This window comes from Vogesella sp. LIG4, from assembly GCF_900090205.1.
Taxonomy (GTDB): Bacteria; Pseudomonadota; Gammaproteobacteria; order Burkholderiales; family Chromobacteriaceae; genus Vogesella.
On sequence record NZ_LT607802.1, the window covers coordinates 4,106,534 to 4,147,242 of the forward strand.

Here is a 40,709-nt window from a genome sequence, read left to right on the forward strand (position 1 = left end):
CCGTTTTTTTGGCCTCCAGCCAGCGCCACGCCAGCCGGCGCCACCCACGCCGGGCGGATTGCCAAAGTCATCGGCGGCCCCGCCGTATATACTCTGCACACCCGCATTTTTCCGCCCGTGCCGCAATGATTCGTCTGATCCGTCAAACCCTTGCCCTGCTGCTTGCCCTGTTGCTGGCCTCCCCCGCGCTCCATGCGGCCAACCCGCCACGCGTCGGCGTGGTGCTGGGCGGCGGCGGCGCGCGCGGTTTTGCCCACCTGGGCGTGCTGCAGGAGCTGGAAAAGCTGCACATCCCCATCAGCTGCATTGCCGGCACCAGTGCCGGCGCACTGATCGGCGGCGCCTACGCCAGCGGCCAGCACCTGGACACCCTGGAGCAGCAGTTTGCCGCCGCCGACTGGGACACCCTGCTGGCCGGCAAACCACGGCGCGAGGACATGCCCTACCAGCGCAAGCACAACGACGCCAAGAACTACTTCGACCTGACCTTCGGCTACCGCGAAGGCCAGGTGCGGCTGCCGCCGGCAGCAATCAATGCCCAGGCCATCGACCTGTTCATCCGCCAGCTTACCGGTGCGCGCAATGCCGCCAGTTTTGACGAGTTAAGCATTCCGTTCCGCGCGGTGGCCACCGACCTGGAAAACGGCGACGCGGTGGTGTTCGACAAGGGCGATCTGAGCCTGGCGATGCGCGCCAGCATGGCGGTGCCCGGCATGTTCGCGGCGGTGGAGTCCGACGGCCGCCTGCTGGTGGACGGCGGCCTGGCGCGCCAGCTGCCGGTGGAGGAACTCAAGGGCCGCTGCGCCGACGTGCTGATCGTGGTCGATGTCGGCACCCCGGCGGTGCCGCGCGAGCAGCTGAACAACTTTCTGAACGTGCTGGACCAGACCACCTACCTGATGGTGGCGCGCAACAGCAAGGAATCGCTGGCCCGTCTGGGGCCGGACGACATCCTGATCCGCCCGCAGCTGGACGGCTTCACCCCGGCGGACTTTGCATCCAACGGCAGGATCATCGAAGCTGGCCGCCAGGCGGCGCGCGCCCAGGCCGCCAGGCTGGGGCTGCTGGCCGCCAGCGATGCCGACTACCGGCAGTGGCAGGCTGACCGCAACATGCCGCCGGCGCCGCGCATCGACCAGGTGCAGGTAAACGGCGACTTCCACTTCATCAACCCGCAGGTCATCGACGACAAGCTCACCATCAGCAGCCACCTGGGGCTCTCCAGCTTCCACCAGCGGCTGCAGGACGTGTTTGCCGAAGGCGACCTGGAGCGGCTGGACTATACCTTGCAGCAGCAGGATGGCCAGAATATCGCCCAGGTGGATGCCCATGAGCGCAGCACCGGGCCGAACTACTTCCGCAGCGGGCTGGAGCTGCGTTCCAGCTCGCGCGGCAATGCCACTTTCTCGCTGCTGGGCGAATACCGCCGCAGCTGGCTGAACAGCGCCGGCGGCAGTCTGCTGGCCGAGGCCAAGGTGGGCGAGGAGCCCACCTACAGCGCCGAATGGGATCAGCCGCTGAGCGCCAATTCGCCGCTGTTCGGCAGCCTGTCCGGCAGCTACGGTGAAAAGAACTACTCGCTGTATGTGCAGCACCAGTCGGAAGCGCAGTACAGCCGCACCACCCGCAGCCTGTTCGCCGATGCCGGCTGGCATTTTGGCGAGCTGGGCGAGGCGCGCGCCGGCTGGTACCGCAGCAGCAACAACCTGCAGCTCACTGTGGGCTCGCGCAGCGACAACCTGAACGACTACACCAGCCAGGAACAGGGCGTGCGCCTGCTGCTGGCGCTGGATCAGCTGGACAACCCGCGCTGGCCGCGCAGCGGCTATGCCGCCAGGCTGGAAGCCCGCGCGCCGCAAGGCCGCGAAGGCGGCGCTCAGGTGCCGCCGCCCAGCGGCTCGCTGTCGCTGGATGCGGTTACCACCGACCAGCGCGACATCAGCTGGCGCTTCAGCCTGCGCGGCGGCTACAGTGCGCCCCGCGACAATACCAATGTGTTCGAGCTGGGCGGCTTCCGCTACCTGTCCGGTTACCAGCCGGGCGAGCTGCTGGGGCGGCAGATGCTGTTCGCACGCAGCATGATGTCGTGGCGCGTGGCCAGCCTGCCGTCGGCCATCGGCACCGGGCTGTACGTGGGCGCCTCGGCCGAGGTTGGCCGCATGCGCTCGCTGATCAGCAACAACCAGGACAGCGGCTGGCTGCCCGGCGGCACCCTGTTCATGGGCGCCGACACCCTGCTCGGGCCGCTGTTCATGGGCATCGGCCAGACCAAGCATGGCCAGCTCACCGGCTACCTCAACCTGGGCGTGGAGTACTGAACCGGGAATACCGGGCCGGATGAAGCGCAAGGACAATAATCGGCCAGGGCGCCAGCAGCGCCCGGCAGCACAGGCAGAACCAGGAAACGCAGCATGACGTCTCATCTTCGCAGCAGCACCGGGCCGGCGCCGTCGCCACTGCGGCCGGTCGTCGTCTATGCCCTGTTCGCCGGGCTCTGGATACTGTTATCCGACCGGCTGGCCGAGGCGCTGTTCGACGATGCAGCCACCCTCACCCTGGTCAGCACCATCAAGGGCTGGCTGTTCGTGGGCGTCACCTCGCTGCTGCTGTACGGCCTGATTCGCCGCCAGCTGGCGCTGGCGACACAGCTGACGGCCTCCCGCCAGGCGGCGCTGCAGGCGCAGGCCGAAACCCAGCGCCTGCTCGGCGAGATCTGCAACAACTCCTCCGACGCCATCTTCGCCAAGGATCAACAAGGCCGCTACCTGTTGTTCAACCAGGAAGCCGGCCGTGTCACCGGCAAAAACCCGGCCGAGGCGCTAGGGATGGACGACAGCCAGCTGTTCCCGCCAGCGCAGGCAGCCGGCATCCGCACCAACGACCGGCAAGTGATGACGGAAAACCGCACCCACACTTACGAGGAAACGCTCAGCACCACCCGGGGAACGGTGGTGTACCTGGCCACCAAGGGCCCGCTGCACGACAGCCAGGGCCAGGTATGCGGCATGTTCGGCATTTCGCGTGACATCACCGCGCGCAAGGCGCAGGAAGAAGAACTGCGCATCGCCGCCATTGCGTTCGAGTCGCAGGAAGGCATGATGCTCACCCGTCCCGATGGCGAGATCGTCCGCATCAACCACGCCTTCTCCACCCTTACCGGCTACAGTGCGGAAGAAGTACTGGGCAAGAATCCGGCCATGCTCGCCTCCGGCCGGCACGACCGCGCCTTCTTTGCGCAGATGTGGCAGCAGCTGCTGCACACCGGCTACTGGCAGGGCGAGATGTGGAACCGCCGCAAGGACGACGGCCTGTTCATCGCCTGGCAGACCATTTCCGCAGTGCGCGACGAGGCCGGCACCATCAGCCATTTCATCGGCACCTTCTCCGACATCACCAGCCACCGCGAGGCAGAGGCGGAAATCCACCGCCTCGCCTACTACGACCCGCTGACCCAGCTGCCCAACCGCCGCCTGCTGCAGGACCGCATCCAGCAGGCGCTGGCCGACAGCGAGCGCAGCCGCCACTACGGCGCGCTGATCTTCCTCGACCTCGACCACTTCAAGGTGCTCAACGACACCCGCGGCCACGCCATGGGCGACCAGCTGCTGCTGGAAACCGCGCTGCGGTTGTCGCGCCACGTGCGCGAATCGGACACCGTATCGCGGCTGGGCGGTGACGAATTCGTGCTGCTGCTGGAACACCTGGGCAGCAGCCCGCAGGACGCCGCGCTGCTTACCGGGCAGATCGCCGAAAAGATCCAGGACATGCTGTCGCTGCCGTTCCAGTTGGGCGACACCAGCTTCCACGCCAGCGCCAGCCTGGGCATCGTGTTGTTCCTCGGCCACCAGGAGGCGCCGGACACGCTGCTGAAATACGCCGACATGGCGATGTACCAGGCCAAGGCCGCCGGCCGCGACACGCTGCGCTTCTTCGACCCGGCGATGCAGGCGGCGCTGGAAGAACGCAGCAGCATGGAACACGACCTGCACCAGGCGCTGGAGCGCGGCCAGCTGCAGCTGTACTACCAGCCGCAGCTGGACAACCACGGGCAGCTCACCGGCGCCGAGGCGCTGCTGCGCTGGCACCACCCGACACGCGGTCTGATTCCGCCGGGCCACTTCATCCCGCTGGCGGAAGAAAGCGGCCTGATCCTGCCGGTGGGCAACTGGGTGCTGCGCAACGCCTGCCAACAGCTGGCGAACTGGCAGCAGCAGGGCCGGCCGCTGCCGCAGCTGTCGGTGAACGTCAGCGCACGCCAGTTCCGCCAGCCAGACTTCGTCCAGCAGGTCACCGCCGCGCTGGGCAGCAGCTGCGCCGACCCGCGGCAGCTGAAGATCGAGCTGACCGAAAGCATGGTGCTGGACAATATCGACGACACCATGGACAAGATGCAGGCGCTGCGCGAGCTGGGCGTGGGCTTCTCGCTGGACGACTTCGGCACCGGCAGCTCTTCGCTGTCCTACCTCACCCGCCTGCCACTGGACGAGTTGAAGATCGACAAATCCTTCATCCTCAACCTGCCGCACAGCCGCAACGACGCCATCATCGCGCAGACCATCATCGCCATGGCCAACGGCCTGGGTCTGCAGGTGATCGCCGAAGGGGTGGAAACCCGCGCGCAGCAGGACTTCCTGCGCGACCACCACTGCAATGCCTACCAGGGCTATCTGTTCAGCCGCCCGCTGCCGGCGGCGGAATTCGAGCAGCTGCGCCAGCAACTGACCGCCGATAGCACGCAATGAGCAACAGCCAGCCTCCCGCCCCCCCCGAACCGCCACGCCGCCGCCGCTACTGGCTGGCAGCGGCCGTGCTGCTACTGCTGCTGTTACCGTTGGCCGCAGCGCTTGGCGGCTATTACTGGCTGCAACGCCAGGGCCTGCAGCTGGCCGGCCTGGGCTGGCAGCAAGGGCCGCGGGTGACGCAGTGGCAATGGCGGCAGCAAGGCTGCCTGGCTGCCGATGGCCAGGGCATGCACATCGCCGGCTGGCAACCGCTGCGCATCGAGCTGCAGCAACTGACGCTGCACAGCTGCGGCCAACCTTCCGCCAGACACGAGCTGCCCGCCCCGCCGCCTGCCGGGCTGCCGCCGTTCAGCCTGCATATCGCCAGCCTGCGACTAGCTGCGCTGCCATCACTGCCGCTGCCCCCGCTGCAACTGGCGCTGCAGCAGGCGGACGGACACTGGCAGCTGCAGGCGCAGCAACACGGCAACAGCGTGACAGCCGATTACCAGCGCGGCAGCGGCCAGTGGCAGGCCAGCGCCCGGCTACAAGCAGCCACGCTAGACACCCGCCTGCTGGGCGAGCTGGCACTGCACGGCAGCGGCCGCTGGCTGCCCGGCGATCTGCAGGCGCAATTGCAGGCCGATGGCCGCCAGCTGGGCTACCAGGGCGCGCCGCAACGCGCCGATGCCCGACTGCAACTGCAGCTGGCACAGCGCCGCTGGCAGCTTGCCGCCAGCCTGGCACAGCCGCTGGCGCTGCCTGCCGGCTGGCTGCTGCAGCCGGGCCAGGTACTGCAGGCCAGTGGCGACCTGGACGCCGTGCACAAGCTGCAGGCCGACCTGCAAGCCCATGGCCCGCAGGGCAAGCTGGCGCTGCAGCTGACGCCGGACAGCCAGTCGCTGCAGCGCGGCAGCGGCCAGCTGCGGCTGGATGGCAAGGATCTGCAGGCGCGCATACCGCTGCGCTGGGCCGACAAACAGCTGACCCTGGCGGCCGGCAGCCTGCATCTGCCGCAGGGCGCCCTGCTGAGTTGGCCGCATGACTGGCAGCTGCCACTGGCCGCCGCCGGCAACAGCCGCCTGCCCTTCCGCCTGCAATACCAGGGCCTGCAGCTGCAAAGCGACGACAGCGCCATACGCTGGGGCAATGGCGACTGGCAATGGCAGGGCGCGCTGGCGCTGGCCGGCCGTTACGCCGGCTACCGCCTGCAAGGCAACTGGCAAGGGCGAGTCGGGCCGCAGGGCGCGCACGGCACACCACTGACACTCGATGTGCAGGCACCACAGCTGCAGCTGCACGCCAGCCTGCCGGTGAACGGCATTGACCCGCGCCAGCCACGGCTGAGCGCAGAACTCAGCGGCCATTACCAGGACTGGCCGCTGCACGGCAAACTCGGCGCGCAGCAACAGGGCCAGCGCTGGCTGGGCAGCATCGCCGCCGACAGCCGGCTGCCGTTCTACAGCCAGGGCGGCGAGTTGCAGCTTGCGGCCAACTGGCAGGGCCAGCCCGGCCACTGGCAGCTGGATGCCGGCAGCAGCCTCGCCATCGGCCAGGGCCTGCTGAACGGTGTGCTGCTCAAGCCCGTCAAGCTACAGGCCAGCAGCGCCTTGCTCAGCGACGGTCAGGGCGCCAGCGGCAAGCTGCAGCTGGATGCCGGCGGCGCGGTGGCCAGCCGCTGGAGCCTGCCGGCAGCCAATGGCGAGCTGACCCTGGCCGGCAGCCAGGCCAGCGCCAGCCTGCAGCTGCCGGCCTGGCGCAGCAAGCTGCAGCTGCACGCCCGCCGCCAGGGCGACGGCGCCAGCGGCAGCGTCGATATCGATACCCCGCTGTCGCCCGCCATGAGCCGCGGCCTGGGCGTCACCCTGCAGCAGGGGCAGCTGAACGGCCAGCTGCAATGGGCCTGGGGCCGGCAATGGCAGCTGAACGGCAATGCCAGCGTTGGCAGCCTGGCGCTGGACTGGGGCGGCATCCTCGCCAGCGGTGGCAAGGGCCGGCTGACGTTGGCCGCAAGCCCCGCCGGCATCAGCGTGCAAAGCGACGGCCCGCTGCAGCTGGCGCAGCTGGACGTGGGCACCCTGGTACAGAATGTCAGCCTGCAGCTGCGCTCCGACCTGCAGGACTGGCAGCTGAGCGATGTGCACGCCAGCGTGCTGGGCGGCAGCGTGGCGGCGGAACAGCTGCGCTGGCCAAGCACCGGCTTCCAGCCGGTAAGCGTGCACCACATCGACCTGGCCGCCATTGCCGCGCTGCAGAACGACCCGCAGCCCACCGTGCAGCTGACCGGCCTGGTAGGCGGCACGCTGCCGGTACAGCTGCTGAGCGCCGGCGTGGCGCTGCAAGGCGGCCTGTTGCGCAACGAGGGTGAACTCACCCTGCGCGTGCCGGCCACCGCCGGCGTGACAGCCATGGCACAATCCAACCGTGCTGTGCAGCTAGCGCTGGACATGCTGAGCGAGTTGGATGTAAACGACTTCCAGGCCCGCCTCGACATGACACCCGTCGGCGTGCTGGATGCACTGGTGACGCTCAAAGGCGTCAACCCGAAACAAAACCGTCAGCCGGTTGTCCTGAACTACAGCCACAGTGAGAACGTGCTGGAACTGCTGCGCAGCCTGCGTATCGGTGATGAAATTTCCCGCCGTGTGCTGAACCGCAAACCCGCGGCCGGCACACGCAACCCCGTAACGGAGAGCAAGCCATGAAACCCGTCTGGCTGATACCGCTCCTGGCCCTGCTGGCCGCCTGCACCCCGCGGGTGGCACTGGAAGTGCCCAAGGAGCCCATCACCATCAACCTGAACGTGAAGATCGATCACGAAATCCGCCTGAAAGTGGAAAAGGATGTCGATAGCCTCACGACCGATAGCGGACTGTTCTAGGAGCACAACATGAAAACAGCAGCACGTTGGATCGCCATCGGCCTCCTGCTCTGCAGCGGCCTCGCCATGGCACTGGACCTGGGCAGCGCCAAGACCCAGGGCCTGGTGGGCGAGCAGCCGGACGGTTACCTGGGCGTGGTGAAATCCACCCCGGAAGCGGTGGCACTGGCCGCCGACATCAATGCCAAGCGCCGCGAAGCCTATGATGCGATCGCCAAGAAAAACGGCGCCACCATCGACCAGGTCGCCGCGCTGGCCGGCCAGAAAGCCATCGACAAGGCCGCCCCCGGCAGCTACGTCAAGGCCAACGGCCAATGGGTAAAAAAGTAGGCGAGGTTCGCTGGCAGTGAGCCGCCCGCGAACCAGTACCGCCCCTCATGCGAGTGGGCGGTATTTTTTTGCGGCTGCCGGCATTCCGCGGTGCTGACTGATCATCCGCTTGCAGTGCCCGGCCGCCTTGGCAACAATACAACGGGATACAAGCGCCATGCGGCCAACCTGGAGGCGATATGGACATCAGCAAACAGCAATTGCAGCAGGCAGTGGCACAAGGTGTACTGAGCAATGAGCAGGCCGAGGCGCTGTGGGCGTTGCTGGCCGCCGGGCACGAGGCGACGCCGCGCTTCCAGTTCACCCACATCCTGTACTACCTGGGCGGCATGATCGCCATCGGCGCCATGACGCTGTTCATGAACCTGGGCTGGGCGAGCTTTGGCGGTGGCGGGCTGGCGCTGATCTCCCTGCTCTACGCCGTGGCCTCGCTGGCCTGCTGCCGCTGGATGCTGCAGCAGCGGCTTGCCATACCGGCCGGCATCCTGGCCACGCTGGCGGTATGCATGACGCCGCTGGCGGTGTTCGGCGTGCAGGACATGCTGGGGCAATGGACGACCAATACCCATTACCAGGACTTCCACCGCTATATCGACTGGCGCTGGCTGCAGATGGAGCTGGCAACGTTGGCCGCAGGCGCCATCGTGCTGCAGCGGCTGCGGCTGCCCTTCCTGGTCATGCCAGTGGCGGTAACGCTGTGGTACATGAGCATGGACCTGGCGCCGATGCTGTTCGACCCGGACTATGTCACTTTCGACTGGCGCGAATGGGTGTCGCTGTGGTTTGGCCTGGCCATGCTGTTGCTGGCGTTCTGGGTGGATCTGCGCAGCCGCAGCGGCAAGGATTACGCGTTCTGGCTGTACCTGTTCGGCACGCTGGCATTCTGGGGCGGGATGAGCCTGATGGATTCCAGTAGCGAACTAAACAAGTTCTTCTACCTGTGCATCAACCTGCTGATGATCTTCATCGGCGCGGTGCTGGCGCGGCGGGTGCTGGCGGTATTCGGCGGGCTGGGCTGCGCCGGCTACCTGGGCCACCTCGCCTACCAGGTGTTCCGCGACAGCCTGCTGTTCCCCTTCGTGCTGACGCTGATCGGCCTGGCGGTGATCTGGCTGGGCATACAGTGGCAACGCCGCGAGCACACCATTACTGACAATCTGCGCGCCAGGTTGCCCCCAGAATTGCAGGCCATGCTGGCACGGCGCGAGTGACTTTCCCGGCCCTGCCCTCTTCCGCAGGAGCCGATACCATGCGCAAGCCATTATTCTGCCTTGTACCAACTGCCGGCTTGCTGTTGGCCGCATGCAGCACGCTGGCACCGCTGCCACCACCCGCCTACCCGCAGGCCATCGCCACTACCCCGGCCATCGAGCGACTGATCACCCAAACCTACGCCAGTCTTGAACAGCATAAGGCGCTGGCAATTTCCGCCGATGGCCATTACGGCTATGGCTGGGGTGGCGTCACCATCGACCGCTCCGCCAGAACGGCGATGAATATCTGCCAGCATTACGCCCAGCAGCCCTGCCGCCTGCATCTGCTGGATGAGCGCCCGGCCCAGGAGGATTACCTGGCTTTCTCCCGGTTATCGCATGCGGCACTACAGGCGCTGCAGCTACCAGACAGGCGGGACTACCACTTCGAAGGCCTGTTCTACGATGTAGCCCCGCCAAGCGAGGTGCGCCTGGCCGATAAGGGCTACGAGGACAAGACACCGGCCACCCTGCCCGGTATCACAACGCTGAAAACCTACGACTTGGTGAAGGTGATCCGGCAACGACAGCCGCTCCTGCTGGACGCCAAGGGCTGGAATGCGCCGGACGCCACCACCCTGCCCGGCGCTTGCACCATAGACTGGCTGGGCACGCTATGGAACCGGCAGCAGGAAGCCGCCATTGTTGCCGAACTGCGCCGGGTGATGATCTCGCTTGAACCGGACAAATCGCGGCCTATCGTGGTGTTTTGCGCGTCAGCGGAATGCTGGTTAAGCATCAATGCGCTGCTGCGGCTGCAGGCCATCGGCTACCAGCGGCTGTACTGGTACCGCGGCGGGCTGGAAGCCTGGAAAGCGGCCCGGCTGCCACTGGTGCCGGCAGTGATGCACGCCACCGTGTTTCCCGGCGGTTAGCGTCGTTACGGGGCCTCCACCAGCAGCGCCAGCAACTGCAGCGACTGCTGCCAACCCACGTAGCAGTTTTCCGGCGGAATGGCGGCGGGAATGCCCTCCTGCACGATGTTTACCTCGGTACCGCAGGACACCGCGCTGAAGGTGATGGTGGTGCGCATCTCGCCCGGCAGATTGGGGTCGTCGAAGCGGTCGGTGTGGCTGATGCGCTGGCCGGGCAGCAGTTCCAGGTACTCGCCGCCGAAGCTGTGCTGCTGGCCACTGCCCAGATGGGTGAACGACATGCGGTAGCTGCCGCCGACGCGGGCATCGATGCTGTGCACGTGGCCGGTAAAGCCATGCGGCGGCAGCCACTTGGCCATGGCGTCCGCGTCGAGAAAGGCGTGGTAGAGCTTGTCGGGTGTCGCGCAGATAACGCGGTGCAGACGTACGGTGTTGCTGCTCATGATCGGGCTCCTGCCGGGGGGATGTCACCAGTCTAGACCACGCAGCCCGCCAGCCGGGTTCAATTGCCGGCAGCCAGCTCCGCCACCCGCTGCAGGCCGCGTTCGTAGGCATCGCTCCACGGGTAGCAGCAGGACAGCCGGATGCAGTTGCGGTAGCGCCCGCGCGGCGAGTACAGCGCGCCGGGCACCAGCAGCATCTTCTCGGCGTAGGCGGCACGCGACAGCGCCAGCGAATCGGCTTCGCCCGGCAGCTCCACCCACAGCACGCAACCACCGGTGGGCGAGGTGGCGCGGGTGCCTGGCGGAAAGTAATTGGCCACCACGTCCTGCAGCCGCGACATCTGCGACTGGTAATGGCGGCGCAGGAAGCGCAGGTGCTGGTCGTAGGCGCCGTCCTGCAGGTAGCTGGCCAGGGTTTCCTCCAGCAGCCGCGGCTGCGACAGCGAGGAGGCGAACTTGAGCCGGGTCAGCTCGCGGCGGTAGCGGCCCGGCGCGATCCAGCCGGTGCGAAAGCCCGGCGCCAGCGTCTTGTTGAAGCTGCCGCACAGCAGCACGTAGCCGTCGCGGTCGAAGGCTTTTACCGCGTCCGGCGTCAGCTGGCCGTAGAACAGGTCGGCGTGCGGGCAATCCTCGATCAGCGGCACCTGGTGCTCGTTCACCAGTGCGGCCAACCTTTTCTTGTTCTCCAGCGGCATGGTGGCGCCCAGCGGGTTGTGTACCGTGGGCATGGCGACGATGGCGTTGAGCCGCCCTTCGCTCAGCAGCAGTTCCAGCGCGTCCAGCGACAGCCCGGTGGTGGGGTGGGTGGGAATCTCGATCACCTTCAGCCCCAGGCTTTTCAGCAGCGGCAACAGCAGAAAATAGGTGGGCGATTCCAGGCCTATGGTGTCGCCGTGCTTGCACACCGTGCGCAGCGCCAGTTGCAGCGCCTCGGTGCAGCCATTGGTGGTGACGATGTCGTCCGCCGTCAGCGCCACGCCCCAGGCCAGCGCACGGCGCGCCACCTGCTCGCGCAGCGCCAGCGAGCCCGGCGGGTAGCTGTAGTCGGTAGCCAGCTCCGGCTGCTCGCGGGTGAGCTTGCCAAGAATGCTCTTGAGGCGGCTGGTGGGGTAGAAATCGCTGCCGCGCGGCGAAGCCATGGACAGATCCAGGTAGCCCGGCTGCTGCTGTGCGGCCAACACCAGCTCGATATTGTCCAGCACCTCGTCACCGGTGGCCACGGTGCCGCTCTGGCGCCGCATGTGCGGCAGCGGCAACCGCGTCTGCGCCCGCACGTAGAAGCCGGACTGCGGCCGCGCCTCCACCAGGCCGCGTTCTTCCAGCAGCCGGTAGGCGGACAGGATGGTGGCCGGGCTCACCTGGTACTGCTCGCAGGCCTTGCGTACCGAGGGCATCTTCTGCCCCGGCTGCAGCACGCCACGCTGCATCATGGCTGTCCATTCGCCTACCAGCCGCATATAGAGGGATTCTTGCGCCATATTGCACCTGCACAGTTTGGGGCTTTACCGACCATAACAGTTTTGCCAACCGCAAACTGTTATGGTTTCAAATTGAAATTTCTGAATCTGTTATTGTAGCGCGGCAATGCCTATCATCACAGCCATCGAAAACAGCTTTGTGATGCAGCGCCATGAATACCGCAGCACTGGTGATCTACCTGGCCGTGATGGCCATCACCCCCGGCCCCAATAATCTGATCCTGGCCGCCTCCGGCCTGAATCACGGCTTCCGCCGCACCGTGCCGTCGCTGTTCGGCATCTCCACCGGCATTGCGCTGCAGGCTGCCATCATCATCGTATTCATGGGCCAGCTGGCCGGGCTGCTGGGCAGCGTGAAACCGCTGCTCACCGTGGCCGGCTGCGGCTACCTGTTGTACCTGGCGTGGCAGATCCAGCGCAGCAGCGTGCTGGACGACGAGGACGGCGCGGTGAAGCCGATGTCCTTCATGGGCGGTATCTGGTTCCAGTGGCTCAACCCCAAGACCTGGATGATCAGCCTGAACATGGGCATGGTGTTCCTGCCGCAGAGCATGCCGGCCAGCCAGGCAGCGCTGCTGTTCTTCATGGTGGTGTTCGCCACCATCATGCCGTGCATTACCGTGTGGGCCGGCGCCGGCGTGGCGCTGCAGCGGCTGCTGAACACCCCGCGCCGCATGCGCTGCTTCAACACCGCCATGGCGCTGACCCTGGCCGTGACCGCACTGTGGCTGATGCTGGCCAACCTGCCGGGCAGCCACAGCCTGCCAGCCGGCCTCAACGCCTGATCGCACTGTTCCGCACAACGTTGGCCGCATTGCCGCAAGGCATGCGGCCAACTTGCTTTGCGCCACCGGTTTGCCCGCGCTTTGGCCGGCAACGTACAATAGCCGCCTTACCGAATATCCAGTTCAGGCGTAGACCATGATCCGCACCCGTTTTGCCCCCAGCCCCACCGGTTTCCTGCACATCGGTGGCGTGCGCACCGCGCTGTTTTCCTGGGCATTTGCCCGCAAGAATGCCGGCACCTTCGTGCTGCGCATCGAAGACACCGACCTGGAGCGCTCCACCCCGGAATCGGTGAAGGCGATCATGGACGGCATGCACTGGGTAGGCCTGGACTACGACGAAGGCCCGTTCTACCAGACCCAGCGCTTCGACCGTTACAAGGACGTGATCCAGCAGCTGCTGGCCAGCGGCCACGCCTACCACTGCTACATGAGCAAGGAAGAGCTGGATGCGCTGCGCGCGCAGCAGGAAGCCAACGGCGAGAAGCCGCGCTACAACCGCCTGTGGCGCCCGGAGGCAGGCAAGACCCTGCCGGCGATTCCGGCCGGCGTGCAGCCGGTGGTGCGCTTCCGCAACCCGATCGGCGGTTCGGTGGTGTGGGACGACGCGGTAAAAGGCCGCATCGAGATCAGCAACGACGAGCTGGACGACCTGATCATCGCCCGCCCGGACGGCAGCCCCACCTACAACTTCTGCGTGGTGGTGGACGACTGGGACATGAACATCACCCACGTGATCCGCGGTGACGACCACGTGAACAACACCCCGCGCCAGATCAACATCCTGCTGGCGCTGGGCGCGCCGCTGCCGGTGTACGCGCATCTGCCGATGATCCTCAACGAGAACGGCAACAAGATGTCCAAGCGCCGCGACGCGGTAAGCGTGGTGGACTACGCCGACAAGGGCATCCTGCCGGAAGCGCTGCTGAACTACCTGGCGCGCCTGGGCTGGGGCCACGGCGACGAGGAATTCTTCAACATGGAGCAGTTCGTGGAATGGTTCAGCCTGGAGGCGGTAAGCCCGTCCGCCAGCCGCTTCAACCACGAAAAATTCATGTGGCTGAACGCGCAGCACATCAAGGCCGCCGACAACCAGCGCCTGGCCGACCTGATCGCCGGCCGCCTGGCTGCGGCCAACGTTGCCACCGGCAATGGCCCGGCACTGGCCGACGTGGTGGCACTGGTGAAGGAACGCATCCAGGACCTGAACGCCCTGGCGCAGGAAGTGGACTACTTCTACGCCAAGCGCGAGCCGCAGGCTGCCGACGTGGAAAAACACCTGCCGGCCGACAGCCGCGAACGCATGCTGCGCTTTGCCGACAAGCTGGCCGCACTGCAGAGCTGGACTGCCGAAAGCATCCACGAGCTGTTCAAGCCGTTCTGCGCCGAGGAAGGCATCAAGATGGGCCAGCTGGGCATGCCGCTGCGCGTGCTGGTATGCGGCACTACCCAGACCCCGTCGGTGGACGCGGTGCTGGCGCTGATCGGCAAGGACGAAGTGCTGCGCCGCCTGCGCGCCTGAGCACACGCTGCGATCGAATGAAAAAACCCGGCTGACGCCGGGTTTTTTCATTCCTGCCGCACTATGGCAGCGCCGGTTGCAACTCCGTGATGTAGTGCCCGGTGCCTGCGGCCAACCAGTCGATGAACTGGTCCGCCGCCAGCGGCGGCTTCAGCCAGTAGCCCTGCACGTACTCGCACTGCCAGCTTTCCAGCAGGCGGGCCACGGCAAGGGTCTCCACGCCCTCGGCCACTACCCGCATGCCCACGCTGTGGCCGATGCCAATGATGGAGCGGATGATGGCGGCATCGTCGCTCTGCTCGCTGCTGCTGCGTTCCAGCGGCGCCACAAAGGCACGGTCGATCTTGAGTTCTTTCACCGGCAGCTGCTTGAGCATGGCCAGCGAAGAGTAGCCGGTGCCGAAGTCGTCGATCGACAGCGTTACCCCCAGTTCGCACAGCGCAGCCAGCACCAGGCGCACGCTGTCGAGATTCTGCATGATGCCGCTTTCGGTGATCTCCAGCGTCAACTGCGCCGCCGGCACCTCGTAGCTTTCCAGCAGTTTCCGCACCTGTTCGGGCAACTGGCGGTGGTGCAGATCCTGTGCCGACAGGTTCAGCGCCAGGCCGATGTGGTAGCCGCGCTGCCGCCACTTGGCCATCTGCGCAATGCCGCGCTCCAGCACCCACATGCTCAGCTGCCAGGAGGCATCCGCCCTTTCCACCAGCGGAATGAACTCCACCGGCGAGATGCGCCCCAGTTGCGGGTGATCCCAGCGCAGCAGCGCCTCGGCCTTGTCCACCTGCCCGGTGCGCAGGTTCAGTTTCGGCTGATACACCATCAGGAACTGTTCGCCGGCAATGGCGGAGCGCAAATCGCGCAGCAGCAGGTTGCGCCGTTCGAAAATCTTGTCGCTGCCGCTGTGGTAGGTCTGGATGTGGCTCACCAGGTGTGCCGCCTCCCGCTTGGCGATGTGGGCATGCTGCAGCAGGATTTCCGCCTCCTTGCCGTCCTCCGGGTAAGCGGCAAGCCCCATGCGCGGGCGCAGCACGATCTCCGATTCAGCGTAGGCGATGGGCTGCGTCAGGCGCTGCATCAACTGGGAGGCGACGGACAGCGCCTGAATGGTATCCATGCCGTGCAGTACCAGGATGAACTGGTCGCTCAACTGCTTGGCCATCATATCGCCCGGCCCCAGCAGCGCCTGGCAACGCCGGCTCAGCTCCAGCAGGGCATAGTCACCACCGGCATGGCCAAACTGATCGTTGACGGCCTTGAAGTCGAAGATGCCGATGTGGATGACGGCGAATGGCCGTTGCTGATCCATGCGCTGCCGCAGCCACTCCAGCAGCGCCAGGCGATTGGGCAGACCGGTAAGCTTGTCGTGCCGCAATTCGTGTTCCTCCTGCGCCCGCAGCCTGGTGTGCGCCTCATGCGCCTGCTGTGCAGCCTTGAGCTTTTCCTGCCGCATCTGGATCAGTATCCTGGCCATCGCATAGGCCAGTACCAGCGCCTGGAACAGACCGGCCATCTGGAACACCGACTGGTCGAACGTGACCGTGCGCAGCAAGCCCATGGCGCGCAAGGCATTGAGCAGCACCGCCACCACTTGCGCTGCCACGGCAATCACCATCATCCAGGCGCCGGGCACCTGGCGGATAGCCAGCCAGCAGACAGTCAGAAACACCGGCAGCGTCAGCCATGCTGCCACCAGCGTGGAATATACCGCCCACTGGATGTGGTCAAACACCGCAGGCAGCCCCGATACGGCAGCCAGCGTGCACCACAGCATCAACCCGTTCCACAACCACCGCGGCAGGTGGCTGCGCGCCTTGAGCAGGTCGAACACCAGCGCGGTGTACAGCAGGATGGTCAGCGGCCCCACGATAAAGACAATGCGGCTATGCAGGCCGGGCGCATTCGGCCACAGGAACATCAGGTCGTACGAGGTCTTGGCCATGCTGTAAACCAGCAGGCCTGCCAGCGCCAGGCCATACAGCAGGATGCTGCGCTGCCGCGTGGCGGTGTAGGCGCTAAACGCAACAATGACAATGGCGCCCAGCCCACCGAATATCAGGCCATTGGCAAAGTCTTCCTTCTGCTCTGCTTCCAGATAGGCTTTCTCGGACAGCAGTTGCGGCTGCAGCAACTGGTGCCAGCCATCGAAAGAAGCGCTACGCACATAGAGTTCGACATCGCGGGACGCCGGCACCTGCACCGGAATGCCCTGATGGCGGGTTGGCAGGCTTCTCACCTGCATGGGCAGACGATCACCCATGCGCCCCTGGGTCAGCCGGTTGCCGCTGGCGCTATCCAGCACATACCAGTCCAGGTAGTCCTCGTGCGAAACGCCAAAATCCACTACCACATTGCGGCTGGCACTACTGCCATTGTGCAGGCGCACGCTCAGCCAGTAGACCGCCTTGCTGGCGCCGAAATGAAAGCTGTTCTGGCGCGTATGCCGCCAGTCACAGCTGCGCCGCGCCTCCTCCACCGTCCGCTCCTGCCGGTCCTCGCACCACTGCATCAGCGGCGCCAGGTTCTGTTTTTCATACTGGCTGTCGCCGACATAGCGCGGCACCACCACGGCCTGGCCAACTTGTGTCAGCACCGACTGTGCGGTGACGGACCCCGTCATCACCAGCAATTGCAGCACCACCGCCAGGCAGCCAAGCAGCAGCCATGCCCTCGGCCACGGGGGCAGATCACGAAAGCGCGTCGCCTGTGTTGAAGTACTCGTTACCATGATGCAACCCGATGCTGTTTATTCCGGCGTGCCCTGCACACCATGCCGCCAGCCTGCTTCACTTTGTGCCGCCAATCGCCACTACCTCGCGCGTTGCGGCCAACGGCAGGCTCAGGCGGAATTCGCTGCCGCGATCCAGTTCGCTCCATACCCGTATCGTGCCGCCATGGCGCTCGGCAACCGTCTTGACCATGGGCAGCCCCAGCCCGGCACCGTTGGCACGGCTCTCCGTCGCGCTGCGGTAGAACGGCCGGAAGATATGCAGCAGTGTCTCGTGCGACATGCCGATACCGTGATCGCGAACTACCACGATGCATTCGGCACCCAGCACCTCCACCCGGCACTCGACGGTACTGTTCGCCGGCGAGAACTTGATGGCGTTGCTCAGCAAGTTGCTGATCGCCCGTGCCACCATCTCGCGGTCAATCAGGACTTCTGCCACCTCGGCCGAATCCGCACATAGCAGCTTGACCTCCGCCTGACCGGCAAACTCCCACAGGTCGTCGACACATTCGGCCAGCATCGCCGCCAGGTCGTGGCGATCCACTTGGAAGGATGCGCTTTGCGCCCGCTGCAGCTGGATGAAACCCTCGGCCAGCGCCAGTGCGCGGCGGGTATGACGCTCCAGGCGTTCGATCAGCACCGCCAGCGGCATGGCATCCGGCTGGTACCGCATCAGGCCCAGCAATGCCAGCGACGAAGCTTGCGGCTCACGCAAATCGTGGCTGAGGAAATACAGCGCATCATCGCGCTGCCGCTGTTCGCTACGCTGACAGCTAACATCCATCAGCATCAGCACCGCGCCGGAAATGGCACCGCTGGCAGCAAACACCGGCGCCTGCTTGATCACCAGGTTGCGCCCCTGGATATCCTGCAGTTCGAACTGCTCCTGGGCGGACGGGAAAGCAGCCAGCCTCTGTAGTAAATCGGCGGCGATTTCCGGCGTGGTGGCCAAGGGGCACAGGCAGTTTTCGATATGCCGCCCTTCCAGCTCCGCCGGGGCCGCCACGCCAAACAAGCGGGCAGCCTGCTGGTTGGCCAGGGAGACCTTCAATGCCAGGTCGTACACCATGGCCGCATCCGGCAGGTTGTTTAGCGCATCCACCATCAGGTGGTAGGAACTGCGCTGCTCTGCCAACGCCTGGCGCAGCCGGCGCAGGCTGGCATCCAGGTCCTTCAGCCGCCAGGAGAACAACAAACTGCCCGTTGCCGGCCTGGCCTGCGTAACGCCCAACAGGTTGCCGGACTGCAGTACCAGCGTCAGCGGGCCGATCATGCCGCGCATGGTCCAGCCAATCGCCACAATGCTGTATACCGCGATGACCACCGTCGGCCCCCAGGCAAAGCCGTACAGCGATTGCAGGCAGGCCGACAGCAACAGCAGCGCGGCAATCGCCAGCGGCCACATCAGCAGCGAGCCCACCGGGCTAAGCCGGTACATGATCAACAGCAGCAGTGCCAGCAGCCCCAGTTCCAGCCCCCACTGCATGCCGGAAGACAGCGGGGTGATCAGGTTGCCGGACAGCAGGGAATCAATGGCGTCGGCCACGATTTCCACCGGCTGCAGCCGGCCGTTGGCGGCATCGAGCGGTACCCGCAGCGGCACCGCCAGCCCTGCTGCGGTGGCACCGACCAGCACCACCCGGTCGCGTAGCAGTGAATCCGGAATCGTGCCATCCAGCACATCGATAAACGACACATGTTCGTGGCCATTGCTGTTGCGGCCATAGGCAATACCGATGGTGGAATCACGCAGCCAGCCGGTGCCCGCAGCAATCGAGCCATCCATGTCCACCCCGGCGAAGCCGCGGAAATTGTCCTGGCTTACCCAGTGCCAGGTCCCCTGTGGCAGGTCCAGGCGCGCAGCCTCCAGTACTGCCAGCGCCAGATGCTGCCAGCGCACGCCCCCTTCCGGCCCGGCGTACAGGTGCACGCGGCGCAGTACGCCGTCCGGGTCGGGCTGCAGCTCCAGTTGCGCGCGCCGGTGATACGGCACCATGTCCCAGGAGCCCACCGGCAACACCACGCGCGGCCCCCAGTGGAACAGCGTCTGCTCCATGGTTTCGTCGCGCATCATGCGCAGCCTGGGCAGGGCAATGCTGAAGCCGATGGCCCTGGCCTGCGCCTGCAGCGCCCGGTCTATCAGCTTCGCCTGCAGGTTTTCCGGCCATGGCCATGGCCCCAGCTTGTCCAGGCTGCGCTGATCGATATCGATGATCAGTACCGGCGACTGGTAGCCGCCGGCCGGCGACAGTGCCTGCAGCCCCTGCCAGCGGTCGAGAATGCTCTGGTCCACCATCTGGGTTACCAGGGTGCCGCGCAACAGCAAATACAGCACCATTGCCAGCATGAGCAGCAGGCACCAGGACGCGCGCTGCGAGCGCAGCAGCTGCCACGGCAAGGGCATCAGGATTGCTCCTGCGCTTCATCAACCAGGGTTTCAAGCCGATAGCCCTGACCATATACCGAGCTGAGCTTGTAGCCGTTTTCCGGGCGTAGCCGCAAAAGATTGCGGACGCGGGAAATATGCGTATCCAGCGAGCGGCTCATCAGGTCGGTGCCGGTCGGGTTGGTGGCCGTCCACAGCGAGTCCAGCAGGTATTGGCGTGACAACAGCCGCCCCATATTGCGGAACAAAAACAGTGCCAGCTCGAATTCCTTCTGTTTCAGTACGATAGGCTCGTTATCGATTTCCACCGTGCAGGTGGCGGCGTTGAAATAATAAATGCCCCATTTCTTTTCACCCGCCGTCTGCTTGGGATAAACACGACGCAGCAGCGCGCTGACCCGGGCTGTCAATTCACCGATACGCATGGGCTTGACCATGAAATCGTCGGCCCCGGATGATAAACCTTCGACAATGGCGGCTTCGTCGTCGCGTACCGTCAGAAACAGAATGGGCACCCGCTCCTTCACATAGGTGCGCACCCATTTCACCACTTCCGGGCCACTGGTATCCGGCAGGTTCCAGTCCAGAATGATCAGATCGAAATTATCACGCGACAATTGCCGGGTAAGTTCTTTGCCGGTGGTGAAGGTATGGCATTCATGCCCGATTGCCTTGAGCGTGTACTTGGTCAGTTCAAGCTGATCCTGATCGTCATCGAGAGTAGCTACCCGCATATTCTTAGTCTCCAATTTTCCCTGTTGATCAAGCGGTGTGCCGATTGGCAGTCGGCCAGATATTCAATCGCCGGGCACACCGGAATGCATTACCTAAATGACGACCCGAATGGAATAAAACACAAGTAATTAGCTGTGCTGCCTCGATCTGCCGCAGTACAAACGCATGTAAAAACCGTACCTGGCTACTTGCACCAGCAATCACATATCCACAAGCAGCAAGTACATTGCATCCAAGCAATTGTCAGGTTGAAGCAAAATAATCTCTAACCAATCCTAGCACGCGACATATGGATGAAAAGTGTGTTCGCCAATTTTCGGAATTTGCTTACTATGCCATGCTGATTCCAAGCTATCGCCAGCCATTCATGCCAAAGGTATATTCAATATGCGTTAAACAGCCACTGCCAAGTCTGGTTTCGTTCGTCAATTTCTATATGTAAAAATTTAGTTAAATTAAATCCATATTTATTGACTTGATGTATAGGAAACATCTGAATAGCCAGATTGCACGGCATGAAATTCATCATTTCCGAATCGGCAATAGCAACAACAGGATGGAGACGGGGAGTTGAGACAGGTGGAAGTGACAGGCGATGCACACGGCGACAGGGGAATTGCTCCGCAGACCAGGCCAGCGACAGGCATTAGCCATGCAGCATCGCAAATAATGCAGGGAATCGGAAATGAAAAAACCGGATCGGTTAAATACCGATCCGGCTTTCAGAATCTGGTCGGGGTGAGAGGATTCGAACCTCCGGCCTCTACGTCCCGAACGTAGCGCTCTACCAGGCTAAGCTACACCCCGAATTGAATTGTGATTGCAAGCCATTTGGTCGGGGTGAGAGGATTCGAACCTCCGGCCTCTACGTCCCGAACGTAGCGCTCTACCAGGCTAAGCTACACCCCGATTTATTCTTGCAATGTGGATGAAACTGGTCGGGGTGAGAGGATTCGAACCTCCGGCCTCTACGTCCCGAACGTAGCGCTCTACCAGGCTAAGCTACACCCCGTACTGAATTCATCCGTCGTGAAAGACTGAAAGATCGTTGCGTTTTTGCGCTACAATCTGTCGATCACTGAGGCAAAAGATTATCTATCAAATATGTGGTTTAAGCAACTCTCTTTTTTCCGCCTGGACGAAAACTTCGCCATCGACTCTGACAAGCTGACCGATGCTCTGGTGGCCCGCCCTTTCCAGCGCTGCTCCGGTCTGGAGTGGTTCAGCGAAGGCTGGGTCGCCCCTGCCGGGCACCTGGACAGCCCGCTATTCAGCCAGCGCGGCTACGCCATGCTGAGCCTGCGCCGCGAGGATAAAGTACTGCCGTCCGGCGTGATCCGCGACCATCTGGACAGCAAGGTCAGCCAGATCGAAGCCGAGGAACTGCGCAAGGTTGGCCGCAAGGAGAAACTGGCGCTGAAGGAACAGATCACCGACGATCTGCTGCCGCGTGCCTTTACCCGCTCCAGCCGCACCACCGCCTACCTGGATCGCCAGCGTGGCTGGCTGATGGTAGACAGCGGCACCGCCAGCAAGGCGGAAAACCTGGTGTCGCAGCTGCGCGAAGCGCTCCCTCCCTTCCCTGCCGCCTTGCCGCGCACCGCGCTGTCGCCGCATGCCGCGATGACCGACTGGCTGGCCAGCGGCGAAGCACCGGCGGGTTTCGAGCTGGATGCCGAGTGCGAGCTGAAGGATGGCAGCGAGAACGGCGCAGTAGTGCGCTGCACCCGCATCGACCTGACCGCGGAAGAGATTCGCCAGCATATTGCCACCGGCAAGCAGGTTACCCGCGTCGGCCTGATCTGGCGCGAGCGCATCCGCTTCGTGCTGACCGACCAGCTGCAACTCAAGCGCCTGCAGTTCCTGGACGTACTGCAAGAGGAAGCCAGCCAGGCCGGCGACGATATGGCCAGCCTGTTCGAAGCCACTTTCCTGCTGATGGCCGAAGAGCTGGGCGAGCTGGTGGAAGAACTGGTGGCCGCGCTGGGCGGGCTGGAAGACAGCCAGCAAGCAGCGCCCGTGGCGACTCCCGTCGCCGCCATGCCGGCAGCGGCCGCCGCTGGCGACAGTGACGTTCCCTGGGATTGATGGCATAGCGCGCCAGGCCGTGCGGCCAACCCTCAGGCCCGCACCAGGGCTTCGATGCACGACCGCACACGCACCACGCTGCTGCCCGCAAAAAAATCGCCCGTTCCTGCTGGAACGGGCGGTCTCGGATAACGGTGAGACAGAAGCAACGGGACAGACTCTCAAACGGGGTCTGCATGCAGACTCCGCAGGCACTATTCAGCAAGCGGCGTGCCAGGCTTGCCGCAGCCAGGGCCGGCCCGACTGCGACAATATGGCGCCCTTATGTCATTAAAATGGCAGCAGCATGCCCGGAAACAGGTCGTCATGCCCCGCAATGAGGCCATCGGCCCTGCATCCCGGCATCAAGCTTTCAGTTCGTTAAAAATCGTGTAGGCTTGTAACTGTTTCAAGTTGCAGCCCGTCCCGTCCATGAATATCAAGGCCAGCCGACTCGCCCCTTCCAGCAATGCCACGCCCGCGGAGCCGGTGGAACCGCCGCCGCTGGAAAACGAGACCCTGCTCGCGGGGTTTTCCACTTCCTATGGCGAGCAGCTGCTGGCTGCCAGCAGCAACGGCAGCATCATTTACGTCTTCGCCCGCCGCAGTGTTGCCAAAACCCCGCAATCCGACTTTTTCCGCATCCAGTTCCAGGCCTACACCATGGTGCAGGGCACGCAGTGGAAAAAGATCCAGGGCGAAGCCAGCGACTGGATGAATACCCGCAACTGCCTGCAAGTGTGCGTGGACCACCCGCGCCGCAGCATCTACTTTGGCCCGCGCTCCGGCTTTCTGCTCAGCCCGGAACTGGCCAACCTCGGCCTGACCGGCTATGCGTACGCGCAGGTCATCCAGTGGCTGAAAAGCCACTTTGCCGACTACAGCGTGGCTCCGGCCAACGTGCCCAGCCCGGAAGCGGATGGCGAGGAAGCGCGCATCAAGCGCAATGCGCGCCTGGCGGCGCAGGGCTTCGACTTCGAGTGGATAGACAGCGAACAGCGCGCCGGCCGCTACTTCAAGGAACGTGCCGGCAACCTGATCAGCAGCTGGGAAACCGACAAGGTAACCGAGGTGGCGCCCAACCTGCTGCTGGACACGGTGGCGCGGCTGGACGAAGAGAAGCTGGAACAGCAGAAGCAGATCAACCTGGTGAAGCTCAAGGAGCGTTCGCTGGAGGCCTCGCTGACCAAGGAACGCCACACCAACCTGATTCTTACCGGCGTCACCAGCTTCGTACTGGTGTTTGCCCTGTTCCGCATCTTCGGCCTGTTCTAGCAGCAAACACCCAGCACACCGCCAGGCGCCATATCCGGCGCCCGGCATCCCCTGCTAGCTGAAATCAACCATCGGCGCCTGTGCCAGCGGCAAGCCACCGGCCAGCCAGGCATCAAGCCCGCCAGCCAGCGAAACCACCCGGCAATACCCCATCTCCTGCAACGCTCTGGCCGCCAGCGCGGCACGGCCACCGCTCTTGCAATACAGCAGCAGCGGGCGATCGCCATCCGCCAGCGCCGGATCGGCGGACAGGCGGAACTCCAGCACCCCACGCGGAATATTCACGGCTCCCGCCAGGTGGCCGGCGGCGTATTCGTCCGGTTCGCGCACGTCGATCACCAGCTGCATGGCGCTTGCCAACTGTTGCTGCAGCTGTTGCGGGGAACATTCCTGGATCTGCGCCCTGGCAGCCATTGCCAGGTCGTGAGCGGTGTGCTTGAGCATTGCGGCCTCCTTAAGAAAGTGAAACAGCCAGTCTGCATCCGGGTTGCTGGCTGCCCTGACTTGTATATTATCATTTTTTATATTATGTTTTGCGAAATACAAATCACCCGGAGAACATTCCCATGTTCCGCTGCCATCCACCACGCTCAAGCCTGCTGGCCACCGGCCTGCTTGCCATACCGCTGGCGCTGCAGGCCGCCCCGCTGGCCACCCTGCAGCTGGGTGGCAGCAGCGCCGTACAGCAATACCGCATCCAGGGCGTGATCCAGTCGCAGCGCAGCGCGCAGCTGTCGGTACCGGTAGCCGGCCGGCTCACCCGCCTTGCCGCCCACGCCGGGCAAGCGGTGAAAGCCGGCCAGCTGCTGGCACAGGTGGATGGCGAAGCGGCTCAGCAGAATGCCGCCGCCGGCCAGGCGCAGATTGCTGCGGCCAACGCCCAGCTGGAGCAGGCGCGCCGCGACTACCAGCGCAGCGCCAGGCTCGCCGCCGAGCACTTCCTGAGCGGCGCGGCGCTGGATCAGGCCGGCGCACAGCTGAAGACCGCCGAAGCGCAGGCACGCGCGCAGATCGCCTCTGCCCGCGCCGCCGGCGCCCAGGCCGGCTTGTACCGCCTCACCGCACCGTTTGCCGGCACCATCGCCCGCGTCAACGGCGACCAGGGTGCGCTGGCGATGCCGGGCCAGTCCATCGTGGAGCTGTACGACCCCACCGCGCTGCGGGTGGAGCTGCAGCTGCCGGCCAGCGCCTATGTCGACATCCGCCAGGATGCGCCGGTGAGCCTGAGCTGGCGCGGCCAGGCGCTGAAGGTTGGCCGCATCGAGTGGTTCCCCGCCGCGGATGCCGGCAGCCAGACCCGCACCGTGCGCATCAACCTGGCCGCCGGCAGCCAGCCGGTGGTGGGCGAGATGGCCAGCGCCAGCTTCACTACCCGCGGCAAGGCCGACGTGCGCCTGAGCGTGCCGGCCGGTGCCGTGAGCCACCAGCGCGAATTCGATGCCGTCTACGTGGTGGATGCCACCGGCAAGCCCAGCCTGCGCTATGTGCGGCTGGGCGCGCCACAAGGCGATAGCTACCCGGTGCTGTCCGGCCTGAAGGCCGGTGAGCGCATTGCGGCCAACGCCGAACAGGCGGCTGCACTGACCATCACACACGCAGGTACACACTGATGCACGCCAGCGACAAGATGGGCATCGCCGGTCGGCTGGCGGCTTTTTTCCAGAACGCGCGCATCACCCCGCTGATCGCGCTGCTGGCGCTGCTGCTGGGCCTGTTCGCGGTGCTGGTGACGCCGCGCGAGGAAGAGCCGCAGATCAACGTCACCATGGCCAATGTGCTGATCCCCTTCCCCGGCGCCAGCGCCGACAGCGTGGAAAGCCTGGTGGCCCAGCCGGCCGAGCAGGTGCTGGGGCAGATCGACGGCGTCGATCACATCTACAGCGTGTCGCGCCCCGGCATGGCGGTGATTACCGTGCAGTACAAGGTGGGCGTGCCGCGCATCGATGCGCTGGTGCGGCTGTACGACACGGTAAACAGCCATGCCGACTGGCTGCCGCCTGGCCTGGGCGTGGGCCAGCCGCTGATCAAGCCCAAGGGCATCGACGACGTGCCCATCGTCACCTTCACCCTGCACAGCCGCGACAACAGCCTGGGCAGCTTCGAGCTGGAGCGCATCGCCCACGCACTGGAAGGCGAGCTGAAGCGCGTGCCCGGCACCCGCGAGGTAAGCACCATCGGCGGCCCCGGCCAGGCCATCAACGTGAGCCTGCAACCGCAAAGGTTGGCCGCAACCGGCCTGACGGTGGACGACCTGCGCCACGCACTGGCCGGCGCCAACTTTGCGCTGCCGCTGGGCCAGACCGTGGACCAGCGCGCCATCACGCTGGAGGCCGGCCCCTTCCTGCAGAACGCCCGGCAGGTGGCCGAGCTGATCGTGGCGGTGCGTAACGGCAAGCCGGTCTACCTGCGCGATGTGGCCGAGGTCAGCGCCGGCGCGCAGCAGCCATCGCGCTACGTGTGGTATGGCGATGCCAGGGGGGAGGCGCCGGCGGTAACCATCAGCATCACCAAGCAGCCGGGGCAGAACGCGGTGGATATCGCCGATGCGCTGCTCGCGCGCGTCCAGCAGCTTCACGGCAGCATGCTGCCGGACAACGTTGAAGTCACCCTCAGCCGCAACTACGGCGCCACCGCCAATGACAAGGCGCAGAAGCTGATCCAGAAACTGGCGTTTGCCACCGCCTCGGTGGTGGCGCTGGTGATGCTGGCGCTGGGCCGCCGCGAAGCCGCCATCGTCGGCGTGGCGGTGATCCTCACCCTCACCGCCACCCTGTTCGCCTCCTGGGCCTGGGGCTTCACGCTGAACCGCGTGTCGCTGTTCGCGCTGATCTTTTCCATCGGCATCCTGGTGGACGATGCCATCGTGGTGGTGGAGAACATCCACCGCCACCGCCAGCTGCACCCGGCAGCCAGCCTGGGCGAGCTGATTCCGCGCGCGGTGGACGAAGTGGGCGGCCCCACCATCCTGGCCACGCTGACGGTGATAGCCGCACTGCTGCCGATGGCCTTCGTCTCCGGCCTGATGGGGCCGTACATGAGCCCGATCCCGATCAATGCCTCCATGGGCATGCTGATCTCGCTGGCCATCGCCTTCATCCTCACCCCGTGGCTGGCGCGACGCTGGCTGGCCACGCCCCAGCAGCCGCACCACGGCTTGGCCGCAAAGCTGCAGCCGCTGGCCGGCAAGCTGTTCGCGCCCTTCCTGCACCCGCACAAAGGCGGCCGGGCACGCACGCTGCTGTGGCTGGCCGTGGCCGGCATGGTGCTGCTGTCGCTGGCGCTGCCGGTGGCAAAACTGGTGGTGCTGAAGATGCTGCCGTTCGACAACAAGTCCGAGCTGCAGCTGGTGCTGGACATGCCGGCCGGCAGCCCGCTGGAAGACACTGCCGCGCTGATGAAGGACATGGGCGCCTGGCTGGGCAGGCAGCCGGAGGTGGTCGACTACCAGGCCTATGCCGGCGTGGCCGCGCCGATCAACTTCAACGGCCTGGTGCGCCAGTACTACCTGCGCAGCGGCTATGAAAGCGGCGACATGCTGATCAATCTGCAGGACAAACACCAGCGCAGCGAGGCCAGCCACCGCATCGCGCTGCGCTACCGCCCGGCGCTCAGCGCCATTGCCAGCCGCTACGGCGCACGCATCAAGCTGGTGGAAGTGCCGCCCGGCCCGCCGGTGATGGCGCCCATCGTGGCCGAAGTCTACGGCCCGTCCGCCGAAGGCCGCGCCGGCGTGGCGCAGCAGCTGGAGGCGCTGTTCAAGCGCAGCGGCCATATCGTGGACGTGGACAGCAGCGTGCAGCCGCAAGGCCCGAAAACCGTGCTGCTGATCGACCGCGAAAAAGCCATGCAACGCGGCGTGCCGCAAGCCGACATCGTGACAACGTTGGCCGCAGGGCTGGGTGGCGACAACGCCACCTGGCTGCACGACAACAGCAAGTACCCGGTGCCGGTGCAACTGCGCCTGCCGCTGGCGGCTCAGGCCGATACCGACGCGCTGCTGGCACTGCCGGTGCGCGCCGGCAATGGCAGCGTGCTGCCGCTATCCGAGCTGGTGCACGCGGTGCCGGCGGAGGTGGAGCGCCCCCGCATGCGCAAGGACGGCGTGGCGGTGGACTACGTGCTGGCCGACATGGCCGGCGGCGAGGACAGCCCGCTGTACGGCATGTTCGAGATGCGCGGCCAGCTGGCCGCCATCAAGACCGCCAACCTGCAGCCGCTGGGCGAGTACTTCATCCACCAGCCGCAGGACACCCAGCGCCAGTACGCCATCAAATGGGACGGCGAATGGCAGATCACCTACGAAACCTTCCGCGACATGGGCGCCGCCTACGCGGTGGGCCTGGTGCTTATCTACCTGCTGGTGGTGGCGCACTTCGGCTCCTACCTGATGCCGCTGATCATCATGGCGCCGATTCCGCTGACCCTGGTGGGGGTGATGCCCGGCCATGCGCTGCTGGGTGCGCCGTTCACCGCCACCAGCATGATCGGCATGATCGCGCTGGCCGGCATCATCGTGCGCAACTCCATCCTGCTGGTGGATTTCATCCGCCTGGAGGTGGCCGCCGGCAGGGATCTGGCCAGCGCGGTGGTGCGCTCCGCCGCCACCCGCGCACAGCCGATCGCCCTCACCGGCCTGGCGGCGATGACCGGCGCGCTATTCATCCTGGACGACCCTATCTTCAACGGCCTGGCCATCGCGCTGATCTTCGGCATCCTGCTCTCCACCCTGCTGACGCTGCTGGTGATTCCGCTGCTGTACTACATCGCCTTCCGTGGCCAGCCCGCGGAAACACAACCCTGAGAGGAAACCACCATGACCATAGAACGCGCCATCCGCTTCTTCGCCGGCCTGATGATCCTGCTGTCGCTGGCGCTGGGCGCCGAGGCCAGCCCGCTGTTCGTCAGCACATACTGGTTGTGGCTCACCGCCTTCGTCGGAGCCAACCTGCTGCAGTTCTCGCTGAGCAACGTCTGCCCGCTGGCCATCCTGCTGAAAAAGCTGGGTGTGCCGGAGCAGGCCAGCTGCGGGGCCGGCAAATGACCGCGTGGCGCCGGCAGATGCTGCATCCCGACACCCTCACCCGCAATGGAGCCCACCCATGCTGCAGTGGCTGAAGAAGCTGTTCTCCCCCACCCCGGCGCCCAGCCTGCCGGCCGGCACCCTGCTGATCGACGTGCGCGAGCCGCAGGAATATGCCGCCGGCCACGCCCCCGGCGCCGTCAACATCCCGCTGGCGCAGCTGGGCAGCCAGATCGCCCGCCTGCGTGCCAGCCAGCCGCCGGCGCTGGTGCTGTACTGCGCCAGCGGCATGCGCAGCGCCGCCGCCTGCCGCCAGTTGCAGCAGGCCGGCTTTACGCAGGTATACAACGCGCGCACCCGGCAGCAGGCGGCGGCCTGGCTGCAACAGTCATCGTTTTGTCGCCCGGACACGCCATAGCCGCATCCGGGGCCATGCGGCCAACCTTGGGGAGCCCGGATGCGCCACGCTGATCCGGACTACGGGCCGTGTTGTACACAAGGTTGGCCGCAATAAAAAAACCCCTGCACGAGGCAGGGGAAGCAGTCTTACCAGACCATGGAGAAACTCAGTCTTCCAGCAGGCCATCCAGATGATGCTTCTTCAGCAGCGCTGCGTATTCACCGCTGCTCTTCACCTGGTCGATGGCCTTGTTGAAGCGCTCTTTCAGCGTGCCATCGCTCTTGCGCAGCGCTACCGCCACGCCCTCGCCCAGCACCTTGTCCTTGCGGCCGTCGAACACCGGGCCGGTGAAGGCGAACGGTTTGCCGTTGGCGGTATCCAGGAAGCCCTTCTGCAGCTGCACGGTGTTGCCGAAGGTAAGGTCGGCACGGCCGGAGGTCAGCTCCAGCATCGGGTCCTGCGCGTTCACGTAGCGCTTGATGGTGGCAGCCTTGAAGCTCTGGGTCACGTAGCGGTCCTGCGGGGTACCGGTCTGCACCGCGATCACCTTGCCCTTCAGGTCTGCGGACAGCTGCACGCCCTTGCGGCCAACGAAGCGGTTCTGCATCAGGTAGTACACCTTGCTGAAGTCCACCACCTTGCGGCGCTCGTCGGTGATGTTCATCGACGACATGATGGCGTCGTACTTCTTGGCCTGCAGGCCGGGGATCAGGCCGTCCCACGGCTGGTTGACCACCTCGCACGGCGTCGCCATGGCCTTGCACACGGCGTAGGCGAAGTCCACTTCGAAGCCGGCTACCTTGCCGCTGGCATCCACCAGTTCGAACGGCGGGTAAGTGGCATCGGTGGCGATGCGCAGCGGCTCGGCAGCCTGGGTCAGCAGCGGGGACAGCAGCAGTGCGGCAAATGCGATATTGCGTTTCATGAGTTTCTCCAGAGATTTGTAGTAAGTGTCGACTTAAAAGCGACGGTGTTGCAGCGCCGGCAGGCGCGTGCGCCAGGTCTGTTGCCTGTCTAGATCCAGTGTGGCCAGCGCAATGCCCTCGCCTTCGTCGTGGCAGGCCAGTACCTGCCCCCACGGGTCGATGATCATGCTGTGGCCGAAGGTGCGTTTGCCGCCCGGGTGCACGCCGCCCTGGCCGGGGGCGATGACGAAGGCGAGGTTTTCCACCGCGCGCGAACGCAGCAGCAGCTCCCAGTGTGCGAGACCGGTGGTGTGGGTGAAGGCGGCCGGGGCGGTGATCAGCGCCGGTGCCGGGCCGTGGCGGTACAGCTCGGGGAAGCGCAGGTCGTAGCACACCGACAGCCGCATGCTGCCCCATGGCGTGTCGGCGCTGGTGATCTCGCTGCCCGGCTGCATGGTGTCGGCCTCGGCGTAACGCTCCTTGCCGTCATCGAAGCCGAACAGGTGGATCTTGTCGTAGCGCGCCGCGCACTGCCCCTGCGGGTTGTACAGCAGGCTGCTGTTGCAGAAGCGCTGCGGCTGGCTGCCCTGCAGCGGCAGGGTGCCGGCCAGCAGCCACACGCCATGACGCGCGGCCAGCGCCGCCATGCGCTGTTGCAGCGGGCCGGCGCCGAACGGCTCGGCAATGGCCAGCCGCGCCTGCTCGTCGCCCGGCATCAGGTAGAAGTATTCCGGCAGCGCCACCAGCTCGGCGCCACGGCTGGCAGCCTCGGCCACCAGCGCTTCGGCGCGCGCCAGGTTGGCCGCAAGCTCGTCGCCGGACACCATCTGCACGGCGGCGGCGGTAAAGGTCTGGCTCATGCGGCGCTCCTCAGATGCGGCACAGGCGCTCGGCGCCGGCCTGCAGGGTGGCTTCGTCCTTGGCGAAGGACAACCGGATCACACGCTGGTCGGTGCCATCGCGGTAGAACGCCGACACCGGAATGGTGGCCACGCCGTGCTGGGTAATCAGCCGCTGCACGAAGTCGCTGTCGCTCTCGTCCGACAGGTGGGCGAAGCTCGCCAGCATGAAGAAACTGCCGCGGCTGGGGATCAGCTGCAGCGGCGAATCCTGCAGCGCGTTCACCAGGAAATCGCGCTTTTGCTGGTAGAAGGCCGGCAGCCCCAGGTAGTGCTCCGGCTCGGCCATCAGCCGCGCAATCGCGTACTGCATCGGGGTATCGGCGGCGAACATGGCGAACTGGTGCACCTTGCGGATCTCGTCCATCAGCGCCTGCGGCGCCAGGCAGTAACCTAGCCGCCAGCCGGTAACGTGGAAGGTCTTGCCGAAGGAGGTGACCACCACCGAGCGTGCGGCCAACCTTGGGTGGCGGCTCATGCTGTGGTGCAGCTCGCCGTCGAATACCACGTGCTCGTACACCTCGTCGGACAGCACCACGATGTCGGTGCCCTCGGTAATGGCCTCCAGCCGCGCCACGTCGGCGGCGCCCAGCACGGTGCCGGTGGGGTTGTGCGGGGTGTTGAGCAGGATCATGCGCGTGCGCGGGGTGATGCGCGCCGCCACTTCGTCCCAGGGGATGGCGAAATCCGGCGCCGCCAGCTTGATCACCACCGGAGTGGCGCCCTGCAGCTCGATCATCGGAATGTAGCTGTCGAAGGCCGGCTCGAACACGATCACTTCGTCGCCTTCGTGCACCAGTGCGGTGACCGCCGAGAACAGCGCCTCGCTGGCGCTGGCCATTACGGTGACTTCGCTGTCCACATCGTAGCGCTGGCCGTACAGCGCCTCCACCTTGTCGACGATGGCCTGGCGCAGCACCGGCAGGCCGCTCATCGGTGCGTACTGGTTGTGGCCGGCCTGCATCGCCTCGTGGGCGTAGCGCACCAGCGCCTCGCTGCACGGGAAGTTGGGCGCGCCCTGCGACAGGTTGATGGCCTGGTGCTTGGCGGCCAGCTGGCCGATGACGGTGAAGATGGTAGTGCCGACGTGCGGCAGCTTGGAGCGTTGGGCAATGGGGGTGTGCATGATGTCTCGCCGCGTTGTGGTGTTATGGCGCTATTCAACGCGATGAGGACTTGTGCGACAAACGATTTATCGGCATGTTATGGCTGAGAAAATTTCAGTCATGGAGCGCAGCATGCCGCGCAAGACCCCTCCCCTGTACGCACTGTCGGTATTCGAGGCCGCCGCCCGCCACCAGAGCTTCACCCGCGCGGCCAACGAGCTGTGCCTGACCCAGGGCGCGGTGAGCAAGCAGGTGGCACAGCTGGAGGCGCATCTTGGCTACCCGCTGTTTCACCGCTATGCGCGCAGCCTGCGGCTGTCGGCGCAGGGCGAGCTGCTGCTGTCCTATGTGCAGCGCGGTTTCCAGGTGCTGGAACAGGGCATGGACGCGGCAGCGGCGCTGACCACGCAGCTGCGCATCAAGGCGCCCAGTTGCGTGGTGCGCTGGTTGCTGCCGGCGCTGCGCGACTTTGCCGGCCAGGCGCCGGATATTCCGGTGCAGCTGGCCGGAGTGCATGATCACTCGGTGAATTTCGCGCAAGAAGACGTGGACCTCGCCATTGTCTACAAGCCGCGCACGGCACTGGCAGACAACGAACAGCTGCTGTTCACCGAGGAGTTGACGCCGGTGCTGGCGCCACGGCTGCTGCAACAACTGGGCCTGCCGCTGCAGCGCGAGGCGGATCTGGCGCACTTCCCGCTGCTGCATCCCTCACACGACAAGCGCGACTGGCGGCAGTGGCTGGCCTGGCGCGGCGCCGGCACGGTGGACTACCGCGGCGGCACGGTGTTCGACACCCTGGACCAGGCGATGAACGCCGCGCTGCAGGGCTACGGCATCACCCTGGGCGACATCACCCTGCTGGCGCCGGAACTGGCCGCCGGCGAGCTGCTGGCACCGTTCTCGCCGCCATGGCGCAGCGGCTACGCCTTTGCGCTGGCCTGCAAGCCGGACGAAGCCCGCCCGGCGGTGCATGCCGTACGTGACTGGCTGCTGGCGCGCTGCGGTGAACACGCCACCACGGCCGCAACCTAGGGCGGATGCGCCGCAGGCAATCCGCCACCACATGACACTTTGCGGCCAACCCTAGCCACAGAAACGACAACACCGGCGCAAGGCCGGTGTTCAGGCTGCTGGCAGAACCCCATTTACCTGCCACCGGACCCGGCCAAGCCGGGCCGCCCCTGCCAGGTATTTGAATCGGCAGCCCTCCCTTTTACAAGACAAAGCCCTTTCGTTTCACGAAAGGGCTTTGTCGAAACGCACAACACCGGCGCAGGGCCGGTGTTGTGCATGACGGAAGCCGCGCTTATTCGGCGCTGGCTTCGCCGGCGGTGTCAGCTACCGGAGCTTCCGGAGCTTCCGACACCACGGCGGCTGCCGGAGCAGCCTCCGCCTTCGGCGCGGCCTTGTCGGCACGAGCCTGGCACATGCGCTCGGCGGCGGCCTTTTCTTCAGCAGTCACTTCGCCAACCGCTTTCAGTGCCAGATCGAAACGCTTGCCACCACGGGCCAGTGCCTTCAGGTAGCGCTGACGGCGGCAATGGTTGGCCAGCACGCGCGATACCAGCTGCGCATCGAACTGCGGCAGCGCGGCAATCAGCGCCTCGTGGATGCCCAGCGCCAGCGGGCGGAACTGCTTGAACACGTCGTACTTGGCGTACACGTGGGCAGCGATCATCTCGGTCTGGCTCTTCTTGCTCAGGCTCTGTACCGCATTCTTCAGCGCTGCACCCAGCGCGGTTTCGTTAGCCACTTTTGCTTTGTCTTTCATGGAATTCTTCACAGGGTTTCGCAAACCTCACCCTGAGACGTAAAGCACAGAGTTCTGTTTAGCTGACAATAATTTGCGCCGGATTGTATACCAATCCGGCAGGCGGCGGCCACCACGCGTGCATAGCCACTATCGCCAGGCTGCAACAGCTGGGCGCCTCGAAAAACGCCTGGTTTCCAAGCAAGACAAGGCGCGAGCGAAAAATCCCGACGCGGCATATGGCTGATATGTAAGCAGGGATTTTTCGTGAGCAACGCAGTATCGCAACGAAAGCAGACGTTTTCGAGGTGCCCAGCAAACTGCCCCACCGGGTGGGGCAGCCGGATCAGTCGGTAATTTCGTACCAGTACACCTTGGAGCGTATCTTGGTGCCGATACCGCCGGAGAAGCCGCCCGGGTCGGAAATCAGGCCGAACAACGGCACGTCGACGATATTGCCGTTGCTATCCACCTGGGTCGCCACGGTGGGGTCACCCAGGAAGCCGCTGCCGGCAGTGATGTAGCGGTCGGTCAGCGCCCAGCCGGCAACCCCGTCGGTGGTATCGCTGTATGGCGCGCCATTGCTAAAGTTGAGGATATAGATACGCGCCACGCCCAGTGTCGGCGTGCAGCTGCCGCTGTTATAGCTTGCCGTGGCAGTACAGCCGGTACTGCCGCTATAGGTGTAGCTGTAGTTGGGCATGAAGGTGGCAAAGTACAGCACACCGTTCAGGGTTACCGACTTGCCGGATACCCGCTCGCCGCCCAGCAGGCTGCAGCCCAGGTCACGGCTGGTCAGCGCACCGTTCAGATTGATATACCAGCCATTGGCAGATGCCAGCGAAGACGTTGCCGCCGTCTGTTGGCTGCTGTTACCCAACTGCACCAGATCCGCGGTGGCATCGTACAGGTTGGACAAGGTGTACGGGGTAGTAATGGCATTGGTGGTCAGGCCAGGGTCCTTGATCGAAAAGAACATGTCCTGCACCGCCAGACTGAACGGTTTTTCACGATCACCGGAGCCCAGCTGCACCCGGTCCGCGGTATCGCCAAACACCACGTCCGGCTCGTACATGAACTTGCGGGCACTGGTGCCGCTACCACCCAGCGTGGCGATCTTGTTGACGCTGAAAGTCGGCACCGTATTCGAGCCGGACTTGGCGGTGCCCAGATCCACCCGCCAGACATTGCCGCCGGTATCGCCGGCATACAGCCGCTCCACATAGCCGTTCAGGTCGCGGTCCACGGTGGCAATGCCGCCGGGGATGCTGTAGTCCATGCCGCTTACCTTGGTACAGGTCGGGTTGCTGCCGCTAGTCGTACAGTCGGTGGAGACATTGCCGGATACTGCCTTCCATACCAGTGCGCCGGTAAAGGCATCCACAATGAAAATACCGCGCCCCATGGACCTTGCCGAGCCGCTATCCTCGGCTGCCGCATCGTAGCCGGCACCAAAAATCAGTACCGGGTTGGTATAGCCGGCAATCTTCACCACCTTGGGTGGCGACCAGGTCTGCCCCAGCTCATTGAAACCGGTATCGGCACTGGTATGGCTCCACAAATAGCTGGGAGCCGCCGCCGGATTGGTCACATCAAAGGCATAGATCAGCCGCCCGCCACGTCGCGCAGTCGGGTAGATATACACTTTGTCCATCTTGGTGGAGTCGGTCTTGCCGGTATTGTCGTAGCGCCGGTCGCCATCGGCATCCAGCAGGTAGCTGCCGATCGGGCCATCAAAGAAATATGGCTTCTTGTTGCTGGACGACAGGATGGGCGTGTTGTAGTACAGCCGCCCCAGGCCGGAATAGAACTCCTGCGGCAGGAACGACCACAACTCGCCGCCATCGGCATTGTTGGCCCCGCCCTTCACCGCATGCAGCAGGCCATCGTTGCCACCGTAGTACACCACCACGTCGCGGTTGGCCGGCTGGCCGCTGCGGTTGTAGTTGATCGCCAGCGGGCTGGAGTGCACCACATCGCCGTGCAGGAAACCGCGCACACCCGTAGTCGATCCACCGGATGGATCATCGGAATTCACATTGCGGCCACGTACCCAGTTGATCATGTTGTTGATATCAGAGCTGGAGGTCAGCCCGAACGAGGTATATGGCAAACCGGTAAGTGTTGTGTTCGCCGTATTGAATTGCGTCAAGCCACTGGAGCAGGTCGCGCAGGTATAAATCTTTCGCGTGTCAGTGCTCGCATAATCGTTGCGCAAATGCTCGGCATTACCACCCTTGATGGTCAGCGAGCCATCCGGAATATCCGAGGTGCCACCCGGAGACTGCTGGTCAGGGTAGCTGGTAGCATTCCAGAAGGTGGAACTGGTACTCCAGAAGCTGGTGGAGGTATCGGTAACCTGCCCCAGTGAGTTCACCACCGTCTGCCCATTCTGGTCCAGGTACACATATTTATTACCAGCAAGACCCAGCTGATACTGTTTCAGGTTGCCATGCCAGCGCGGCAGATCGTTCGCATCGGTGCGGAACATACCTACATACACCTGGTTAAGTGTAGTGCCGTAGTTGTTGACACTGTTTGTTACTGCGGCAGAGGTAAATACGCTATTAACCGAAAGAATTTCGTTAAACACACCCTGCAGATCATTCTGGATCTCGCTAGTGCTCGTAGGGTCCACGACCTTGATATAGCGGCCACCACCTACGTTAGCCATGCTTTGTAGCAAGGCCTGCATATCAGGGTAATTGCCACCTGAGGTCTTACTAGGAATGTCAATAGTATAGGTTGTTATGTTTTGTGTACCACCTATATTACCATTTATGTCGGTGCCATGAATATACCGAGACCATTCATCCGCCCAGTCATATTGATAGTGATTTGGATTAAGCGCAATTGTAGATGGTGTATTATTACCATTAATAAGTTTCAGATAAGCGCCAGAATTATCATTATCATTAGTATTGTCACTTACAGGACCATTACTGATATAAATAATAAAATTCTTCTGACATGCATTCGTAGAAGGACTATTATAGTTAGTAGTGTTTGTCAAAAATGCCTTGGGGTCAGTTTTTAATTTAACCCCCGAATAAGCCGCATTGCCAGCGAAATAAAGATATGCTTCACGTATAGCCTGTGATAATTTACCGCCATTACTTCTATCATTCCCAACATCCAATCCGTTGACTATTCCAGACAATTGTGGAATTGTGCCACCAGTGCCAGAGGTCATATTCTGAACAGCATAGCGTACATAACCGCCATCTATCGTACCATTTCCGCTACCCGTTTCCGTAAACATCATCAGCCCTACATTAAAAGCGCCAGATGACAAGGAGCCAAATAGATTTATCAAAGCTGATTTTTCCGCGCTAAATGCCGTATTCCAGTTAGCGGTATTATCCAGAACAATCAAAACATTTGGGGCGGCAGCAGGACTCGCCACATTAGGGTTATTCATGAAAACATCGATATCCTGGTTTTCCAGGTCGGCATAGCTGAGCAGCGCATGCATGCACAGCACTAATGCGAACAGCCACTTTTTCATGTTTTGCTCCTCACTCCCGCCCGCTGGGCTAGAAGCAACTATTCGAGTTCTTGGTCAGCATCCGCACACCTTGATGCGTTACCACCTGGGTACCGGTACGGTTATCGGTAACCGTTGCCTGCAGATCCCATTGCACCGCGTAGGTCTGGTAGCCGGTGGACGAGCTGTCGAACACGCGAAAGCCGGCACAGCTTGGCCGCGCAACCACCACGGTAAAATCGTTGCTGCCATCCTTGTTGCTGTCCACCTGGAAGGTCTGCGGAAAGGCATTGGGGTTGGCAAGCGGGTCAGCAGTTACTGACGCAGGCTGGTTAAGCAACTGATCAAGTATCAGTTGCCCTGCATTCAATGCCTCGTCGTGCGCCTGGCTGTTCGACACAATGCGCAAATGGGTCATGCCCAGGCGGATGCCCAGGGTAACCAGGATGGTGGATATCAGCAGGAACATCAGCGTGATAAACAAGACGTTACCCGCGCTACGTCTATTCACTACCGCCTCCTAGCCCCGACGTTGTTCAGGTAAATGGTCTTGCGAAACAGCTTGTGCTTGTACTTGGCCGCATTCCCCGTCGGGGTGTAGGTGACACCAGATGCCAGCGTATAGACATTGCTATCGGTATAGCCTGCCGTAATCACATTGGAGCGCGCCAGCAGGGTGATGCGCAGCGCTACCACCCTCGCCCACTGGTCCGTGGTGCTGGGCGTGCGGGTATAGGTATCAGGCGCACCATCGTATTGCACCACGATGTTGATGCCGGAAGCGTTAGTAACAGTATGGTTACTACCGGCCATATCCAGCCCGTACTCGATGACCATGCGCTCGATGCCTTCTACCAGCGGCGTGTCGGTATAACCGGTGGCAACACCGGTATCACCCAGTTCCAGCATGCGCAATGTCGGCGCATCACTACCAGAAACACACGTGGTGCCGCTGGTATCCACGCAGCGCCCAATATAGAACGTCCTTGCCAGAAAACGCTGTATATCACCGGCGCTGCCATCAAGATTGGTCAAGTTAAACGAAGCTGCATTGCTACCCGTGGCAATCACCGGATCTCTCAAACGCGCTACGCCTTGTAAATAGACATTTCTGGCTACCAGTGCACCGGAAGCAATAGGCGTCGGATCAACTTCACGCACCAGAAAGGCATCGTTATCGGAATACAGATTGGCACTGGGAAGACAGGTAAAAGCGCTGGACATGGTCGCCGATACTGCACCAAATACTGCAAAAGCCAGGGCGTTAGTACCGCTCGCGGTGGTATACATATATTGTGGATTGGTTTCACATGCGCTGGGCATGGTAGCCGAAGCATCTGGAAAATCATCCATATAGGTATAGCGCCCATAATAGCCGGCAATCTGCACGTACTTGGATAATACATCCATGGCATAGCGGCCATTTTCTATCTGCACAAACTGATTATCCAGTTCGCGCTGATTGCGACTATGCGCCACATAAAAAGCACCGACCGCTGTCAGTAACAGCAAGCCAAGAGTCATGGAAATCATGATCTCGACAATACTAAAGCCAAACTGTGTATGATTTTTCATCATCAATAAGTTGGCGTTAGATTGACTGTCTGTACCCATCGCGCCATCACTCTGCGGTAAGTTTCACTACCATATAGATTCGCTCCACAACTCAAAGCGGCAGGTGGTGCCGTTGTCGCTGTTTTCGCTTGCCAGGCAACCTGGATCAGGACCCCGGATGTATCCTGCGTAATACAGCCCCTGGCTCCTATCATGGCACCGACAGAGCTACTTGCATTACTCACCGCCGCCCCTTGTAACTGCCCAGCCCAGTCCTGCAGATCTGCTGTTGCCATGGCCGCGGTATCGGTAGTAATACTGCCGGAAGCAGTACAACTGCCAGAAATAGTGGAACCCACCCCCAGATAAGACACCGTACCGCTGCTACCATTAGCGGTATACGAGTAATAACAGGAAGCAGCATCCTGATTAGCGCGAAGCTTCTGCGCAATATCGTCAATCAATACCAATGCCTGGGCACGCTGATATGATTCAAACTCTGCCTGGTTCGCCCGCATACTCAGCGAGGCAACACCCAGAAAGCCGATTAAAAAAACAATCAGCGCCACCAGCACTTCTATTAACGTAAACCCTGCTTGCTGTCGGTTAATGGCTACCATATCAGCACCCGCTATCGGCAACATCGGTCAAACCGGACAAATACAACTTAACACAGCGCTGTGAGCCCTGATCGGTTCTTGCCACGGTAAATGATGTGGCCGCAGCAGCCCTGCCATTGCGGTTTACCGATGCAGTCGTCGCGCCGGTCACCGTCAAGTTGTTGTCATTAAAAGTATTCTGTACCGCCAGTTGCAATGTGGGTGAAGCAGTCGTTGCGATTATCCACCCCTGCTGACATCCGCCTGCATTACATGTCAGGGTAATTGTCTGGCTGCGTTTTACCGCTTCCGAACGGGTAAAAATCAATGCGGAACGGAGCTGCTCGGAAGCGGAGCGCACCCGGTTACGAGCGATGAATGCCTGAAAGGCGGGCACCGCCATTGCGGCAAAAATAGCCAGTAAAATAATACCGATCATCAACTCAAGCAGGGTAAAACCATGCTGACGAGTAGGATGGCCCATAATCAATTCCACTTATTGCTAGGCAACTTCTGACCATTTGACATCAGGGTCAGCGTCCCATCCGTAGCTTGCATACCCGTGGTGGCTGGAGTAGCCACAACAGAATATGCAGGCGGACTCGAAGCATTGAACGCCGTTACTGTAATACTGTAGACCTTTGCCACATCTGTCGGCACAGTCACCCCCAAGGATGCCGTGCTACCGGCATAGCTGCGCGCATCCAGTACATACTCTTCCTGTTTGGCCGCTACTTCCGTCATGAATGACTCGGCCGCCGAACGGTTGGTTTTGATGACATACGAAACATATGACGGATACGCAAACGCAGCAATAATGCCCAGAATTGCGACCACTACCATTAATTCGATCAGCGTGAAGCCACGTCGAAAATGACAAATGTGTTTTCTATCAATCATCTAGCATCACCTGTGAGCCGATTTTTCATTATAACGTCTACTCTCAGGGGCGCACGGCGAATGACAATTTCTGAAAACCAGGCGAGGCCTTTCACAGTCGCGGATATAGCCAACAGTGGACAGTACACAACATGATGGATATCGGAAGTGATGCAGGCGGCCGGATCGGCACCTTGGCCGCATGCCAGGGAGGGAGTGTCAAGAAGCACGGTGCGGGCATTACTTCGCGCCTGCTACGGTGGCCAAAGGTTGGCCGCAAGGGATGGGAGCAAGGGCGGTGTTGGTGACCGCCGCCACTTGACAGCAGAAACCACAAAGCCCGCAGCAGCGGGCTTTTTGTTTGACTGATGCGAATCTACGGCCAACGTTGGCCGCAAGGGTGGTCGCGTCGTCGGCTGGGATGAGGGCGCGGGCGGTGGAGCTGGCCCACGCCGCAAAGCACAAAGCCCAGCTTGATTTCTCAAGCTGGGCTTTCTGTGGGGGAGTCTGGCGGTGTCCTACTTTCACACGGGTATCCGCACTATCATCGGCGCTGAGGCGTTTCACGGTCCTGTTCGGAATGGGAAGGCGTGGGACCACCTCGCTATGGCCACCAGACATAAACTGT

At 63.2% G+C, this 40,709-nt stretch carries 32 protein-coding genes, 3 tRNA genes and 1 rRNA gene; 16 read left to right on the plus strand and 20 right to left on the minus strand.

Annotated features, from left to right (window positions below; genetic code table 11):
- Positions 1-125 precede the first annotated feature (125 nt).
- The 7 genes from PSELUDRAFT_RS18925 (at position 126) to PSELUDRAFT_RS18955 (ending at position 10,060) form a co-directional block, all read left to right on the plus strand.
- Positions 126-2,318 carry a patatin-like phospholipase family protein gene (locus PSELUDRAFT_RS18925; protein ID WP_088968297.1) on the plus strand — a complete coding sequence of 731 codons (2,193 nt, stop codon included), beginning with the start codon at positions 126-128 and terminating at the stop codon, positions 2,316-2,318.
- A gap of 93 nt (positions 2,319-2,411) precedes the next feature.
- Entirely contained in the window at positions 2,412-4,742 is a 2,331-nt protein-coding gene (locus PSELUDRAFT_RS18930) for a bifunctional diguanylate cyclase/phosphodiesterase (protein ID WP_088968298.1), read from the plus strand.
- On the plus strand, positions 4,739-7,426 hold the full coding sequence (locus tag PSELUDRAFT_RS18935; protein WP_088968299.1) for a YdbH domain-containing protein: 2,688 nt from the start codon (positions 4,739-4,741) through the stop codon (positions 7,424-7,426). Before PSELUDRAFT_RS18930 ends, PSELUDRAFT_RS18935 begins: the two co-directional genes overlap by 4 nt.
- Entirely contained in the window at positions 7,423-7,602 is a 180-nt protein-coding gene (locus tag PSELUDRAFT_RS18940) for a YnbE family lipoprotein (protein WP_088968300.1), read from the plus strand. The genes PSELUDRAFT_RS18935 and PSELUDRAFT_RS18940 overlap by 4 nt, the downstream gene beginning before the upstream one ends.
- A gap of 9 nt (positions 7,603-7,611) precedes the next feature.
- The gene (locus PSELUDRAFT_RS18945) at positions 7,612-7,932 is read left to right on the plus strand and encodes a YdbL family protein (protein WP_088968301.1); all 321 of its coding nucleotides are present in this window, start codon (positions 7,612-7,614) and stop codon (positions 7,930-7,932) included.
- A 179-nt stretch (positions 7,933-8,111) separates the two neighbouring features.
- Entirely contained in the window at positions 8,112-9,143 is a 1,032-nt protein-coding gene (locus tag PSELUDRAFT_RS18950; RefSeq protein WP_088968302.1) for a DUF2157 domain-containing protein, read from the plus strand.
- Positions 9,144-9,181: 38 nt separating this feature from the next.
- Positions 9,182-10,060 carry a rhodanese-like domain-containing protein gene (locus PSELUDRAFT_RS18955; RefSeq protein WP_088968303.1) on the plus strand — a complete coding sequence of 293 codons (879 nt, stop codon included), beginning with the start codon at positions 9,182-9,184 and terminating at the stop codon, positions 10,058-10,060.
- 5 nt (positions 10,061-10,065) lie between these two features.
- Here the strand turns inward: PSELUDRAFT_RS18955 and PSELUDRAFT_RS18960 are convergent, their stop codons facing one another.
- Together PSELUDRAFT_RS18960 and PSELUDRAFT_RS18965 are read right to left on the minus strand one after the other, a co-directional pair.
- Complete coding sequence (locus PSELUDRAFT_RS18960; protein ID WP_088968304.1) at positions 10,066-10,503, minus strand: SRPBCC family protein; 438 nt, start codon at positions 10,501-10,503, stop codon at positions 10,066-10,068.
- Between the two features lie 59 nt (positions 10,504-10,562).
- Entirely contained in the window at positions 10,563-11,981 is a 1,419-nt protein-coding gene (locus PSELUDRAFT_RS18965) for a PLP-dependent aminotransferase family protein (RefSeq protein ID WP_088968305.1), read from the minus strand.
- 152 nt (positions 11,982-12,133) lie between these two features.
- Here PSELUDRAFT_RS18965 and PSELUDRAFT_RS18970 point away from each other — a divergent pair, with 152 nt between their 5' ends.
- Complete coding sequence (locus tag PSELUDRAFT_RS18970) at positions 12,134-12,766, plus strand: LysE family translocator (RefSeq protein ID WP_088968306.1); 633 nt, start codon at positions 12,134-12,136, stop codon at positions 12,764-12,766.
- A 136-nt stretch (positions 12,767-12,902) separates the two neighbouring features.
- Positions 12,903-14,288 carry a glutamate--tRNA ligase gene (gene gltX / locus PSELUDRAFT_RS18975; RefSeq protein WP_088968307.1) on the plus strand — a complete coding sequence of 462 codons (1,386 nt, stop codon included), beginning with the start codon at positions 12,903-12,905 and terminating at the stop codon, positions 14,286-14,288.
- A 61-nt stretch (positions 14,289-14,349) separates the two neighbouring features.
- Here the strand turns inward: gltX and PSELUDRAFT_RS18980 are convergent, their stop codons facing one another.
- From PSELUDRAFT_RS18980 to PSELUDRAFT_RS19005, 6 genes are all read right to left on the minus strand, one after another.
- Complete coding sequence (locus PSELUDRAFT_RS18980; RefSeq protein WP_162291275.1) at positions 14,350-16,905, minus strand: EAL domain-containing protein; 2,556 nt, start codon at positions 16,903-16,905, stop codon at positions 14,350-14,352.
- 166 nt (positions 16,906-17,071) lie between these two features.
- Positions 17,072-19,420 carry a CHASE2 domain-containing protein gene (locus PSELUDRAFT_RS18985; protein WP_088968309.1) on the minus strand — a complete coding sequence of 783 codons (2,349 nt, stop codon included), beginning with the start codon at positions 19,418-19,420 and terminating at the stop codon, positions 17,072-17,074.
- Positions 19,420-20,136 carry a response regulator transcription factor gene (locus PSELUDRAFT_RS18990; RefSeq protein WP_088968310.1) on the minus strand — a complete coding sequence of 239 codons (717 nt, stop codon included), beginning with the start codon at positions 20,134-20,136 and terminating at the stop codon, positions 19,420-19,422. The genes PSELUDRAFT_RS18985 and PSELUDRAFT_RS18990 overlap by 1 nt, the downstream gene beginning before the upstream one ends.
- 731 nt (positions 20,137-20,867) lie before the next feature.
- Positions 20,868-20,944: transfer RNA gene (locus tag PSELUDRAFT_RS18995), tRNA-Pro, on the minus strand.
- Positions 20,945-20,969: 25 nt separating this feature from the next.
- A tRNA-Pro gene (locus PSELUDRAFT_RS19000) sits at positions 20,970-21,046 on the minus strand.
- A 26-nt stretch (positions 21,047-21,072) separates the two neighbouring features.
- Positions 21,073-21,149 (minus strand) — tRNA-Pro (locus tag PSELUDRAFT_RS19005).
- Between the two features lie 92 nt (positions 21,150-21,241).
- On the opposite strand from PSELUDRAFT_RS19005, the gene PSELUDRAFT_RS19010 reads away from it, so the two are divergent.
- Positions 21,242-22,225: a recombination-associated protein RdgC gene (locus PSELUDRAFT_RS19010; protein WP_088968311.1), complete on the plus strand. Its 984-nt coding sequence runs from the start codon at positions 21,242-21,244 to the stop codon at positions 22,223-22,225.
- Between the two features lie 411 nt (positions 22,226-22,636).
- Positions 22,637-23,479, plus strand: coding sequence for a hypothetical protein (locus PSELUDRAFT_RS19015; RefSeq protein ID WP_088968312.1), 843 nt, complete (start codon positions 22,637-22,639; stop codon positions 23,477-23,479).
- Positions 23,480-23,533: 54 nt separating this feature from the next.
- Here PSELUDRAFT_RS19015 and PSELUDRAFT_RS19020 read toward each other — a convergent pair whose 3' ends face one another.
- Positions 23,534-23,923 carry a rhodanese-like domain-containing protein gene (locus PSELUDRAFT_RS19020; RefSeq protein WP_088968313.1) on the minus strand — a complete coding sequence of 130 codons (390 nt, stop codon included), beginning with the start codon at positions 23,921-23,923 and terminating at the stop codon, positions 23,534-23,536.
- A gap of 122 nt (positions 23,924-24,045) precedes the next feature.
- Here PSELUDRAFT_RS19020 and PSELUDRAFT_RS19025 point away from each other — a divergent pair, with 122 nt between their 5' ends.
- Genes PSELUDRAFT_RS19025 through PSELUDRAFT_RS19040 form a run of 4 tightly spaced genes read left to right on the plus strand, consistent with a single transcriptional unit; the run spans position 24,046 to position 28,917 of the window.
- The gene (locus PSELUDRAFT_RS19025) at positions 24,046-25,089 is read left to right on the plus strand and encodes an efflux RND transporter periplasmic adaptor subunit (protein ID WP_088968314.1); all 1,044 of its coding nucleotides are present in this window, start codon (positions 24,046-24,048) and stop codon (positions 25,087-25,089) included.
- On the plus strand, positions 25,089-28,280 hold the full coding sequence (locus PSELUDRAFT_RS19030) for an efflux RND transporter permease subunit (protein WP_197693911.1): 3,192 nt from the start codon (positions 25,089-25,091) through the stop codon (positions 28,278-28,280). Before PSELUDRAFT_RS19025 ends, PSELUDRAFT_RS19030 begins: the two co-directional genes overlap by 1 nt.
- A 12-nt stretch (positions 28,281-28,292) precedes the next feature.
- On the plus strand, positions 28,293-28,520 hold the full coding sequence (locus PSELUDRAFT_RS19035; protein WP_088968315.1) for a DUF2892 domain-containing protein: 228 nt from the start codon (positions 28,293-28,295) through the stop codon (positions 28,518-28,520).
- 58 nt (positions 28,521-28,578) lie between these two features.
- Positions 28,579-28,917: a rhodanese-like domain-containing protein gene (locus tag PSELUDRAFT_RS19040; RefSeq protein WP_088968316.1), complete on the plus strand. Its 339-nt coding sequence runs from the start codon at positions 28,579-28,581 to the stop codon at positions 28,915-28,917.
- A gap of 148 nt (positions 28,918-29,065) precedes the next feature.
- On the opposite strand, the gene PSELUDRAFT_RS19045 is transcribed toward PSELUDRAFT_RS19040, so the two are convergent.
- From PSELUDRAFT_RS19045 to PSELUDRAFT_RS19055, 3 genes are read right to left on the minus strand one after another with little or no spacing between them, the layout of a single operon-like run.
- Entirely contained in the window at positions 29,066-29,824 is a 759-nt protein-coding gene (locus tag PSELUDRAFT_RS19045) for a transporter substrate-binding domain-containing protein (protein WP_088968317.1), read from the minus strand.
- Between the two features lie 33 nt (positions 29,825-29,857).
- Complete coding sequence (locus PSELUDRAFT_RS19050; protein ID WP_088968318.1) at positions 29,858-30,664, minus strand: carbon-nitrogen hydrolase family protein; 807 nt, start codon at positions 30,662-30,664, stop codon at positions 29,858-29,860.
- Between the two features lie 10 nt (positions 30,665-30,674).
- Positions 30,675-31,829: a methionine aminotransferase gene (locus PSELUDRAFT_RS19055; RefSeq protein WP_088968319.1), complete on the minus strand. Its 1,155-nt coding sequence runs from the start codon at positions 31,827-31,829 to the stop codon at positions 30,675-30,677.
- A 112-nt stretch (positions 31,830-31,941) separates the two neighbouring features.
- On the opposite strand from PSELUDRAFT_RS19055, the gene PSELUDRAFT_RS19060 reads away from it, so the two are divergent.
- Positions 31,942-32,844, plus strand: coding sequence for a LysR substrate-binding domain-containing protein (locus PSELUDRAFT_RS19060; RefSeq protein ID WP_162291276.1), 903 nt, complete (start codon positions 31,942-31,944; stop codon positions 32,842-32,844).
- 274 nt (positions 32,845-33,118) lie between these two features.
- On the opposite strand, the gene PSELUDRAFT_RS19065 is transcribed toward PSELUDRAFT_RS19060, so the two are convergent.
- The 8 genes from PSELUDRAFT_RS19065 to rrf form a co-directional block, all read right to left on the minus strand.
- Positions 33,119-33,565: a ProQ/FINO family protein gene (locus PSELUDRAFT_RS19065; protein WP_088968580.1), complete on the minus strand. Its 447-nt coding sequence runs from the start codon at positions 33,563-33,565 to the stop codon at positions 33,119-33,121.
- A 343-nt stretch (positions 33,566-33,908) separates the two neighbouring features.
- Positions 33,909-37,070: a pilus assembly protein gene (locus tag PSELUDRAFT_RS19070; protein WP_088968321.1), complete on the minus strand. Its 3,162-nt coding sequence runs from the start codon at positions 37,068-37,070 to the stop codon at positions 33,909-33,911.
- A gap of 28 nt (positions 37,071-37,098) precedes the next feature.
- Entirely contained in the window at positions 37,099-37,533 is a 435-nt protein-coding gene (locus PSELUDRAFT_RS19075; protein WP_088968322.1) for a hypothetical protein, read from the minus strand.
- Between the two features lie 26 nt (positions 37,534-37,559).
- A complete protein-coding gene (locus PSELUDRAFT_RS19080; RefSeq protein ID WP_088968323.1) occupies positions 37,560-38,663 on the minus strand; it encodes a PilW family protein in 1,104 nt (367 codons plus the stop codon).
- Complete coding sequence (gene pilV, locus PSELUDRAFT_RS19085; RefSeq protein WP_157725184.1) at positions 38,627-39,223, minus strand: type IV pilus modification protein PilV; 597 nt, start codon at positions 39,221-39,223, stop codon at positions 38,627-38,629. The genes PSELUDRAFT_RS19080 and pilV overlap by 37 nt, the downstream gene beginning before the upstream one ends.
- Before the next feature lies 1 nt (position 39,224).
- Positions 39,225-39,686 carry a GspH/FimT family pseudopilin gene (locus tag PSELUDRAFT_RS19090; RefSeq protein ID WP_088968325.1) on the minus strand — a complete coding sequence of 154 codons (462 nt, stop codon included), beginning with the start codon at positions 39,684-39,686 and terminating at the stop codon, positions 39,225-39,227.
- Positions 39,687-39,688: 2 nt separating this feature from the next.
- Positions 39,689-40,102, minus strand: coding sequence for a type IV pilin protein (locus tag PSELUDRAFT_RS19095; protein ID WP_088968326.1), 414 nt, complete (start codon positions 40,100-40,102; stop codon positions 39,689-39,691).
- Positions 40,103-40,586: 484 nt separating this feature from the next.
- Positions 40,587-40,699 (minus strand): 5S ribosomal RNA (gene rrf, locus PSELUDRAFT_RS19100).
- Between the last annotated feature and the right edge of the window lie 10 nt (positions 40,700-40,709).

Coding starts and splice junctions, on each gene's coding strand:
- PSELUDRAFT_RS19035 (WP_088968315.1), top strand. CDS start 28,293: ATGACCATAGAACGCGCCATCCGCTTCTTCGCCGGCCTGATGATCCTG.
- PSELUDRAFT_RS19010 (WP_088968311.1), top strand. CDS start 21,242: ATGTGGTTTAAGCAACTCTCTTTTTTCCGCCTGGACGAAAACTTCGCC.
- PSELUDRAFT_RS18990 (WP_088968310.1), bottom strand. CDS start 20,136: ATGCGGGTAGCTACTCTCGATGACGATCAGGATCAGCTTGAACTGACC.
- PSELUDRAFT_RS19090 (WP_088968325.1), bottom strand. CDS start 39,686: ATGGGCCATCCTACTCGTCAGCATGGTTTTACCCTGCTTGAGTTGATG.
- gltX (WP_088968307.1), top strand. CDS start 12,903: ATGATCCGCACCCGTTTTGCCCCCAGCCCCACCGGTTTCCTGCACATC.
- PSELUDRAFT_RS18940 (WP_088968300.1), top strand. CDS start 7,423: ATGAAACCCGTCTGGCTGATACCGCTCCTGGCCCTGCTGGCCGCCTGC.
- PSELUDRAFT_RS18925 (WP_088968297.1), top strand. CDS start 126: ATGATTCGTCTGATCCGTCAAACCCTTGCCCTGCTGCTTGCCCTGTTG.
- PSELUDRAFT_RS19070 (WP_088968321.1), bottom strand. CDS start 37,070: ATGAAAAAGTGGCTGTTCGCATTAGTGCTGTGCATGCATGCGCTGCTC.
- PSELUDRAFT_RS19020 (WP_088968313.1), bottom strand. CDS start 23,923: ATGCTCAAGCACACCGCTCACGACCTGGCAATGGCTGCCAGGGCGCAG.
- PSELUDRAFT_RS19015 (WP_088968312.1), top strand. CDS start 22,637: ATGAATATCAAGGCCAGCCGACTCGCCCCTTCCAGCAATGCCACGCCC.
- PSELUDRAFT_RS19080 (WP_088968323.1), bottom strand. CDS start 38,663: ATGGGTACAGACAGTCAATCTAACGCCAACTTATTGATGATGAAAAAT.
- PSELUDRAFT_RS18945 (WP_088968301.1), top strand. CDS start 7,612: ATGAAAACAGCAGCACGTTGGATCGCCATCGGCCTCCTGCTCTGCAGC.
- PSELUDRAFT_RS19095 (WP_088968326.1), bottom strand. CDS start 40,102: ATGATTGATAGAAAACACATTTGTCATTTTCGACGTGGCTTCACGCTG.
- PSELUDRAFT_RS19050 (WP_088968318.1), bottom strand. CDS start 30,664: ATGAGCCAGACCTTTACCGCCGCCGCCGTGCAGATGGTGTCCGGCGAC.
- PSELUDRAFT_RS18935 (WP_088968299.1), top strand. CDS start 4,739: ATGAGCAACAGCCAGCCTCCCGCCCCCCCCGAACCGCCACGCCGCCGC.
- pilV (WP_157725184.1), bottom strand. CDS start 39,223: ATGGTAGCCATTAACCGACAGCAAGCAGGGTTTACGTTAATAGAAGTG.
- PSELUDRAFT_RS18970 (WP_088968306.1), top strand. CDS start 12,134: ATGAATACCGCAGCACTGGTGATCTACCTGGCCGTGATGGCCATCACC.
- PSELUDRAFT_RS18950 (WP_088968302.1), top strand. CDS start 8,112: ATGGACATCAGCAAACAGCAATTGCAGCAGGCAGTGGCACAAGGTGTA.
- PSELUDRAFT_RS19030 (WP_197693911.1), top strand. CDS start 25,089: ATGCACGCCAGCGACAAGATGGGCATCGCCGGTCGGCTGGCGGCTTTT.
- PSELUDRAFT_RS19055 (WP_088968319.1), bottom strand. CDS start 31,829: ATGCACACCCCCATTGCCCAACGCTCCAAGCTGCCGCACGTCGGCACT.
- PSELUDRAFT_RS18930 (WP_088968298.1), top strand. CDS start 2,412: ATGACGTCTCATCTTCGCAGCAGCACCGGGCCGGCGCCGTCGCCACTG.
- PSELUDRAFT_RS18955 (WP_088968303.1), top strand. CDS start 9,182: ATGCGCAAGCCATTATTCTGCCTTGTACCAACTGCCGGCTTGCTGTTG.
- PSELUDRAFT_RS18960 (WP_088968304.1), bottom strand. CDS start 10,503: ATGAGCAGCAACACCGTACGTCTGCACCGCGTTATCTGCGCGACACCC.
- PSELUDRAFT_RS18985 (WP_088968309.1), bottom strand. CDS start 19,420: ATGCCCTTGCCGTGGCAGCTGCTGCGCTCGCAGCGCGCGTCCTGGTGC.
- PSELUDRAFT_RS19025 (WP_088968314.1), top strand. CDS start 24,046: ATGTTCCGCTGCCATCCACCACGCTCAAGCCTGCTGGCCACCGGCCTG.
- PSELUDRAFT_RS19045 (WP_088968317.1), bottom strand. CDS start 29,824: ATGAAACGCAATATCGCATTTGCCGCACTGCTGCTGTCCCCGCTGCTG.
- PSELUDRAFT_RS19040 (WP_088968316.1), top strand. CDS start 28,579: ATGCTGCAGTGGCTGAAGAAGCTGTTCTCCCCCACCCCGGCGCCCAGC.
- PSELUDRAFT_RS18965 (WP_088968305.1), bottom strand. CDS start 11,981: ATGGCGCAAGAATCCCTCTATATGCGGCTGGTAGGCGAATGGACAGCC.
- PSELUDRAFT_RS19060 (WP_162291276.1), top strand. CDS start 31,942: ATGCCGCGCAAGACCCCTCCCCTGTACGCACTGTCGGTATTCGAGGCC.
- PSELUDRAFT_RS18980 (WP_162291275.1), bottom strand. CDS start 16,905: ATGACGGGGTCCGTCACCGCACAGTCGGTGCTGACACAAGTTGGCCAG.